Source organism: Halomonas sp. 72 (assembly GCF_052379785.1).
Lineage (GTDB): Bacteria > Pseudomonadota > Gammaproteobacteria > Pseudomonadales > Halomonadaceae > Vreelandella > Vreelandella citrativorans.
In genome coordinates, this window is record NZ_JBQSYY010000002.1 from 284819 (window position 1) to 341829 (window position 57011).

The following is a 57011-nucleotide window of genomic DNA, read 5'->3' on the forward strand; positions in this document are numbered from 1 at the left end:
CTATTCCTGTTCACCTGCATTGCCATGCCACGACAGGACTTTCCACTTCCACCATTCTTAAGGCAGTCGAGGCCGGTATCGATAACGTCGATACCGCGATTTCGTCCATGTCGATGACGTATGGACATAGCCCCACAGAGTCCGTTGTTGCGATGCTCAAGGATACCGACCGTGATACCGGGCTGGACCTTGAACTGTTGGAAGACATCGCGGGCTATTTCCGTGAAGTACGTAAAAAGTACGCTGCTTTTGAAGGTTCGTTACGCGGCATCGATTCGCGCATTCTGGTGGCCCAGGTGCCAGGCGGCATGCTGACCAATATGGAAAGTCAGCTGAAAGAGCAGGGTGCGGGCGACAAGCTGGACGATGTGCTTGGCGAAATTCCTCGTGTGCGTGAAGACCTGGGATTTATTCCGCTGGTGACGCCCACGTCGCAAATCGTCGGTACCCAAGCGGTAATGAACGTGATGATGGGCGAGCGTTACAAGTCCATTTCCAAAGAGGTGCAGGCGCTGCTGAAAGGCGAATACGGCGCGGCACCCGCCCCCTTTAATACCGAGCTTCAAGCCCGCGTGCTGGAGGGCGGTCAGCCGATTACCTGTCGCCCGGCGGATAACCTTGCACCTGAAATGCAAAAGCTGGCGGCAGAGCTTAAAGAGAAAGCCGGCGCCGAGCAGGTACGCTTGGCAGAGGGCGAGTGTGAAATAGATGATGTCCTCACCTACGCCTTGTTCCCGCAAATCGGTCTGAAGTTTCTTAAAAATCGTGATAACGCGGACGCTTTCGAACCTGCGCCCCAGGTGGCTGGTAGCGAGCCTGCCAAGCCTCCGGTGGTTACTCAAGACAGTGCGCCAGAGGCGGCACGTGGCCCTGAAACCTATACCGTAAAGCTCAATGGCAAAGCGTTTGTAGTGGAAGTTTCTGAAGGCGGCGATATTGGCCAGGTGCAAGAGCAGTCGCCTGCGCCTGCGGCGAGCCCCGCCCCGGCGGCCAGCCGTGGTGAAGCCATAGAAGCACCGCTTGCTGGCAATATCTTCAAGGTGAATGTGCGCCCTGGCGACCAGGTAGCGGATGGGGAAGTGGTCATCATTCTTGAAGCTATGAAAATGGAAACCGAAATTCGCGCCAGCAGTGCCGGCACGGTATCGAAAGTCAATGTTAGTGAAGGCGACAGCGTAGCTGTTGGCGACGTACTGATTGAGCTTTAAGGGCCTCGGGAATGGATAAGCTAGTCACGTTATGGGAGGGCTCGGGGCTTTATAACCTTGAGCTTGGCCAGGTGGTCATGATCGGGGTCGGGCTGCTGCTGCTCTATTTGGCGATCCATAAGAAATTTGAGCCGCTGTTGTTGGTGCCGATTGGTTTTGGGGGGATTCTTGCCAATATTCCCGAAGCTGGCCTTGCGATTTCAGCGCTGGACCAGGCCATTGAGGTTGGCAAGCCTGCCGTGCTTCAGCAGGTTGGTGCCGCGCTGGGCGTAATGCTGGATCCTTTGGCAGGTATTGATGCGTGGCGTGAAACGCTCAAAGTAGTTGCCCATGGTGAGGTAGCGCCAGAGCAGCTGCGTGCCGCTAAGGATATTGCGACAAGCGTCGGTTACAGCAATGGCATGCTGTATAACTTCTATTCAGTGGCCATTGCATCGGGTATCGCACCGCTGTTGATCTTTATGGGCGTGGGTGCCATGACTGACTTTGGCCCGCTGCTTGCCAACCCTCGTACGCTGTTTCTAGGTGCTGCGGCCCAGTTTGGTATTTTCGCCACGCTGTTTGGTGCCGTTGTGCTGACCTCCATGGGCATCATGGACTTCTCGCTGAACCAGGCGGCAGCGATCGGGATTATCGGCGGCGCCGATGGGCCAACGTCTATCTATGTGTCCAGCGTGCTTGCTCCAGAGCTATTGGGTGCTATCGCGGTGGCGGCCTACGCGTACATGGCGCTGGTGCCGTTAATCCAGCCACCTATTATGCGGCTGTTAACCACTGAAAAAGAGCGTCAGATAAAAATGACGCAGCTGCGCCCCGTCTCCAGGCTGGAAAAAGTGATCTTTCCTCTCATGCTGTTGATCCTGGTCGCGCTGTTTCTACCCGACGCAGCACCGCTTCTGGGGATGTTCTGCTTTGGTAATTTGATGCGCGAATGCGGCGTGGTAGAGCGGCTTTCGGATACCGCCCAGAACGCGCTGATCAACATCGTGACGATCGTTCTAGGGCTTTCTGTTGGTTCAAAGCTGATGGCGGAAAGCTTCTTGACGGTGGAAACCCTCGGGATTCTGGGGCTGGGTATCGTGGCCTTCGGAATTGGTACCGCCGCCGGCGTGTTAATGGCCAAGCTGATGAACCTAATGAGCCGTATGCCGATTAATCCGCTGATAGGTGCTGCCGGGGTATCCGCTGTGCCTATGGCGGCGCGTGTAGCTAATAAGGTCGGTCTGGAATCCAATCCGCATAACTTCTTGTTGATGCATGCGATGGGTCCAAACGTGGCAGGAGTAATTGGTTCTGCCGTGGCTGCCGGGGTAATGATTAAATATTTGGGATAAATAGACAGGATTGACGGGGAAGCAGAAGTGCCCCATGCACGGCTTACGGTTTACACCGTAAGCCGTTTTTGGTTTAGGGGGCGGGTGCGTTTACCGGGGTAACGTCCAGCGTGCACTTTAGGCGATTTTCCAAGGGGGAAAGGTCGAACGTCTGGTCGCGGGGCCAGCCAATGGTGAGCTGAACACCTTCGCCATCGTAGTTGACGTGTTCAATGGGGATGGCCTTTTCGTCGCACCAGGCGCGGGCGATCGCCTCGCTGGCAAAGGTAAGGCGTAGCGTGTAGGCGTCTCGCTCAATCACTTCACGCGTCGGTAAGGTTTCCAACGCATGGCTGATGGCTTGAGCGTAAGCCCGTGCCAGCCCGCCGGTGCCTAGCTTGGTGCCGCCGAAGTAGCGCGTCACGACACCGCCGATTTCACCCATTTGGCTGCCTTGAAGTACCTGGTACATTGGCCGACCGGCCGTGCCGCCAGGCTCGCCATCATCGGAAAAACCAATCAGTGTTTGCTCCCCAGGCGGCCCAGCAATATAAGCCGTACAGTGATGGCTGGCATTGGGGTGAGCAGCTCTTGCCGCTTCAAGAAGTGCACTAAAAGCGGCCACATCTGGCGCATGGCATAGCCACGCCAGAAACTGGCTTTTTTCGACCTCTATCTCGGCGGTATGCCACTGCGAGGCAGCTAAATCAGGAACTTGATAACGCAATCAGTGCTCCATAAGGCCATAAGAATTGGCAGCAAGGTCGTTGGCACTATCCTGCGCCACACCCATTACCATTCCTAACACTTGAATATCGCAATTGTGCAAAAAGAGATCCGGCGCTTGGGTATCGGCAGGCCATAAATGTACGCCAAAGCGACTGATCGAGAGCTGCTTCAACGCAACAGGTTGCTGATTGATGTGAGCGACGGCGGTTTCTTCGTGGGTATCGCATTGAAAACGCCGAATAATAATGACATCTCCATCAAACAAGTTGCAATCACGCATTCGGTTGCCGCGTATTTTGAGGGCGTAGGTATTGTGCCGCGTTCTGCGTGGTGCTGTTTTAAAGGCGCGTGCCGATTGAATGCCTTTAGGTGCGCAGGACGCGCTGCTCAATACGGTAGAACCGGCGTGAGTTGGTGCTGACATCGATATATTCATAGGAAATTCTCCAATGCAGCGCCCTTTCCCTAGGCGTTTAGTAGTGGCAAGCCAGCAGGTTGTTGGCATGTCTTTTCATACAGTGTTTTAGTATACAGCTGTTTTTGCATACAGTGGTAGTGCTGTTTTTATCCAGTGCCTTTTGCTATTCAAGATGCTGGTCCCGTCGGCACGCTTGGTGCATTCTCACGGCCGCTGCGATTGGCTGGAGATAACGTGGCTTTCCGTGTAGAGTTTTGGCTAACTATCAACCTGTTGGGAGATACCTTTGAGCCTGTGCCTGCAAGCACGACAACTAGCCTGCGAGCGTGATGGGCGCTGGCTATTTGAAGGGCTCGATCTCACGATTCGCAGCGGTGACATCGTTCGAATTGAAGGCCCCAATGGCAGCGGCAAGACCACGCTGTTAAAGCTGCTGGCAGGTCAACTGAGTGATTACCAAGGCGAGCTTTTCTGGAACGGCGCGCCACTTCGCAAGGTGCGTGAACATTATCTGGCCAACCTGCTGTATCTGGGGCATTCGCCAGGCATCAAGGCTGGGCTTTCACCGCTTGAAAACCTGGCCTGGTACCAGGCGCTAAGCGGCGAGCGGGGTAATGAATCGCAGCGCCTGAGCGCTTTGGAGCAAGTAGGGCTTGGCGGTTTTGAGGACGTATTGGTCGGCCAGCTGTCGGCGGGTCAGCAGCGCCGTGTGGCGCTGGCCCGGTTAACGCTGACGCGCCGTCCGCTCTGGGTGCTTGACGAGCCGTTTTCCGCCATTGACCACCAAGGCGTAGCCGCGCTTGAAGCGCAGCTTTCAGCTCACGCTCAAGCTGGGGGGAGCATTCTGGTAACCACTCACCATGCGCTGAATGCTTCGCCCGCCGCTCGCTGTATTCAACTGGGATAAACAATGACGCAGGGGCAGAAGGCGACCACTACACTACTTGAAACGCCGGTGCCGGGCGGGCTGTGGATCGCCTTTACCGCCACCCTCAAGCGTGATGTAACACTGATGTTCAGACGCCGCGGCGAACTGTTCAATCCGCTGGTCTTCTTCGCGCTGGTGATAACGCTGTTCCCAATCGGCATTTCACCCGACCGCGCCGTACTTGCGCTGATCGCGCCAGGTCTTTTGTGGGTAGCGGCGCTTCTGGCGGCGCTTTTGTCGCTGGATAGCCTGTTTCGCACCGATTATGACGACGGCAGCCTTGAGCAGATGCTGCTCGCGCCTCAGCCGCTAGCCGCGCTTAGCCTGGCCAAGGTACTTGCCCACTGGTTGTTGACCGGGCTGCCGCTGGCGCTGGTTGCGCCGCTTCTGGGTGTGACGCTGGCCCTGCCTCCGGGCAGCTACGCGGTGCTTGCGCTTTCGCTTTTGCTGGGCAGCGCCAGCTTGAGCCTGCTTGGCGCGATTGGTGCGGCGCTAACCGTTGGTATCGCGCGGGGCGGCGTACTGCTGTCGCTGCTTATACTGCCGCTGTATATACCGGTGCTTATTTTTGGGGTCGGGGCGGTGCAGGCTGCTGTCATCGGTGAAGGCGTTGCGGCGCACCTGGCCATGCTCGGGGCCCTGCTGGCTGCGTCGCTACTGTTGGCTCCCTGGGCGATTGCCGCCTCGCTACGCATCAGTATCAACGGTTGAGGACAGAACACGTCATGTGGACCTTTATTCATAAATGGGGCTCGCCCAAATGGTTTTATGCAATGAGTGCAAAGGTGCAGCCCTGGTGCTGGGCAGTCTCCCTGGTACTCATTGCGACCGGCACGGTATGGGGGTTAGCCTTTGCACCCACCGAGGTGAATCAGGGGCAGGGCGATAGCTTCAGGATCATTTATGTCCACGTGCCCGCCGCCTTTCTTGCCCAGTCGGTGTTTGTTTCGATGGCGGCGGCGAGCCTGGTCTTCATGGTATGGAAGATCAAGGTGGCGGATATGGCCGCGACAGTTATGGCGCCGTTTGGGGCGGTGATGACGTTTGTGGCGCTTTTTTCCGGAGCGGTGTGGGGTGTGCCCACCTGGGGTACCTGGTGGATGTGGGATGCCCGACTGACCTCCATGCTGATTCTGTTGTTCCTGTTTCTGGGGGTGATCGCCCTGCGCAGCGCTTTTACCCGTCGTGAGGGGGGGGCAAAAGCGGCTTCGGTACTGGCCATGGTTGGGGTCATCAATATTCCGATTATCAAGTACTCGGTGGACTGGTGGTTTACGCTCCACCAGTCGGCGACCTTTACGTTGACGTCGCGGCCCCTCATGCCCACGGAAATGTGGCTGCCGTTACTGATCATGGTGCTGGGCTTCTACTGGTTTTTTATCGCTCTTACACTGATGCGTACGCGGAATGAAATCCTGCGTCGGGAAATTGATAAGCGTTGGGTCAGGGATTTGATCAGGGAGGCGCGGTAATGGCATTTACATCGTTTGGCGCGTTCTTGGCCATGGGCGGACACGGCCCTTACGTGTGGGCGGCCTGGGGCGTCACGGCACTTTTGATGGTTGCCTGCATCATTCATGCTCGTTTTGAGCGCCGCCAACTGGCCAGTGCTGTAAAACGCCGTGCCCGGCGTGGTGACCGTCATCCACCCCATCAAACGAGACATGCTGATGACACCTAAACGTCGCCAGAAGCTGGTGATCATTCTCGGCGCGCTGGCGCTAGCCGCCGTGGCGGTAGGCCTCACGCTCTATGCCCTGCGCGCTAATATCAACCTGTTCTACAGTCCGGTGCAGATTGCCCAGGGTGACGCGCCCATCGAGCGGACAATCCGTGCAGGCGGTATGGTAAAGGAGGGCTCGGTTGTCCGTGACCCGCAAAGCCTGAACGTCGAGTTCCTGGTAACCGACTACGTGGACGAGCTTGCGGTGGCCTATAACGGCATCCTGCCGGATCTGTTTCGCGAAGGGCAGGGCGTGGTAGTGGTAGGCAAACTGTCTACAGACGGGCGGTTTATCGCTGACAAGGTGCTTGCTCGCCACGATGAAAACTACATGCCGCCCGAAGTGTCGCAAGCGTTAGAAGAGGCAGGTTACTCGCCTGCTGATTATCAGGACCAACCGGTTGAAGCAGCCAAGCGTGAATAGGTTGAGCCAATGTCCTATACCCTAGAGTCCGTGTCATGCTGGAGTGCCGATGTTGGTAAAACTGATCCCTGAGCTTGGGCACTTCGCGTTAATTATTGCCCTGCTAATGGCAGTATTGCAGGGCGTAATGCCATTAGCCGGGGCGGCCACGCGCAGGCCGCTTTGGATGGCATATGGTCATCCCATGGCCACGGGGCAGTTTCTGTTTATCGCAGCGGCTTATGTGTGCCTAACCGCCAGCTACGCGCTGGATGACTTCAGTGTGGCGAACGTCGCCAACAACTCCAACTCGCTGTTGCCCTGGTACTACAAGCTCAGTGCGGTGTGGGGCAACCATGAAGGGTCGGTGCTGTTGTGGAGCCTGATGCTGGCGGGCTGGGGGTATGCCGCTTCGCGCTTCTCAGGCGGCCTGCCTCGCGACATGGTAGCGCGGGTACAGGGTGTGATGGGCTTGATTAGCGTGGGATTCTTACTGTTTATCCTGCTGACGTCCAATCCCTTCGAGCGGCTTTTGCCCAACGTGCCTCACGATGGCGCGGACCTTAATCCGCTGCTTCAGGATATTGGCTTGATTGTTCACCCGCCGATGCTCTACATGGGCTATGTCGGGTTTTCCGTCGTGTTTGCCTTCGCCATTGCCGCGCTGCTGGGGGGGCGGTTGGATGCGGCCTGGACGCGCTGGGCGCGCCCCTGGACCAATATTGCCTGGGCCTTTTTGACGGTAGGTATTGCATTGGGCAGCTGGTGGGCCTACTACGAACTCGGCTGGGGAGGCTGGTGGTTCTGGGACCCGGTGGAAAATGCCTCGCTACTGCCCTGGCTAACCGGCACCGCGCTGATCCATTCGCTGGCCGTCACCGAAAAGCGCGGCTCGTTTAAAAGCTGGACCGTACTGCTGGCCATTTTTACCTTTTCGCTATCGCTGCTGGGTACCTTTCTGGTGCGTTCTGGTGTACTTACCTCGGTGCACGCGTTTGCCAATGACCCCTCACGCGGCTTGTTTATTCTGGTGCTGCTGACGATCACCGTGACGCTTTCTCTACTGATATTTGCGCTGCGCGCGCCCCGCGTGAGCCATCATGCGAGCTTCAACTGGCTATCACGAGATTCGCTGCTGCTTATCAACAATATTCTATTGGTCATCATGACCGTGACGATTTTGCTGGGTACGCTCTACCCGCTGATTTTAGACTCGCTCAACCTGGGTAAAATCAGCGTGGGCCCGCCGTACTTTAATGCGCTTTTTGTACCGCTGACGGTTGTGATGTGTCTCTTTATGGGGCTTGGTCCGGTCGCTCGCTGGAAGAGCATGCCAGCCAGTGAACTGCGCCGTAAATTGTGGCTTGCTGGCGTCGCTGCGCTGGTGCTGGGTATGGTGTTGCCGCTGATATACACCGGTGAATGGAACCTGTGGGCCTCATTGGGTATTGTGGCTGCGCTGTGGATCGTGCTGCCGATTGGGAGGGACATGTGGGATAAAACCCGCCACGGCGCTAGCCGCCTGGCGGGTTTGCGCAAGCTTTCCCTAGCGTATTGGGGCATGGTGCTCGGGCATGTGGGAATTGCAGTGACGATTATTGGTGTGGCCGTGGTGTCCAACTATGCCACTGAGCGCACGGTGCGTATGGCGCCGGGCACCGAGCTTGACGTCGCGGGCTATCAGTTCACGTTGACGGAGCTTAAAAGCCGCCGAGGCGCCAACTTTATGGCCGATACGGCCGTCATTCAGGTGCGCAATATCGAATCAGGGCGTGGTTTTATTATGCGCCCTGAGAAGCGCTTTTATCTGGCAACGGGTATGCCCATGAGCCAGGTCGCGCTACGCCCCGGCCTGTTTCGGGATCTTTACGTTGCCATGGGTGAAGATTTGGAGGATGGCAGTTGGGCCATGCGCATTCAATATAAGCCTTTTGTACGCTGGCTTTGGTTGGGCGGTTTGTTGATGGCGTTAGGCGGCATACTGGCAATAGTGGATAAGCGCTATCGCCGAACCAGAACGGCCGACCGTGCCGACGTGGCCCGCTCGCCCAAAACGCAGGAAGCCGCGCTATGAGCCGTCGACTATGGCTGTTACTGCTACCGCTGGGTTTTCTTCTGGTGGCGCTGTTTTTATATCAGCGTTTGCAGCATGACCCGTCAGCCCGGGACTCGGCGCTGATGGCACGTGAGTTCCCGACATTTGAGGCCACCACGCTGCGTGATGAAGGCACCCTGGTTGATCAAACGCTGCTCAAGGGGGAAGTCTCACTGGTTAATGTGTGGGGCGAATGGTGCCCGGCCTGCAAGCAGGAAATGCCCCAGCTTTTGGCATTGGCCGACCAGGGTGTTCGTATGGTCGGGGTGAACTATCGCGATACCCGCGAAAAAGGAATGCACTTTTTAAACGAGTTTGGCGACCCGTTTGAAGTGAATATCTTTGACCCTGACGGCAGCCTGGGCTTTGACCTTGGCGTTTATGGCGCGCCTGAAACGTTTCTGGTCGATGCCGGCGGAATTATTCGCTATCACCATAAAGGCGATATCTCTCCTCAGGATGTGGCCGAGCGTATTTTGCCGGAGGTAGCCAAATGGCGTTAATACGTACCCTGGCCGTGCTCTTCCTGCTGTTGTCGACAAGCGTCGTGGCGGAGGGAATCGAGCTGCGTGAGTTTGACGACCCGGTGCTGGCGCAGCGTTATCACGCATTAACCGCGTCCATGCGCTGCCCGCTGTGTGAAAACCAGGCCATCAATGATTCGAACTCGCCTATCTCCGCCGATATGCGGGAACGGGTGTATCAAATGCTGCAGGATGGGCGCTCCGATAGCGAAGTGGTCAATCACATGGTAGAGCGCTTTGGCGACTATGTTCTCTATAATCCGCGCCTGGAGAGCCGCACCTATCTTCTGTGGGGGCTGCCCATTGGGTTAGGCGTCGGGGGTGTTTTGATCGTGCTGCTGATTGTACGCGCACGGCGCCATGCGTCTGCCAAGGCGCTAAGTGCTGAAGAGCGCGCTCGGCTGGATGCGCTGATTCAGCGCAGGAGATCCTCATGACGCTTTTATGGGTCGCCATGGCGATTGTCATGTTGCCAGCGATTGTCTTGCTACTTTCCCCGCTGCGTAAGGCGCATGCGCTTTATGACCAGCAACGCGCATATGAAGCCAACGACACTTCGGCCGAGCAGAACGTGGCCATTTTTCAGCGTCGGCTTGTCTCGTTAGAGGCGGCTCATGCGCGTGGCGATGTTAGTGCCGCGCAGTTTGAAGAAGGAACGCTGGAACTTGAGCGTAGCCTTCTGGAAGATACTGCCACGCTGGCCGTACGACCGCTACAATCGCCCCTTGCCGGGCGTTTAGCTGTGCCATTGATTGCCTTGAGCGTGGTGGCCATCAGTCTTTTTTGGTACCTGGAAGAAGGGGCCGAGGGTGATCTTGCCCTGTATGGCGTTCAGCAGGAATTACTCAACGACCCCGGCGCTACTCCAGACACGTATATTCGTCGTATGGAAGAGCAGGCCGCGCTTCAGCCGGGCAATGCCAACGTGTGGGCCTCGCTGTTTCCGCTGTATCGCGATACCGGCCAGGAAGATAACGCCATCGATGCGCTGGAACGGCTCATCGCGCTGGAAGGCCGGCTCCCTGCACTGCTCGCCCAGCTTGCGCAAATTCGCTTCTTTATGGCAGGACGTGAGCTGACCCCGGATGTGCAGCGTTTGGTGAATGAAACGCTGGCTCAGGACCCACGCCAACCAACGGTGCTCGGTCTGTTAGGCATTCACGCGTTTGATAACGGTGATTACGAGGGCGCAATGGAGCGCTGGCGGCGCGCGCTGGCAACGGTCAACGATCCGAACACGGCCGACTCGCTACGCGAAGGTATCCGCGCGGCCCAGGAACGCTTGGCCGATACATCCGAAACAGCGGCGGCTGATGAGCCTTGAGCCAATCACCGCTGCCGAAGTCGTTATGAATCATGTATTTTGAATACGTCTCATGTTTATAAATAATTTTTTGTAGGATTGGCATGCGCTTAACCTCTATCCGCCTTGTTGGATTCAAGTCGTTTGTCGATCCGGTCACGGTGCCCTTCGACGGTAATATGACCGCGATTGTCGGCCCCAATGGCTGTGGCAAGTCCAATATTATCGACGCCGTGCGCTGGGTGATGGGCGAGTCCTCCGCTAAAACCCTGCGTGGCGAGTCCATGGCCGACGTTATCTTTAATGGCTCGACTGGGCGCAAGCCGGTGGGCCAGGCGTCTATTGAGCTCAAGTTCGACAATCGCGACGGCACCATGGGTGGCGTGTATGCCCAATACGCGGAAATCGTGGTCAAACGGTTAGTGACCCGCGACGGCCAGTCCAACTACTTCTTCAATGGCCAAAAGTGCCGTCGACGGGATATCGCCGACCTGTTTATGGGCACCGGGCTTGGCCCGCGCTCCTACGCGATTATCGGCCAGGGCATGATCTCGCGATTGATTGAAGCTCGCCCCGATGATTTGCGCTCAACGCTTGAAGAAGCTGCGGGCATTTCTAAATACAAGGAGCGCCGCCGCGAAACCGAAAATCGTATGCGGCGCACCCAGGAAAACCTTGAGCGTTTGGACGATATTCGCGAGGAGCTGGATAAACAGCTTGAGCGCTTAAAGCGCCAGGCCGAGGCGGCCAAACGCTATCAGGAGTTAAAGCAGCAGGAGTACCGGCTTAAAGGCGAGCTGGCACTGCTACGCGGGCGCACCTTGCGAGTAGAGCAGTCGCAGCAGGAGAGCCGGGTTCGTGAGCTGGAAATCTCAGTTGAAAAAGATGTGTTTGGCGTACGCCAGTGCGAAACCCGCCTGGAGCAAGCTCGTGAGCAGCACGATGAGCTGGCTGAGGTACTGGAGCGCCACCAGCAGCAGTTTTTTGAAACCACCACGCGCATTGCACGGCTGGAGCAGGACCAGGCCCACCGGCGTAGCCGTGAGGCCCAGCTAGCCAGCGATATTGCCACTGCACGGCGCGAACTGGATGAGCAACGCCTGGTGAGCGAAGGCGACCGGGAGCGTCTTGCCGCCATCGACGAACGCTTTGAGGATCTGGCGCCCGAACACGAAGCGCTGGAAGAGCAGCTGGACGCCCTGGAACAGGCCCTCGCCGATGCTACCCCCGCCATGGAAGCCGCCGAGCAGCAGTGGTCGGACGCCGAAAATCGCTGGCGCGATGCCAGCCGCGAAGCCGACCGCAGCCAGGACCAGCTGCGCGATTTAGAGCAGCGTATTCAACGCCTACAGGCAGAAAGCCAGCGGCGGCGTCAGCAGCGCGGCGATTTGGCGGATTTGAGCGCGCTACGCGAAGAGCATGCTCAGTTCCAGGCACAGTTGGAAGAAGCCGAAGCGCGTTCCGAAGCCTTCACCCAAACGCGTGAACAGTGGCAGCAGCAGTACAGCGATGCCAAACAGCGTTATCAACAGGCAACGCTTACCCGTGATGATAAACGCGCTGAATTGAGCCAGCGCCAGGGTGAACTATCCTCGCTACAGACCCTGATGGATGCCGCGCTGGCCGACCACGACCCGGACATGGAAGCAACTCTGGCAACCCACGGGCTAAGTAATGCCCCCCGCCTGGGTGAAACCCTCAGCGTGACACCCGGTTGGGAGACGGTCATTTCCTGGCTGTTGGCGCCCTGGTTGAATGCTCGACTGGTCGCAAGCCACCAGCTTGCCGCGTTGCCGCAGGCGCTGGCTACCGACTGGTGTTTGATTGATGAGCAAGCGCCCGCCGCTTCAACCCAGGGCCAGCGGCTGGATTCACTGGTAAGCGGCGCTGGTGCGATAGGTGAATGGTTAGCAAGTATTCACTACGTTGAGTCCGGCGCCGAGGCTGAGCAGCTTGCGCCCGGCCTTGCAGCGGGAGAAAGCGTTGTTAGCCGTGACGGCGTTTGGCGGGGGCGCGGCTGGCTGCATCAGCAGGCCAATGGCGAAGGCGTTGATGCCTTACTGGTAACGCGACGCCGTTTCAAGGAGCTGGACGCCCTGCGCGAGCAGGATGAAGACGCGCTGGCGCTGGCTGAAGAGCAGTGCGAAACGACCAGTGAGACTATTGAAGCCCTGGAGCTTTCCCGTGAACAGCAGGCTGAGCAGGAGCGTGGTCATGCTGCAAGCGTTCAGCAGTTGGCCATTAAAGAGCGTAGCGCTGCCCAAAAGCTGGAGCATTTGGAGAGCCGGGCCACCGAGCTTGATGCGGAGCTTGGGCAACTGCAAGAGGATGAAGCGGCGTTAACGCTTACCCTGGAGGAGCAGCGCGCCCGCTGGAATGTGGCGATGGAAACGCTGGAAACCACTGCACAAGCACGCGAAGAGGCCAGCGAGCAGCGTGGCCGCCAGCGCGAACAGCGCGACCAGCTGACTCAGCAACACGGCCCGTTAAAAGCACAGCAGCAAACGCTGGCGTTAGAGCGTGAGCGGTTAACCGCTGAGCGGAGTAGTTTGCGCGCCCAGCAGACGCGCTCAAGCGACAGCGAAGAGCGCTTGACGCTACGCATAGCAGAGCTAGAAGCGTCGCGGGAAACGCTACTTGAGCCGGACGAGTTGGCCGGTGAAGAGCTTGAAGAGCTACTACATCAGCGTGAGCAGCAGGAGCGCCGCCTTAACGAAACGCGCCAGCAGGCCCAGTCGCTGGCAGAACAGCTGCGCAATGATGAGCTGGCCCGCCAGCAGCACGAACGCAATCTTGAACAGAGCCGCGAGCAGCTTCAGCAGCGGCGTATGGATGTTCAGGCGCTGGCGCTAAAAGCGGCCACGCAAGATGAGCAACTGGCCGAACTGGGGCATGACGCCGATGCCCTGGCCGAGAACCTGCCAAGCGATGCCAGTGAACAGGTTTGGCAGGAGCGTTTGGAAAGCACCGGCGAGAAGATACGCCGCCTGGGCGCCATTAATCTGGCAGCGATTGAGGAGTACGACCAGCAGGCCGAGCGACGCAACTATTTGGAAGCCCAGCACGCCGAACTGACCGAAGCGCTGGAAACCCTGGAGCGAGCGATCAAGCGTATCGACCAGGAAACGCGGGTACGTTTCAAGGAAACGTTTGATCAAGTGAATAGCGGTTTGCAGGAACTCTTTCCCCGCGTGTTTGGCGGTGGGGCGGCCTGGCTAACGCTCACAGGTGATGATTTATTGGAAACCGGGGTGGCGATCATGGCGCGTCCACCGGGCAAGAAGAACAGCACGATTCATCTGCTCTCCGGTGGGGAAAAAGCACTTACCGCGCTTTCGTTGGTGTTCTCGATCTTCCAGCTCAACCCCGCGCCGTTCTGTATGCTCGATGAAGTTGACGCGCCGCTGGATGATGCCAACGTGGGGCGATACGCCAAGCTCGTAAAAGAGATGTCGGAAAACGTTCAGTTCATCTATATCACCCACAACAAGATTGCCATGGAAGCCGCCGAGCGCCTGATGGGGGTGACCATGCAGGAACCCGGCGTGTCGCGCTTGGTATCGGTGGGGATTGATGAAGCTGCGGCGCTGGTGGATTAAGCCTCAGCTTAGCCTTCGCCCAGCTCGCGCATCACTGCATACAGCCTGGATTTGGCTTCAAAGCCTACGCCCGGAATATCGGGCAGGCCGACGTAGCCATTTTCAACCTGAATGCCGTCAGCGAAGCCACCAAACGGCTGGAAGACATCCGGATAGGATTCGTTGCCGCCCAGGTGCAAGCCAGCGGCGATATTCAGTGACATTTGGTGGCCGCCGTGGGGTACTACGCGGCGCGATGACCAGCCAAGCTCATCCATCACTTTCAGCGTGCGCATGTACTCCACCAGCCCGTAAGAGAGGGCGCAGTCGAACTGCACGAAATCGCGGTCGGCACGCATGCCTCCATGGCGTAGCAAGTTGCGGGCGTCCTGGTGCGAGAACAGGTTTTCGCCGGTCGCCATGGGTAATTCATAATGGTTGGCAAGCTCCGCCTGAAGCGCGTAATCCAGCGGGTCACCGGCTTCTTCGTACCAGAAGAGGTTATAAGGCTTTAGCGCTTCGGCGTAAGCAATCGCCGTTTTCAGGTCAAAGCGCCCGTTAGCATCTACTGCCAAGCGGCTGCCATCGCCTACGACTTCAAGCACGGCTTCGATACGCTGAATATCTTCCTCAAGCGGTGCGCCGCCAATCTTCATTTTTAACACGTTGTAGCCACGCGCCAGGTAGCTGCGCATTTCGTCCTGCAGCCTGGTGTGGTCTTTACCAGGGTAGTAGTAGCCGCCAGCCGCATACACCCAGACCTTATCGTCGGCTTGGCCGTTTCGATAACGCTCGGCAAGCAGCTGGTAGAGCGGTTTGCCCTCAATTTTGGCGACTGCATCCCAAATTGCCATGTCGATCGTGCCTACCGCGACCGAGCGCTCACCGTGCCCGCCGGGCTTTTCGTTTTTCATCAGGGTGTCCCAGATAGCAAACGGGTCCAGGTTGTCGCGGGCGTGATCAATGAGCGTGTCGGGGTTGGCCTCGGTGATTCTATCCAGAAAGCGGTCACGCATGAGCGCTCCCTGGCCATAGCGCCCGTTGGAGTTAAAACCGTAGCCAATCACGGGTTTACCGTCGCGTATCACATCAGTGATGACGGCCACGACCGAACAGGTCATTTTGGAAAAATCGATATAAGCGTTGGCAATCGGGGAGGCAATCGAAACGGTTTTCTCGCGAATATCCACAATACGCATGGCAAGCTCCTTGGTGGTCAAGTGCTTAACCCTATGCGTGACAAGGGGGGCTGCCCAATGCTATTACTAGGTGCTCCCATGCTGAAACGGCATTGCCCCATGGAACTCGTCTGGTTAGAAGACTTTACCGCCCTTGCCGAGCACGGCAGTTTTGTACGTGCTGCAAACGCCCGACATATTACCCAGCCCGCGTTCAGCCGACGGATCCGCGCGTTTGAACAGTGGATGGGCGTTAGTCTGTTTATTCGCACCCCACAGGGCACCACGCTCACCGACGCCGGTAAACACATACAGGCCAGTGCGTTTGACGCGATTGGCCGACTGTACCGCTTGCGGGCTGAAGCACAGCAAATTGCCGGGGAAGCGACCCGAACGTTGCAGTTTGCAGCGACGCACTCGCTGTCATTTACGTTCTTCCCCCGTTGGATAAGAGCCCTGGAGCAGGGAGCGCCCATGGAGGCCGTGCGCCTTCACTCGGATACAATGTCCACGTGTGAGCAGTTGTTGTTACAAGGTGACTGCCAGTTCTTGTTAAGCCATCGGCATTGCGCTGTTCCCTCACGGTTATCGCCTGACCAGTTTGAGAGTATAAAGGTGGGCGAGGATTCGCTGATTCCACTGGTGGGAAAAGAATTAAGCAGTTCTCAGTGCCTGGAAGTGTTGCCTTACCTGGGATATACCGATGCTTCGGGATTAGGCCGTGTTGTTAACCACTGGCTTAATGAAAATGCCACTTCTCTTATAAGTGCACCTCGCTTTACCAGCCACTTGGCTGCGGTGTTGATGTCCATGGTGTTGGAAAATAAAGGCCTGGCATGGATACCTAAAAGCCTTTCAGAACAAGAGATTAGCGATGGAAGGTTGGTGCGTGCATTAGATGATTCGTGGGACATCCCGTTAGAAATACACCTGACCCGACCACGTGTATTAGCCAGCCACTTTGCGAACGCATTCTGGCAAAAGCTGTCCAACGGTTAAGCAAATAACTGCTACAACTGTTAACAAATTGAGTAGAAATAATAAAAAAATGTGTAAAAACGCTCAACTTATCTATATTGATCATTATAAAATTGTGGTTAATGCTATGGTAGATTTACCTTGAACTAGTGTGGCTGAGCTGGATTAAAGCCTTTTGCTGTTTTTATATACAGTAGTGGTAGGTTGGTTGTTAAGCTCGCTTCGCTTTAAGGATTAAGTAAACATTAAGTAAGATAGATGCAGTACATATACACCAGGATTAAAGAGCAGATTCACGACCTGAATAATAGCAACTGAGTCTGATCACGATGAACGTCAATATTGCTTAGAAAACGTCAGGAACTGTACTTAGGAACTGTGCTTAGGAACCGTGCCATGACGTAGAAATCGCTAAAAAATGGCTCTATTTATAGTAACCGCGCTATGCTAGTGGTATTTATTTACCACCTGAAAGGTTTTCACTCAGGTATGGCGCTTTAGTAACCGGTTAAATGACCCATGGAATGTTCGACATGGAACTAAGAGAATGGTTAATCATTTTAGGACTGGCGTTGGTGTCGCTCATCGTAGTCGACGGTGTACGACGACTCCAACGCCAGCGGCGCGTCCCTCGTCTGGACCAGGCGGTTAAGGATCTTCCCGAGGCGAAGCTAACCGAGCTGGATGATGAGGCTAAAGAAGCCGAAATTAGCTGGGAGCTTCCGAACGGTGGCGCACGTGTCGTTAAACCTGCGGACTATAGTGGGGTCGGCGCGAAACCCAAGTTGGAACGTCAAGACCATCCAGGGCCTTCCAGAGTGCTATCCGAATTTAGGCGCTCCTTTGCCAATGCGGTCCCTAAGCGTAAAGCGACTGCTCCGCCAGTGGATACAGCAGCATCTGCACAGCCTCAGCGCCAGGCCGCTGCGCCTAAAGCACGCCCGGCTGACATTGATCGTCGAGAGCCAAGCATCTTCCCGAATAGCGACGCTCCAGCTGACGTGAGCCAGGTTGAACCCCAGCCAACGGCACAAGCCAATCCTGTTAACACTCAGCCGGTAGACAAAACAGCGTCAGAAGCGCATGCGCCTATTGCCGAGCAAGTGCCAACCCAAAGCAAGCCACACACTGGAGAGCCGTCTATCTCCCTATCTACTGCCAACGAAGAGTCCGTTGCTGCGAAAGAAGAGCCTGTCGCGGTGAATGAATCCGTCGCGGTGAATAAGGAGAGCCCTGCTGAGCCGGTCCTCGCTGTTGAAACAGACGCCGATCCTGTGTTGCGTGCAGAGCCAGAAGATGCCGCTTCGGCCAGGGCGCCCAAGCGTCGTCAACTGCGTGAAGATACGGCCGGCGAGTATGACGAGCTGGATGATGATGCCGTTGATGAGTATCGGCTGGTTGATTTTGAGGGTATGGGCCGCTCGCTTAAACGTCGCCTGATACAGCGTCGTCAGGAAAAAGCCCGTAAGAAAGCTGAAAAGGCCAAGCGTGCTGAAGCCGCCGCCAAGCTGAAAGCAGAGCGCAAAGCGCTTGAAGCCGAGCAGCGCCGTGAAGCAAAAGAAGCTGCCGAGGCAGAAAAAGCCCGCATTGCCCAGGAACAGGCCGAAGCCCGCGAAGCCGCCGAAATTGCTGCGGAAGCGCAACGGGCCGCTGCACGCCATGACGAGTCTGAACCTGCTTATGCGCATGAAACATCAGCGGATCAGTACGATGACTATGAAGCCTACGATGAAGCGCCGGTGCGTGGCTCGCGTGATAATGTCGTACGTGCTCACCCAACGCTTGAAAAAGCGTTGCGTCATGATGTGCCGGGTGAACATGCCAAAGAAACATTGACCAACGCCGATGAGGTGGTGGTTATCAGCGTGCTCTCCCGGGACCCGGAAGGCTTCGATGGCAGCAAGTTGCTGGAGCTCATTATGGCGTGCGGTCTACGCTACAGCCGTGCCATGGGTGTGTTCCACCGCTTTGAAACAGAAAGTGACGACAGCGAACTTCAGTTCTCAATGATTAACGTGGTCAAGCCTGGCACGTTCCCTATTGAAGAGATGGGTGAGTTTGTAACGCCAGGGATCACCTTCCTGATGCCCTTGCCAGGAGCAGTCGACAGCTCTGCAGCCTTTGAAGCCATGGTGGAAACCGCTATGGCCGTGGTTCGCCATATGAGTGGCGAGCTGAAGGATGAAAATCGCAGCGTCATGACGGCTCAAACCATTGAGTTTGCCCGCCAGCGGGTGCATGAGTTTGAACGCCGCCACCGCCTGCATCGCCACATGCAAGCCCACTAAGTAGCGCTTGCTGTTAAACACCCGCCTTCTTGCAGAAGGCGGGTGTTTTTGTTCCAGGATGTGTCTTTTTTGTGATTGATTTTAGCCCGTACGATGGAAACCAACGTTAATGAGTCAGCCTGACCCCCAAGTGTTGGAAGCAGTCACCCAGCTGCGCGCCGAGCTTGATGAAGCCAACTACCGTTACTACGTATTGGATGAGCCAACGTTATCAGACGCTGACTACGACCGGAGGCTGCAACGCTTAAAGCAGCTGGAAGCTGAAAACCCAACGCTCGTCTCTCCGGATTCACCGACTCAGCGCGTGGGTGCGGCGCCTGCTGATGGCTTTCCTTCGGTCGCCCACGCCATCCCCATGCTCTCGCTGGATAACGCGTTTAGCGGTGACGACATCGTGGCCTTTGCTGAGCGCGTCGCAGAGCGCTTGGAGTGCGCAGCAAATGACGTTGAGTTTACCTGTGAGCCGAAGCTTGATGGCGCTGCGGTATCGCTGGTGTATGAGCAGGGCGTGCTGGTGAGTGGCGCCACCCGTGGCGATGGCCGCACTGGGGAGGGCATTACCTCTAACCTGCGTACGCTGCGCTCGGTGCCTTTAAAGCTAATGGGCAAGCAGATCCCTGAGCTTTTGGAAGTGCGCGGTGAAGTCATCATGCGCCACCAAGGCTTTGAAGCGCTTAACGAGCGTGCACGCGAGGAGGGTAGCAAGGTATTTGCCAACCCGCGTAACGCCGCTGCCGGTAGTTTACGTCAGTTGAACCCGGAGATTACTGCTACCCGCCCACTGGAATTTCATGCCTATCAGGCGGCGCGTCTGGAACCGGACATGGGCGACACCACGCATAGCGAACTGATGGATCGACTGGTAACGCTGGGCTTTCGCGCCAGCGCGGAGCTAAAGGTGCTGACCGGCCCGCAGGCGGTCGTTGAGTATTGCGAGCAGTTGGGTGAGAAGCGCGACCAGTTGGGCTACGACATCGACGGCGTGGTGATCAAGGTGAATGCACTGCGCTATCAGCGTGAGCTTGGGTTTGTGGCTCGCGCTCCCCGCTGGGCAACGGCATTTAAGTACCCCGCTCAGGAAGAGATCACCACGCTTAATGACGTTGAGTTTCAGGTAGGCCGTACGGGTGCCATCACGCCAGTGGCAAGGCTTGAGCCCGTTAGCGTGGCAGGCGTTACCGTATCCAACGCGACGCTGCACAACGCCGATGAAATCACCCGCCTGGATGTCATGATTGGCGATACAGTGGCTATTCGCCGCGCAGGCGATGTGATTCCCCAAGTGGTCCGGGTCGATAAGGAAAAACGCCCAATAGACGCGCAGCCGATTGTGTTCCCCGAGCACTGCCCGGTGTGCGGTTCGGATATCGAGCGCGTGGCAGGCGAAGCGGTAGCGCGCTGCTCGGGTGGGCTTTTCTGCGCTGCCCAGCGTAAAGAAGCGCTCAAACACTTCTCTAGCCGCAAGGCCCTGGATGTAGATGGCCTGGGCGTCAAACTGATCGACCAGCTGGTAGAGCTGGATTGGGTGAAAACACCTGCCGATCTGTTTCACCTGACGGTTGAGCAATGGCAGAGCTTGCCGCGTATGGGCGAAAAATCGTCCATTAATCTGGTCAACGCGCTGGATAAAGCTCGTCATACGACGCTCGCTCGGTTTATCTACGCGTTGGGCATTCGCGAGGTGGGTGAGGCCACAGCAGCCAACCTGGCGAGCCATTTTGGAACGTTGCAAGCGCTTCAAGCAGCCGAACAGGCCGCGCTTGAGGCGGTCAACGATGTTGGCCCCATTGTGGCGGCCCACGTGCACACCTTTTTCCGCCAGCCCCATAACCAGGAGACCCTGGCTGCCTTGATTGAGGCAGGCGTCACCTGGCAGGAAGCCGACGTTACCCAAGGCCCTACGCCGCTAGAAGGCCAAACCTGGGTACTGACGGGCGCCATGGAAAGCATGACCCGTGACGAGGGTAAGGCTCGGCTACAGGCGCTTGGCGCCAAAGTAGCGGGTAGCGTTTCGAAAAAGACCACGGCGCTGGTCGCCGGTGAAGCGGCCGGTAGTAAGTTAACCAAAGCGGAACAGCTGGGCGTAGAGGTTGTGGATGAAGCCACCTTTATTGAGCGCCTTGCGCAGTGGGAGCAGAGCGAATGAGCCGTTTCATTGAAGTACCCGCCCGCATGTTGCCGCCGGAAACCCTCGATGCGTTGCTGGAGGCGTTTGTTACCCGGCAGGGTTATGACACCACCGATACCGGCACGGGGATGAAAGGGTGGGTCGACGAGCTGAAACAGCAGTTGGCACGTAGTGAACTGATTATTGCCCATGACCTAAAGCTTGAAATGACCGAAGTAATGACCCTGGCGCAGTGGCGTTCCTTCGGTCGTGATCTGGCAGACGATGAGGAAGAGGGTGACTACTGACCGCGAATAATCGCGCTGATAATACGCCGCCCGGGATGCAGATGGTCGGCCAACTGAGCCTCAATCGGCATGGGGTCGTCAAGCAGCCGGGAGGCAATAAGCTCGGCGCATAACGGCGCACTGGAAAGCCCGCGGGAGCCGTGGGCGGTAGATATCCACAACCCTGGGCAGTGCTCACCCGGGGCGTTTGGCACTCGCGAGGCATCTTTTGCCAGCACGGCATAGGCTGACTGCCAGGCCGAGGCGTTGGGGACTGGGCCTGCATAGGGCGTTTTATCAGGGCTTGCTGCACGTACCGCCGCGCGCCCTTCAAGCGCCTGTGGAGTCAGGTGGGTGCCTGCGCTTTCAAGTTCTGCCACCAGTGCTGGAAGTGTTTGGCGAAGCTCGTCAATATTGCGCTGGTGGTCGGTATCGGTCACGTCGGTAGAAGCATTGTTGGGCACGAAGCTTGCCCCAAAGGTAAGCACCCCTTCAATGGCGGGCGACACATAGCCACCGGCGCATACCACCCGCTCAGGGCCTTTTACGCCTGCGGGCAGCCTCACTTCACTGACCTGGCCGCGCACCTGTTGGAGCGGCAGGCTGGCCGTTTGAGCATACGTATTGGCGTAGTGAGCGCTTGCAATCACCACCTGGTCTGCACTTATCGTATTTCCATCAGCAAGTGCGAGCTGCCAGCGGTCATCTTCACGCGTAAGGGACGTAACATCGCCCTGTCTCAGCGTGATATTAGGCGTTTGGAGTAAGTGCTCACATAGCGCCTTGGGCCGCACCCAGCCTGCGTGTGGATAAAACAGGGCGTGTTCAGCGTTAATGGTAATACCGGCTTTCTCACTCAACCCTTGGGTAAGCGGCGACACCACGCTTTCGGGCAGCACATGCTGCTCGCTAAAGCGCTGCTGGCGCTTGGTCTCTTTCGCGTTGGTGGCCAGTTGCACGACGCCGCAGGGCTGCCAAAGCGTTGGAACCTTGAACTGATTAAGCCAGCGCTGGCTGTATAAAAGGCCGGAGAGGTAAAACCGGCTTTGGTGGTTGGTGTCGGCCGCAAGCTTCACATAAAGCGCCCCCTGGCGGTTACCCGAGCCGCCTGCGCCGGGTGCTTCGCGCTCGATCACCGTCACATTAACGCCACGCCTGGCAAGTGCTGCTGCCACGCTGCACCCAGCGATCCCTGCCCCGATAACCGCCACCTGCTGCGTGGGAAGAGGCGCTGGCGGCGTAAACCAGGGCGTTGCCTCACGGCGCTTATCGGTAGGCGGTGTGTCAATCATGCCTGCCAGTATTTCGCGCTTATGCCCGCAGCCCGGGACTTTTTTCCAGCTAAAGCCTGCCGCTTTCAAGCCCCGCTTAACAATGCCCGCGCAGGTGAACGTGGCAAAGGTGGCCCCCGGCCGAGAGCGCGCCGCCATGGCCTCAAACAGCTCGGGCTGCCACATTTGTGGATTTTTAGAAGGTGCAAAGCCGTCCAGAAACCAGGCATCGACCTGACCATCTAAAAGCGTCAGCCGCTCGGTGGTATCGCCATAATGCAGATCCAGCGTCACGCGGTCGCTCAGGTGCAGGCGGTGTACGCCGCTAACGGGTGAGGGCCACTGCTCGCAAAGCCGCTGTGAATAACCGGCAAGCGACGGCCAGGCGCGTAGGGCGCGCTCAAGCGATACCTGATCCAAGGGATACTTTTCTGTGGATAAAAAATGCAGCCGTGCCCCGGTTGGCGCGTGCTGCTCAAAGCAGGCCCAGGCACACAGCATATTAAGGCCCGTGCCAAAGCCGGTTTCCCCGATCACAAAGGCGCGCGTGTTTTCCCAAGCGGCAAATCGCTCAGGCAAGCGGTTGGTATTTAAAAAAACGTGCTCGGTTTCTTCAAGACCGCCCTCACGGGAAAAGTACACGTCATCAAAATCATCCGAGTGCGGTGAAGTGTCACTCCAGGTGAGTAATGGCGCGCTTAACGCCGTTAAAGGGGGTAAATCAGTAAGGCGTTGAGGCACGCGGATATCCGTAATGACTGAAGTGGTTAAAAAATAATCAATTTGTTAATCAGGGCGCTATCTCTGGCTTAGCGAAAAGCGTCCGCCGGGTTTGCACAGAGTTTTCCACAGGCTCTGTGAATTAGCAGGCGGACCCTCCACACTCGCCCTAATCGGTCAAGGCAAAACTTTCTTGAACGGCTTAACAATTACCTTGGCATAGACACCTGCAATGATGTATGGATCGGCGTCAGCCCAGCCCTGAGCGGCTTCCAAACTGTCGAATTCAGCCACCACCAGGCTGCCGCTAAAACCCGCGTCGCCGGGGTTTTCAGTATCCGCAGCGGGGTGCGGGCCCGCGAGCACCAAGCGACCTTCATCGCGTAGCGTTTCCAAGCGTGCCAAATGGTCCGGGCGGGCCGCCAGGCGGCGTTCAAGGCTATTCGATACGTCTTCACTAATAATGGCGTAGAGCATGGGGATAACTCCTTAAAAGCATGTAGTAAAGCGCCCTATGCAGCATTGACCGCATCTACATAAGCGCGCACCATGGCGAGCGTTTGTAAATCGTCCCACGCGCAGCGCTGTGAACACCAGGTCTTTTGAACACAGCACTTTATAACTGTTCGTGGTAGACATCCCTATTCTGACAAACTCGCCACATGACGTCATGCCCATGCCTCTACTTCCTGCAACGTTACTTCCTGCGGTGTTTGATGCCGATCAGCGCTACACGGCTGACCTGCATATGCACTCAACGGCGTCGGATGGCGCGTTAACCCCCACGGAGTTGGTGTCGCTGTGCGCAGCGCGTGGCCTTACCCACATGGCGCTGACAGACCATGACACCATGGACGGCATCGACGAGGCTGGAAAGGCGGCGGTACAAGCCGGGCTATGCCTGGTGCCTGGCTGCGAGTTATCCACTCGCTGGCAAGGCATTAACATCCACGTCGTGGCGCTGATGCCCGGTGGCCTGCAAGGTCCGCTGGTTGAAGGGCTTGAACAGCAGCGGCTGGCGCGTATTCAGCGCGCAGAAGTGATAGCCGAGCGGTTAGAGAAAGTGGGCCTTAAAAATGCCTTGGAAAAAGCCCGGGAGCAGGCAGGCAGTGACCGCCCGCTAGGCCGGCCTGATTTTGCCCGCGCGTTAGTGGCCGAGGGGGTTGTGGCCGATTGGGCCACTGCGTTTAAACGCTACCTTGGCAGCGGTAAAAAAGGCGATGTTAAAGCTCACTGGCCAGAAATCAGCGAAGTCGTCGAGTGGGTGGTGGCCTCTGGTGGCGTTGCGGTGATTGCCCACCCTTTACGCTACGGCTTAACCCGGCGTAAGCGAGGGCAGTTAATGGATACCTTTCAGGCCGCAGGTGGTGACGCGGTTGAATTGGTGAGTGGCCAGCAGAACCCGGATGTCACAAGGGACCTGGCTCGTCAAATGGTCGAGCGTGGGCTTTACGCCTCGTTAGGCAGCGACTTCCACTTTCCCGGCAGCCACGCCGCCCCTGGCAGCATGTGCATGGTGCCGCGCACGGCCGCGCCGCCCATTTGGCAGCACCCTCGCTTAGCGCATTTACGCAATGCCCCCGCTGGTCCATTAGCCGCTGCGTCAGCTATGGTATGAGTAAGCGTTTGATAAAAGCGAATACCCTAATGGACTGAAACGCGCCCACGGGCAGGAGCAGACAATGAGCCAATATTTCCAGATTCATCCAGAAAACCCACAAAAGCGCCTGATTGATCAAGCGATTGAGATTATTCGCAAAGGCGGTGTGGTGGCTTATCCCACTGACTCAGGTTACGCGTTAGGCTGTCATCTGGGCGAAAAGAAGGCTATTGAAAAGATCAAGTGGTTGCGCTCGCTGGATGACAAGCACAACTTTACGCTGATGTGCTCGGACCTTTCGGAAATTGGCACTTACGCCAAGGTAGATAATGCGGTGTTTCGGCTGCTGAAAGCGCATACGCCAGGACCGTACACCTACATTCTGGATGCCACGACAGAAGTCCCGCGCCTGCTGCTGCACCCCAAACGGCGCTCCATTGGCGTACGCGTACCTGATCACCGGATTGCTCATGCGCTACTGCAAGCGCTTGGCGAACCGCTAATGAGCGTTACGCTGATTCCGGTGGGGGAGGACCTTCCCATGAGCGACCCAGAGGAAATTCGTGACCGCTTTGAAGCGCATTTGGACCTGATTATTGACGGTGGCGCCTGCCACCTGGACCCCACCAGCGTCATCGACCTGCGAGAGCTACCGCCCAAAATTGTCCGTGCCGGACGCGGTGACACGGCTCCCTTCGCCAACTGACTTACCCACGCCATGCTCTGGCAGCTGCTAGGCATGGCGCGATCTGTTTATCTGCACTCCCGATGTAAATCTATCGTCACCTTTCATGCCAGTTATACTCTATTTTTATTATTTGAATGACCAATAAAAATAAATTAGGCTAAAAACGCCAAATGTTCATAATAATTTTTTATAAATTGAGTGGAATTCGCTTTCCGCCCGATCATCATAAAAAAATGGAGAGTGCTTAATGACGATGTTCCGTTATCGCAGTGCCGTTATTGCTTCGGCTTTCGCAAGTCTGGCAGCGTTACCTGTGTCTGTTAATGCTGTGGCCAGCGACAGTGCCGCTTGTGAGATGAATGAGTACGCAATGGGGCTTCGCTACCAGCAGCAGGCTGCCGAAGTCATCGCGTTGCAGCGGCAGGGGTTCGAGCTGGCAACGTACCGCTTGAAGGACCAGATAGCTGCCCATGGTGAAGACGCTGAGCTGGCTATCATTACCGATCTTGATGAAACCGTTATTGATAACAGTGCGTTATTGGTGCGCGATATGCAGGCGTGTCACGACTTTACGACTTGGGACACGTGGAAACACTGGGAGCGCGAAGGTGAGCCGAGCCTGATCCCGGGCGCCAGAGCTTTTTTGGAATTTGCTGATGAGCAGGGCGTTGCCATCTATTATGTCTCTGACCGCTATGAGGAAAACAAGTCGGCAACGCTAGCCACTCTGGAGACGTTAGGGTTACCCCAAGTGTCCGAGCAGAGCGTTATGCTGCTGGGGCCGCCCAAAGGCGAGCGTCGGGCCGTCGTGGCCGAGCAGTACGCGCTGGTGATGCAACTGGGCGATACGCTTCACGACTTTTCTGACGTGTTTGCTGGCGTTGAGCTGGAGGAGCAGAAACGGCTGGTAGATGAAAACGCTGAACGGTTTGGGCAGGACTGGATCGTGTTCCCCAATGCGACCTATGGCAGCTGGCGCAACGCTGAGCTTGATGTCTGGCAGGCTCCCTTCGAAGACAATTAAGCAAGACATTAAGCAGAGGCCGCCTGAACCGGCGGCCTTTTTCGCTTGAGGCGATTACATCTCTTCAGTCTGTTTCTCTTTGCGCGGGTCTTCACTGTTTTCATCCAGCCAGGTGCCACAACGAAGGCAGTAGAGTGCGTCTTTTTCGTGACGGTCGTGGCCGCATCCTGGGCACGCTTCATCGGAGTAGCGGTCTTCACGGATAGAGCGGATGACCTGGGCTGAAAAAATGCCGGTAGGCACGGCGATAATCGAGTAGCCAATCAGGATGAGAAGCACAGTAATCGCTTTGCCAAGCGCTGTGCCCGGCACGATATCGCCATACCCCACCGTGGTAACGCTGACCACCGCCCAGTAGATCGACATGGGAATACTGGTAAAGCCGCTTTCCGGCGACTCGATGGTATACATCAGCGCGGCAAACATGGTGACAACCATAAAAATACTGCAGAAAAACAGCAGTACCTGGCGCACGCTACGCTTTAATGCTTCGATCAGCAGTCGTCCTTCGCCCACAAATTCCATCAGGCGCAGGATACGGAAAATGCGCAGCACGCGGAGTATGCGAATAATCACCAGCGCATGAAAGCCGGGCATCAGCAGTACCAGCCAGGCTGGCAGGATGGAGATTAGATCGACCACGCCATAAAAGCTTTTCAGATAGACCGTGGGACGTTCAAGGCAGTAGATGCGTACCGCAAGCTCCACGGTGAACAGAATCGTAAAGCCCCACTCCAGGTAGTAGAAAAGCCAGCCATACTCCTGGGAAACCTCCTGAACACTGCCGAGCAGAATGACGGCGACGCTGCCCAAAATCATCACAATCAGCGCAATATCGAATCCCTTGGCAGTGGGCGTGTCGGACTCGAAAATAACGTGAAACAGCTGTGTGCGAAGCCCTTCCGCGGCAGGGGTCAGGTTAAAACTCATGGCGATCCTGATGAAATGAGCAATCACTTATCACAGTGATTAGGTCTATGGGCAAACGTGCTTGAATCTATCTAAAACAACGTGAAGGTTAGCTTAGCTCGCGTTGCAGCGCTAAACGATGGGAAAGCGTCAGGAGCGTTACGCCATAGGCAATACGGGGTTGACCAGCGTCATCTAGCGCTGTGGATAGGTGAGCCGCCTGGGACTTCATGTCCTCGGGCAGTGATGCGTGTTCGGCCAACCGGGTCAGCGCCTCATGGGTAAGGTTTAGGAACGGGCGCTGCTGGTTGTCGTGGTAGGCATCAAGGGCAAGCGTTGCCCGGTGTAGCCATTCAGCAGGTGTCGTGGCGTTAGGAAGCGGCCACTGTTGGGCGCGCAAGGCGTTACCCCGCGATGCCTTGCTGCTATCAGATGGGCGAAGCGGAACCTGTTCTGCTAGCGCAATCGCCAGCGACCAGAGCGCTTGCGGGTCACCGTTTTTAAGCTCCAGTTCTACTTCACAAATGGGCGTGCGGTAGCCACCACTTTCAATTTCGCCTTCATCCAGTACCAGCTCAATCTGGCTGCCCTGCCAGTCGAGCTGCCAGCTATATCGGGTAAAGTCGGTGCGCAGTATGGGGGCTAGATGCGTTAGTCGTTCTCTGAGCACTTTGTGGGCAGGCCCATTATTGACTGGCTCGTCACTGAAAGGGGGAAGCTCAGCGAGACCTGCCTGGTCGAGTTCAGCGCGTGCGACCGGCCACTCCCACTCCTGGCGGCTGGATAATCCGCCACCCCCCTGGCCCGCCGTTTTTACCGTTTGCAGCACGCGGCCATCAACTTGACGAAGACGCACTGCGATTCGTGCGTTGGCCATGTCATGGGTCGGTGTGTCGAAGTAGGTATTGGCTAAGGTCTGGATTAACGGTGTTTTTGTGTCGAGCAAAGAGTGGTGCTTGAGCGCCTCAATACTGGCTTGGGCAAGCGCAAGTTTTATCTCTACTTCGATTGGTGTTGCATTTTTCATGACAATAGCCACTCTTAAACGTGAAGTACTGGTTAAATTTTTGCTACCAATATGAAGTTTTCATGACGGCGGCGAGCGCACTCTTTATACTGGCGTCGCCATTTCCAGGCTCCCCCGAAAACAGGCTAAAAGGCTCTATGGTTACCTCCAACCCTTTTTCCGCGATGTTTGGCCGCTCGCCATTCCAGCCGCTGCTGGCCCACATCGTCAAGGCCAATGAATGCGCCGACCAACTGTTACCGTTTTTTGAAGCATCGCTTGCTGGCGATTGGGATACCGCCACTGAGCTGCGTGAAAACGTAACCCGTTTAGAACACGAAGCGGATGTGCTGAAAACGGATCTACGGCTCAACCTGCCCAGCACCATGTTTCTGCCGGTTTCACGGTCTGATCTACTGGATTTGATTAGTGTCCAGGACAAAATCGCCAACAAGGTGCGCGACATTACCGGCATTATGCTAGGCCGTAAAATGCGCGTGCCTGATGAGCTCGCTGATCCGATGCGCGATTATATGGCGACTAGCGTGGCATGTGTGGCCCAAGCGCGCCAGGCCCTTGAAGAGCTGATGGAGCTTTTAGAGTCAGGCTTTGGGCGTAACGTCGCGGATGTTATGAGCAACATGATCCGTGAGCTGCATAACCTTGAACACCAGGCAGATAGTCAGCAGGTGGCCATTCGTCGCCAGCTGTTTCAGCTTGAAAGCCAGCTACCGCCCGTCGATGTGATCTTTCTTTACAAGATTATCGAATGGGTGGGTGAAGTGTCTGACCGTGCTGAGCGCGTAGGCAGTCGCTTGCAGATTTTGACCGCACGCTAAGGGAAACCAATGCAAATTATTGCCCAGTACGGCGAGATATTTATTATTCTGGCCTGTTTATTTGGCTTTTTCATGGCGTGGGGCGTCGGCGCAAACGATGTTGCCAACGCCATGGGAACGTCGGTGGGGTCGAAAGCGATCACCATCAAGCAAGCCATCATCATTGCTGTTATTTTCGAATTTTTAGGCGCCTGGCTTGCCGGTGGTGAGGTTACCGCCACCATTCGTGGCGGCATCATTGATCCCAACCTGCTTGAAGCCAACCCACAGTTTTTGGTTTACGGCATGCTGTCAGCGCTGTTGGCGGCAGGCATTTGGCTGATGGTCGCTTCTGCCCGCGGCTGGCCGGTGTCGACCACACACTCCATTGTTGGTGCCATTGTCGGTTTCGCGGCGGTAGGTCTAGGCGTTGATGCGGTGGCCTGGGACAAGGTCGGCCAGATTGCCTCTAGTTGGGCTATTTCTCCGCTGATTGCCGGTACCATCGGCTATATGCTGTTTAAGTCGGTACACCACTTGATTTTCGAGAGTTCAGATCCGTTAGCGGCGGCCAAGCGCTATGTGCCGGGCTATATATTTTTGGTCGGCTTTATTGTTGCCATGGTGACGCTGACCAAAGGCCTTTCCCATGTTGGTCTGCATCTTAGCTTCAGCGAAAGCCTGCTGCTTTCGATTCTGATTGGTGTGCTGATCATGGGCCTTGGCATAGTAATGCAGCGGCGTATCAAGTACACCAAGAACGCCAATGACCACTTTGGCTATGCCAATGTTGAGCGTGTTTTCGGCGTGCTGATGATCTTTACCGCGTGTGCCATGGCCTTTGCTCACGGTTCCAACGATGTCGCCAATGCGGTGGGGCCGCTGGCCGCCGTCATAAGTGTCGTGCGCAGCGAAGGTATGATTGATAGCGCGGCGTTGGTGCCCTGGTGGGTGCTGGTATTGGGCGGCGCGGGTATCGTCGTTGGTCTGGTGACGTATGGGCGTCGGGTAATTGCGACCGTGGGCACCGGGATCACCGAGCTCACCCCTAGCCGTGGCTTTGCCGCAACGCTTGCCGCTGCGAGTACCGTCGTCGTTGCCTCGGGCACGGGCCTGCCAATTTCAACGACCCATACGCTGGTCGGCGCGGTGTTGGGTGTCGGGCTGGCGCGCGGTATGGCGGCACTTAACCTGCGCGTTATTGGCACCATTGTTGTCTCTTGGTTGATTACCCTGCCCGCCGGTGCAGGCTTAGCGATTGTGTTCTTCTTTATGTTTAAAGGCATGTTCGGCTAACGGTGTAACAGGCGGCGCCACCCGGCGCACGCCCGCACAAAAAGCCTCAAGATCAGCGGCACCTTCATGCAGATTTGCGCTAGCCGATTTGCAATAGAAGGTGCCGCTGTTTTTTGCGCTCTGGTAAAGTAGCGCGAGTAGTGTTGTAAACGTCGTTTTTTCTTTCACCTGCTGCCGGAGAGCGGCCCTTGGATAAGCATTTCCCCTTTGTTGATTGGTTTCGTAACGCATCCCCCTACATTAATGCGCACCGGGGGCGAACCTTCGTCATCTTGATTGAAGGCGAAGCCATGGCGTCTGGCCGTGGGGAGCAATTGATTCAGGATTTAGCCCTGCTGCATACCTTGGGCGTGCGCTTGGTGGTGGTATTTGGCACCCGCCCGCAAGTGCAGGAAGCGCTTGGCCAGGCCGGTGTTGAACCCATGCGCATTAACGGACGCTGGGTGGCCGACCGCGCCGTAATGACCCATGTAGAGCAGGTCGCGGCCCACCAGCGGCTTTGGCTTGAAGCACGGTTATCGCTTGGCCTGCCCAGCACGCCGCTTCACGGTGTAGAGCTTAGCGTGATTTCCGGTAACCTGGTCACCGCCAAGCCCTTGGGTGTTCGGGAGGGGGTGGACTTTGATCATAGCGGCGAAGTACGCCGCGTTCGGGCTGGCGCCATTGAAGGGCTGCTCGATAAGGGCTCGCTGGTACTCCTGCCGCCACTGGGTTTCTCAAGCACCGGCGAAGTGTTCGACCTGGACGCCGCAGAAGTTGCCCAGCATGCCGCCGTAGCGCTCAAGGCCGACAAGTTGATCCTGCTGGGCGAATCAGAAGGCTTACAGGATGAGGGGGGCGCCTTGCTGCGCCAGCTAACGCCAGGCGATGCTGAACCCCGGCTTGAGAGCGCGCTGCCCGGCAGCGAGCTTGCCCGCCACCTTCAAGCTGCGTGCAACGCTGCACGAGAGGGGGTGGCCCGCACCCACCTGTTGTCGTGGCGCAATCACGATGCGCTGCTGGGTGAGCTTTTTACCCGCGACGGCGTGGGCACCATGATTACCCAGCACCGCTACGAGCAGCTACGCCCGGCTAAGCTCAACGATATTGCAGGGCTTCTGGAGCTGCTTGAACCGCTGGAGCGCCGCGGCATGCTAGTGGCGCGCTCGCGTGAGCGTTTGGAGCATGAAATTGATGACTATATGGTTATCGAGCGCGATGGCATGGTGATTGGCTGTGCCGCGCTGCACGTGTTCCCTAACACCACAGTTGCCGAGTTGGCCTGCGTGGCCGTGCACGGTAACTACCGTGGGGGCGAACGCGGTGAACGCTTAATGGAAGCGCTGGAGCGCCGCGCACGCCAGTGCGGTGTCAGCGAAATATTTGTATTAACCACCCACACGGCCCACTGGTTTGTGGAGCACGGCTTTCAGACCGCCAGCCTTGAAGAGTTACCCCCTTTAAAGCGCGAAGCCTATAACCACGCACGTAAATCGAAGGTATTACTGAAAACGCTGAAAGTTTAGCTAATAACGTAGCGTGTGGTAAGCGCAGCGCACCCGCGGGAGCAGCGCGCAGCGGTGCCGGGGTTGAAGTTTGATGGTGCACTTGGGCGGCAAAGCCGCCCAGCTCTCTTGCATCTTTTGGCCTTTAACACCTTTTGGTTTTTAACACCTGTGCCGGGCTTACGTATTTAAAATAACCCCACCGTTCAGGTGTATCGTCTGCCCCGTCATGTACGAAGACTCTTCGCTTGCCAGGTACACATAGGCAGGCCCCATTTCGCTCGGTTGCCCGGCGCGATTCATGGGTACTTGCCCGCCAAACTCGGCGACTTTCTCATCGTCAAAGCTTGCGGGGATCAGCGGTGTCCATACCGGGCCTGGGGCAACAGCGTTCACCCGAATGCCGCGACCGACCAGCGACATGGCAAGCGAGCGCATTAAACCCTGGATAGCCCCTTTAGTGGCGCTGTAATCGATCAGTGTGTTGTTGCCTTTAAAGGCATTAATGGAGGAGGTGGCAATAATGGTATCGCCTTCCTCCAGATGAGGTAACGCTGCCTTGGAAAGGTAGAAATGGCTAAACAGGTTGGTCTGGAAGGTACGCGTTATCTGCTCGTCGGGGATCTCGGTCAGATCGCTCCAGTCGTACTGTTCGGCCGCATTGTTGACCAGAATATTAAGCTTGCCGAAGTGGTCCAGCGTTTTTTTAACGATGTCACGACAAAAGGCGGGGTCAGCTACATCGCCCTGTAATACCAGGCAGCGGCGACCTTCCGCTTCCACCAGGGCTTGCGTATCTTCGGCATCTTTAGGCTCTTTAAGGTGAACAATCACGCTATCGGCGCCTTCACGGGCGTAATGTACCGCTACCGCGCGCCCAATACCGCTATCACCGCCGGTAATAATCGCTACCTTATCAACAAGCTTATCGGTGCCTTTATAGCTATCACGAATAAATTCAGGTTCCGGACGCATTTCGTGCTCATCACCGGGCTGTTTATTCTGGTGCTGAGGAGGCTGTTTCTGGTCGCTCATGTGCAGTGACTCCTTGTTGGGACGTTAATCCTTCCTCTACGAAAAGCCGTGGCCTAATCGTATTTCTGCGTTACTTACACTAGCGCAAGGTTTTATCAAGAGCCAATTCAAGTGTGTTTGATTTATAAAAGATTGAATTGTTATAAAGTTCGGGGTTGATGGCTGAAGGGTTTTTTATAGGCTTGAGCTGGTATAGATGAGTTGTTTGTCCTTTTAATCTTTTTTATCAACCATGTGATGCGTTTGCTGAGGTTTGATATTTATTTAAGTAGATATTTAAAGGATGGGTTAGGTGTTTTAGACCCTGATGAACAAAGGTCATCAGCTTGAGAGGATGCCGCTATTCATGCCTGCTGGATGTGAGGGAGGGTAGCAGTGGTGGGAGGTTGAGGCGGATTGGTTGATGTTTGTTAAAGGCTGGTTTTTGCTTTTAATTAAATGTTTTTTGATATTGGTTAAATAGCGGTGCCGTAAGGGTGTGCCCAAGGTTATAAATTGACAGGGAGTGTTGGGTAACTATAGTGAAAAAGCCGATTTATATTAAACAACTATTTGGGTGGTGAGCTCGTTATCTAGTGCGTGTGTTTAATTGATTAGCGGTTCAGTTCGTTTTGTTTCAAGCCACTGTTTGTTAACTGCTTGTTAATAAGTGTTTGTTAGTGCGTGCTGGTTAACAAGTACGTTAACGCGTGAAACGACAAGGAGGAAGTAACAAATGAATGATTATGGAAAACAGGCTGACCCAGGTTCTTCAAATACCGACTCGCTCAAACAGCAAGGGCGCGACGCGGCACATGACGTAGGTGAAGCGGCTCAGCATCAGGCTGAAAGCTTTTACAATCAGCAGCGTGATACCGCCACCGAGCAATCGCAAAAATTTACCAGCGCTTTTCGTAAGATGGCTGATGAGTTTGATCATCAAGATCAGCCGTACTTCTCACAGCAGGCGAGAAAGTTTGCCGATACAGCTGATCGTTTTTCAGAAAAGCTACGCAACAAGGACTTAAACAGCATCTGCCAGGAAGCGAAAAGCTTCAGCGAACGTGAGCCTGCCTTGTTCTTTGGCGGGGCAATTGCGGCTGGTTTTTTGGTGACACGCTTCTTGCGTAGCTCAGGCAAGCATTCGCACTCATCTGGCGGTTCAAACCGTTATTCAAACGGCCCAGGTAGTTATGCTCATCCGTCATCGGGTGCTTATTCAAGCCATGAGTCTCCTACGCCTGAGAACCCGGAAGGTGGCGTGATGGGTGGGGCATCTTCGCGTGCCTCGGACCCCACACAGCAACGCTCAGCGCCTACGGCAACGCCCGGCGGCACGGCTGATACCACTACTGCTACGCCAGGTTCAACCAATAAGCCCGGTGACTCCGGTCGGCTGTAGCTGGCCTGTGTAGCCGCCAGCTGTGGATCAACCTGTCGCCAGGTTTAAAAGATTGAGTTGAAGGCCCTTAATCAAGGGCAAGAGAGGTTATGAATGGATTCAGATCACAATACGCCCCCACAAGGCGCGTCGGTCGGCTCGCTTTTATCGACGGTGATGCAGGAAATAACGTCGTTAGTGCGCAACGAAACCGAGCTTGCCAAGGCAGAGGTGTCGGAAAAAACGCATCAGGTCATGATCACCTTGGCGGCCATTGCGGTCGCAGGCGCGGTGCTTTTAGGCGGCTTTCTCACGCTGCTTGCCGCCCTTGTCTTTATGCTCAATGAGGTGCTTCCTCCTGATATGACGCCTTGGCTCTCTGCCATTATCGTAGGCGTGGTGGTATCGGTAATTGGCATCGTGATGCTTAAAAGTGGGCTTGCCAAACTTCAGGCGCGCAGCCTGGTGCCTGACCGCACGTTGCATAGCCTACAGGCCGACAGGGAGCTCGCCAAAGAGCATAGGCATAACGTCAAGGAGGATTTGAAATGAGCGATCACAGCCATAACGACAGCCACAGCGATATCCATAACCAGCGCGACCACCATGACCATCGCAGCACTGAAGAGATTGAAAAGGACATTCATCGCTCACGTGAACGCCTTGACGCCACGCTGCATGAAATTGAGGAGCGCTTCTCTCCTCAACAGCTGTTAAACAGCTCTTATGATTATATTCGTCATGGCGGTGCTAACGAGTTTGCATCCAACCTGGGCGCAACAATCAAGCAGCACCCGCTACCGTTTTTGATGACCACTGCCGGTCTTGGTTGGTTGATGCTTTCCCAGCGTCACCCGAACCATGAACGGCGCCATCAGCATGCATCTTCGCACCGCTATGCAGATGAACATGCGGTGAGCGGCTCGCCGGGAGTGCCGGTTCATGAAGGCACGCATACCGATGATGGAACGCCTATCTATAGCGGTACGCCAGGCTACGTTGCCGGTAATCCAGCACAGCATGGCAGTAGCAAAGGCCGTATGAGCAGCATGAAAGAGGGCGCGAAAGACAAGGCTCATCATATTAGCCAAAAGGCCAGAGATACCGCTCACCACCTTGGCGACAAAGCACATCATCTTGGCGAAAAGGCACAGCACATGGGAGGCAGTATGCGAGACACCACATCCCACCTTCAGCACGGCACGCGGGATCACCTGCACAACATGTCGGATCGCGCTCGCCACGCGGGCAGTCAATCCTCTGAGTTTATTCAGGAGCATCCGCTGGTGGTCGGTGCGCTAGGGTTTGCGCTGGGTGCTGCGTTAGCGGGGCTGTTCCCCACGACGCGTAAAGAGGATGAATACATGGGCGAATACCGCGACCGCGCCTTGCACAAGGCATCCGAAGCGGGCCACGAGCAGGTGGATAAAGCCCAGCAAAAGATTCATGAGAAAGCCGAGCACATGAAAGAAGATGCGCATTCTGACCACACGCATTCGACGTCCGGCCAGCCTTCAGCGTCTTATGCAACGCCGGGCACGCCATCAAGCAGTAGCCCCACAGGTCATGGCTCAGCTTCAAGCATTAGCGCAAGCACCACGGGCGCCACGCCGAATACGGCCAAGGGAGTCACCGAACCCGGCCTTGCAGGCTCCAGTACGCCCTCCGGTAATACGCAAGGCAACGACACCTTGACGCCGCCCAGGCGTTAATCAGGCAAGCAGACGCTCTTATCTTGTCGCGCAGTGCCCGGCCTTGGCTGGGCACTTTTTTATGGGCAGCATTAATGCTTTTTGCGCCCGAAGCCAGCCAAAGCGGTAGCGTTCACTCTCGCCGGGGGAGCGCATTCGAGTAGGTATTAAGATGCGCAAGATGGTCATCGGCGTCCTGCAGCGCTTCTAGCGTGGCAGGGCGGTCACGCTCGGCCAGCAGTGTGCAGAGCACTTCCGAAACGGCCAGCGCAGGGGCCAGAGTATGAAAGAAGCTGTAGCTCTCAGTGGTGCAGGAAACCGTATGCTCGGAAATACTCACCAGCGGTGATACCTCGCTATCGGTGATCGAGAGAACCGCTAGGCCTTTATCTTTTGCTAACTGCGCAAGCATTAGCGTATCGCGCGCGTAGGGGTTGATGGATATGGCCAGCAGCACCTCATCCGGTTTTGCACGAATCAGGGCATCGCCCCCCGTGCCAGCAGGCCCATCAAGATGTACCGAGCGCTCGCCCAATAGCGACATAACGTAATGAAAATGCCAGGCCACCGCATGGCTTGAACGTAACCCCAGCACATAGATTTTTTTGGCTGCCGCGAGCCTTTCGGCCATGGCGGTCAAGCGCTGCAGTGGCTCAGGCTCGCAAAGCGCGGCTATCTGGGTGCTTAACCCGTGCAGCATGTGATGCGCAATATCACTGCCTGGCGCGCTTACCGCCTGACCATCACGTTGGCGCACCTTGGCCGCAAAGCCATCGCTTCGCTGACGCACTGTTTGTGCATAGTGGGCGCGAATTTCGTTATAGCCCTGAAAGCCCAGCACCTTGGCAAGCCGCGTCATGGTCGCCGGTTGAACCGCCGCCAAGCGCGCCAATTCGCGCATGGACACCAAGGCCACTTCTTCCGGATGCTCAAGTAGGTAGCGCGCGGCCTGTTGCAGCTGTGCTGACATGCCATCGAACTGTGCAATGATCTGCTCTCTTAACGGATCACTCTGGGATACAGGACTTTTTGACGCAGAGCTTTTTGATATAGGGCTTTTTGACATAGCAGAGCTGCCTCTTGAATACGCCCAAGGGCTTTAGATGATTGCGCACGAGGGTAAGGGCGCTTTTCGATAAAACAATGATCCAATTGTTTTAATTTTTCAATTAAAGATTTGTATGTTGCATTGGCGCCCTCGGTCGTGTCACTCTTGTTCTAAATAGGGTGGTTGATGGTCATCTGAAGAGGAAAGGGCTATGACGCGTATTCTTCACCGCAGTATTGGTCAGGCGTTACCGCATGCGGCGTCAGCGCAGGGCGTTTATATCACTGATACCGAAGGCCGCCGCTACCTGGATGGTTCGGGTGGGGCGGCGGTGACGAGTGTGGGGCACGGCCATCCGGAAGTGCTGGAGGCCATGCGCGCCCAGATTGATAACCTCTGCTACGCCCATACCGGATTTTTCACCACGGATGCTGCCGAGGAACTGGCTGAGCAGCTGGTGAACCTGGCGCCAGACGGGCTGGATTATGTCTATCTGGTATCCGGTGGTTCAGAGGCGGTAGAGGCCGCGTTAAAAATGGCCCGCCAGTATTTTGTTGAAACCGGCAGGCCAGAGCGGCGGCATATTATTGCCCGGCGCCAGAGCTATCACGGCAATACCCTGGGCGCGCTTGCCACTGGCGGCAACGCCATGCGTAGGCAGCAGTTTCAGCCGCTTTTGCCTCAAACGCACCATGTTTCACCCTGCTACGCCTACCGTGACAAGGCAAGCGACGAATCTTTTGAGGCGTACGCCGCCAGGCTTGCCGATGAGCTTGAGGCCAAGATTCTTGAGCTGGGCCCTGAAAGCGTCATGGCGTTTGTGGCCGAACCGGTGGTGGGGGCGACCCTTGGCGCGGTGGCCGCTGAGGCCGATTACTTCAAGCGAGTGCGTAAAATCTGCGATCAACATGGCATCCTGCTGATTCTTGATGAAGTCATGTGCGGCATGGGGCGCACGGGCACTCTGTTCGCCTGCGAGCAGGACGGCATCACGCCGGATATTCTCACCGTGGCCAAAGGCCTGGGCGGCGGCTATCAGCCGATTGGGGCCGTGCTCTTGTCATCCGCTATTTATGAGAGCTTCGCCAACGGCTCCGGCCTTTTTCAACATGGGCATACGTATCTTGGTCACCCGGTCGCGGCGGCTGCGGCGAACAAGGTTGTCGAGATCATCGCACGGCCTGAAACACTGGCGAATGTAAACGCCATGGGCGCGCGCTTGCAAAGCGGCCTTGAAGCGGCGCTGGGTGCGTCACCTTACGTAGGTGATATTCGGGGTAGGGGATTGTTTCGAGGCATTGAGCTGGTGGCCGACCGCGAGCTAAAGACACCGTTTGATTCCGCTCGAAAAATCCACGCCAGGATCAAGCGCCAGGCCATGGCACGGGGCCTGATCAGCTATCCCATGGGCGGTACCATTGATGGCGTGTATGGCGATCACGTGCTGCTCGCGCCGCCGTATACGATTAATGCAGACGAGATTGATCTCCTCATTGAGCGGATTACCCAAGCGATTGACGCCGCAATAGCCGAATAACGGGCGCGAGAGCCAAATAATACAAGAGGAAATACACCATGAAGCAGTCCCCCTGCCCGCCGATGAGCGACGCCGATTGGCCAGAAGCGTTTACAGAGTTACGTGAAGGTTTTGCAGGCGCGATGAACGTCTACCGCACCATGGCACACCATCCGACCCTGCTAAACGCCTGGGCGCCGTTGCGGCAGCACGTGGTGAAGGACAATGCCTTGGGCCCCGAGTTAACCGAGGTGGTGATTCTACGTGCCGGTTTTCGCCTGGGGTCGGCCTATGAGTGGGCCCACCATGTCAGTCGTGCGCTGGCGCTAGGATTTTCTGATGCGAGGATAAATGCTATTCGTGGCGTGCCTGAATCAATTAACGGCGTTGATGGCCTGATTGTTAACGCGGTAGATGCGCTACTCGACAAGCGTATGCTGGCAAGCGATCAGGAAGAAACATTGGCCGAGGCGATTGGGCGTGAAGCCGTGATCGACCTGATGGCCATGGTCGGCTTCTATTCGGTGCTGGGGTATTTGCTCAAAACTTACGACACGCCGATTGATGAGGGTATTCAAGAAGAGGCGCGGTTGAACCCAGGCCTGTTTTCGCTAACGCCACCTTCAGCGTAACCAGCGAAGGTTGATCTGCTTACTTAAACCGCCGCTTTACCTCGACATTCAACCTGCCTTCACCCAGGCGCAGCGAGAGCTTCTGGCCGGGTTTGGTCTCCTCGGCGCGGCGCACGACCTGGCCCTTTTCATCCTGAGCAATGGCGTAGCCCCGGCCCAGTACGGCCAGTGGGCTAATCGCATTAAGCTCCCGTGCGGCGCTGGTTAAACGCGCCTGCTGACGTTGAAGCTGGCGCTGCATGGCGTTTTCCATACGGCGGTGCAATTGGCCCACCCGTTCGCTTTCTGCACGGTGCAGGCGCGCCATGTCCTGGCTCGCCAAGCGCTTGCCCAGCTGCGTTACGCTTGCCTGCTGCTGAGTAAGCGTTTGCTGCATAGCGCGATTTAAACGCTGGGCAAGGGTCGCCACGTGCTGGCGCTGGCGGTTTAGCTGCTCGCCGGGATGGCGAAGCCGTGCGCGCAGGCTATCCAGCTGCTGGCTATCGCGCTCCAACCGGCGCTGCATGGCGCGGTGAAGGCGGTGTTGCTGATCCACTAACTGGCGCTTCAAGGCGTGTTGGTCCGGCACCAGGCGCTCGGCGGCAGCGGAAGGGGTCGGGGCGCGAACATCGGCGGCAAAATCGGCAAGCGTGACATCCACTTCATGGCCCACCGCCGACATCACCGGCAGGCGTGAATGAAAAATCGCCCGTGCCAGGTGCTCGTTATTAAACGCCCACAAATCTTCCAGGCTGCCGCCGCCCCGTGTGATTAACACCACATCGCGCTCAGGGTCCAACCGTGCCTGGCGGTTGAGTAGCCCAAGTGCTGCGATCATCGCGGGGGCGGCTTCCTCGCCCTGTACGGGCACTGGAATCAGCGTCACATCTGCCAAGGGCCAGCGCGCCGCTAAAACGGCCAGCACATCACGAATGGCCGCGCCGGTAGCTGAGCTTAAAATCAGAATTTTGCGTGGCGGAAAGGGCAGGGGGCGCGTATTGGCAAACACGCCCTCGGCATCCAGCTGGGCTTTGAGGCGCTCAAAGGCGGCCAGCAGCTCGCCCAGCCCGGCCGCCTGCACGGCTTCGGCAATCAGCTGGTAGTCACCGCGCGGTTCAAACAGCGACACTTGCCCGCGCAGTTTTACCTGGTCACCATCGCGCATCGGCGCCGATACAAAACGCGCCCGCTGACGAAACAGCGCGCAGCGCACCTGGGCGCGGTCATCTTTAAGCGTGAAGTAGATATGCCCGGACGCCGGGCGGGAAACGTTAGAAAGCTCGCCTTCCACCCACACCTCGCCCACATCGCGTTCAAGCGCCTGACGGGCCTGCTTGTTGAGCTCGCTGACGGAAAGGGCGTGGGAGGCGTCTGGCATGGCAATCACCTTGGTTTACAAGAAATAAAAACGGTTAGTTTAGCTTACCACCAACGCAGAGTAGATAATTGGTCGCATGCTCACATTGCTGGGGAACCCCTCAAAACGCTATAATGGGGGATTAACTTTTCACGCCCCTTCTTCCCACATCAAATTGGGTGTTGCCGCTATGCTACGTATGGCCCAAGAAGCGCTTACGTTCGATGACGTACTTCTCGTTCCTGGCTTCTCCGATATCCTCCCCAAGGATGTCAGTCTCAAAACTCGCCTGACCCGTAATCTCTCGCTTAATATCCCGCTCGTTTCTGCTGCGATGGACACCGTGACCGAAGCGCGTCTGGCGATTGCGATGGCTCAGGAAGGCGGCATCGGCATCATTCACAAGAACATGACCATGGCCCAGCAGGCCACGGAAGTGCGCAAGGTCAAAAAGCACGAAAGTGTCATTGTTAAAGACCCGGTCACCGTTAGCCCCAAGGCCAAGCTTGAAGACCTTCTCGCCATGGCGAAAGAGAACGGCTTCTCCGGCTTCCCGGTGGTGGAAGGCGAAACGCTGGTGGGTATCGTGACCGAGCGTGACATGCGCTTCCAGCCGAACGTCGGCGACAGCGTGGCTGATATCATGACCCCGCGTGATCGGCTGGTTACCGTTAAGGAAGGCACTGACCTTGAAACCAGCAAAGCCAAGATGCGCGAACACCGCATTGAGAAAATGCTGATTGTAGATGACGCCTTCCACCTGCGTGGCCTGGTCACCTTCCAGGATATCGAAAAAGCCCGCACTTACCCGATGGCCGCTAAAGACAGCGATGGCCGCCTGTTAGTAGGCGCCGCCGTAGGCACCGGCCCAGAAACCCCGGACCGCGTAACCGCACTGGCGGAAGCAGGCGTTGACGTCATTATTGTCGATACCGCCCACGGCCATTCCCAAGGCGTTATTGATCGCGTTAGCTGGATCAAAGAGCACTACCCGGACATTCAGGTCATCGGCGGCAACATTGCCACCGGCGCCGCTGCCAAAGCACTGGCCGAAGCGGGTGCCGACGGCGTGAAAGTGGGCATCGGCCCGGGCTCCATCTGCACCACGCGTATTGTGGCCGGTGTGGGCGTGCCGCAAATCACCGCCGTTTCCAACGTGGCCGCCGCGCTTAAAGAGTATGACATTCCGTTGATTGCTGACGGTGGCGTACGCTTTTCTGGCGACCTGGCCAAGGCAATCGCCGCTGGCGCAAGCGCGGTGATGGTCGGCGGCCTGCTGGCCGGTACCGAAGAAGCACCGGGTGAAGTCGAGCTGTTCCAGGGGCGTACTTATAAAGCCTACCGTGGCATGGGTTCCATGGGCGCCATGGCGCAGAACCAGGGCAGCGCCGACCGCTACTTCCAGGATAAGGACGCCGGTGCCGAGAAGCTGGTGCCCGAAGGCATCGAAGGCCGCGTACCTTACAAAGGCATGATGAGCGCCATCGTTCACCAGATGATGGGCGGGCTGCGCGCCTCCATGGGCTACACCGGCTGCCGCGATATTCAGGAAATGCGCACCAAGCCGGAATTTGTCCAGATTACCGGTGCTGGCTTTAACGAATCCCACGTTCACGACGTGCAGATCACCAAAGAAGCTCCCAACTACCGGGTGAGCTAACCAGCGCTTTAAGTAACACGGCGGCGGGCATTGCTCCGCCGCTTGCTTTTCGGCCTTACCAGCAGCACCTCCACTGCTTACTCGAGATACCGCCATGAATGATATCCACGCTCACAAAATCCTGATTCTCGACTTCGGCTCGCAGTACACCCAGTTGATCGCCCGCCGGGTACGCGAAATTGGCGTATTTTCTGAGGTTCGCGCCTTCGATATCACCGAAGAAGAGATCCGCGAGTACAACCCCAACGGCATCATCCTGGCCGGTGGCCCCGAGTCCGTGACCGAGCTGGATTCCCCGCGTGCGCCGCAGTGCGTGTTCGAAATGGGCCTGCCCGTGTTTGGCGTTTGCTATGGCATGCAGACCATGGCCGAGCAGTTGGGCGGTAAGGTGGAAGGCTCCAACAAGAGCGAGTTTGGCTATGCGCAAATCCGCATCGATGCTGAAAACGCACTTTTCAAAGACATCAAAGATCACGTAGACACCGCGACCGGCAAAGCCCTGCTGGATGTGTGGATGAGCCACGGCGACAAGGTCGCCCAAGCGCCTGCCGAGTTCACCATTACCGCTTCCACACCCAGTTGCCCGATTGCGGCGATGGTCTGGGAAGAGAAGCAGTTCTACGGCGTACAGTTCCACCCGGAAGTGACCCACACCCTGCAAGGCCAGCGGATTCTTGAGCACTTCGTGCTGGATATCTGTAAAGCTGAAAAACGCTGGACACCTGCCCAAATCATCGAAGACCAGGTACAGCGCGTACGTGAGCAAGTGGGCGACCGCCACGTGCTGCTCGGCCTTTCCGGCGGTGTAGACTCTTCCGTAGTCGCCGCGCTGTTACACAAAGCGATTGGCGACCAGCTGACCTGCGTATTCGTGGATAACGGCCTGCTGCGTAAAGCGGAAGGCGACCAGGTGATGGAAACCTTCGCCAAGCACATGGGCGTCAAGGTTATCCGTGTAGACGCTGAAGACTTGTTCCTGGGCAAGCTGAAAGGCGAGAAAGACCCGGAAGCCAAGCGCAAAATCATCGGCAACACCTTCATCGACGTGTTCGATGAAGAAGCCAGCAAGATTGAAGGCGTCGAGTTCCTGGCCCAAGGCACCATCTACCCGGACGTGATCGAATCCGCCGCCTCCAAAACCGGCAAAGCGCACGTCATCAAATCTCACCACAACGTGGGTGGCCTGCCGGAAACCATGAAGCTCAAGCTGGTTGAGCCGCTGCGCGAGCTGTTCAAAGACGAAGTGCGCAAGCTTGGTTTAGAGCTCGGCCTTCCCTACGACATGGTATACCGCCACCCCTTCCCGGGGCCGGGCCTGGGCGTACGCATTCTGGGTGAAGTAAAGAAAGAGTACGCCGACATCCTGCGTGAAGCCGACGCCATCTTCATCGAAGAACTGCGCGCCTCCGGCTGGTACGAAAAAACCAGCCAGGCATTCGCCGTGTTCCTGCCGGTGAAATCGGTAGGCGTAGTAGGTGACGGCCGCCGCTACGAGTGGGTCATCGCCATCCGCGCAGTAGAAACCATCGACTTCATGACCGCCCGCTGGGCGCACCTACCCTATGAGCTGCTGGAGACTGTCTCCAACCGCATCATCAATGAGCTGGGTGGGGTATCGCGCGTGACTTATGATGTCTCCAGTAAGCCGCCTGCTACTATTGAGTGGGAGTGAAAACTGACAGCAAATTAATTCCACTCAATTTTTCTGCCCGCGTTAAGCGGGCTTTTTTTATAGCTATAATTATATTAAAGTTAATAAATGTATGGGAGGAAATATGGCTTATAAAAAGAAAACGACTAGAACTAAAAGAAAACAATCTAATTTATCTAAGATTTTATCTTCATCAAGGACAAGTTATGAAGCACGAATTAAATTTTTTGAAGAACTTAGCCCTATTGAGATACACCAAGGTGTACATAATATCGCTAATAATTTATTTTTTAAAAACGCAATTCGCCTTACAAAGGATATCCCTATAACTAGTTTTTTCGAGAAAAAAACACCAAATGCTAGTCTAGAAAAAAATATTGCTTGGTGTCTTGCATTAGTAGAAGTAAATAAGCTATCGATAATAAGTTTTATAGAGTTAGAAAAAAAATAGAAGAAGCAATTCTCAATAATAATTATGAAAATATTTTATCTTTATTAAATCTTGCTGATCAATCCTGTGGTAAATCATTTTGGTCTTTATCATTAAGAAAGGTTGTCAATTCCCGTATAAATAGCGGCTCTAATAATGATTCCAATACTAAATTAGAAAATAATTCAGAAACTGATTCTGGAGCGACTCCTTTACTTAAATATATTTTAAAGTACTCATCCGGATATGATGGTGAGCATGAAATATATTTTACAACCAAAAAAAATCATTTATTTGAACTTCGAAACTCTTTAGAGCAGTCGTTTGGAAATTTTTTAAACTATAAAATTTATGGGTTACATGTTGATATAGATTACGATTTCGAAGCCATATTTAACATAGAAAAGAATACTTCAATAATTGATGTTTTCCTTTTGTTGACTGATTATTTAATATATGCGGTTTATAGTAAAGATCCTGGAGTTTTCCCGGTTAAACAACTTGCTATTAGACTATATCAAGCTTTTAATACTCCTATATTTCGATCGCTAGCGACTTTATATATTGAAAATATCGACTGGAATGTATCTCCTTGCGAAGTCGATATTGTGGATATGTATAGCTCTGGAAAGTATGATGAAGTTATAAAGACGTATAGTAATGGCAGTAATGGCAGTAATGGCAGTAATGGCAGTAATGGCAGTAACGGTTGTAAAAATAGCTTTACATTTTATGATCTAGTAGCTAAGTCTAAGGCTAGGGATCAGACATTAAATGATGAAATAAAGTTTAGTCCGCTGATAATTGCAGCTAGCCAAATATATCAACGAGATAGCTTTTACTATTCATCTCTTCAATATCTATCTTGTGAAGCTCATCTGCTAAGAGGGATTAATTGGTTTAAACAGTTAGGTTTTTTCTTACAAAGAGAGTCGTTATTTGTTAGTAATAAAACATATAATATTTGTGACAAGTTGGTTCAAGCATTTTCTCCACTTGAAACACCCAGAAAATGTAATATTATGCCTTCTAAGGTAAGAGATGTGTATTTAAAAAAGTTTCAAGAAATTGTTCCCTATTCACCATCTTTAGCTTTACAAGAATTTAGTAATAATGGAAATAAATCTCACTTAGAAAATATTGAGATTCCAATTTCACGTAAATTAAAATATTTTGGGATATATGATTTAGATTGTCAAAAACCTAATTTAGCAATTGAAAATTTTAATAAAATTATAGAAAAAACGAAGACCTTATTACTTCAATTGAAGTCACTAAATTGTTAGTTGAATCATATATAAAATTAGGAGAATATATAAAGGCTTTGAAAGTTCTTATACATGAAGCTTTACAAAATGAAAGTTTTTTTTATATGTTTGACACTGAAGATTTAATTATAAAAGCAAAGTTTTCTATAAAAGAATCTTCATTTATAGAAGTTCCTATATTTTATTCTTTGCACTCGCGTCTTAATAACTCATCACACGACTCTGCTTTAAAATATGCATTTGATAATTTTTTAACAAAAAATAATTTTGTTTTTCCAACAGAGCTTTTTGGAAGTGAGTCTATATTTGGACAAGAAAAGCTCCACTATTTTCTTAGATGGGTATGTACTCCTGAGGTTATGAAGCTTTATTTAGCTTTTGATTCTCCACGACATACAGAAGAATGCAGGGTAAAAATTTGTCGTTATCTTATGAAATATGATGACAATGATATTATGCTAAGCGATGAGATAAAGGATATAAACCGAACTCATATAATGAGAAAAGCTGTTAGAAAAGTAGAAAATAGTCGCATATATGTAGATATGTCGAATTTGAACGGTCGTGATTCTCAAAAATTTAAATCTCTTTTTGAAAAATATATCGATCTAGCGAATGCTAGTAAAGAAGAAAAAACTGATGATGATAGTTTTTTAGATATTATTGATGTTATTAAAACAGAAATAGGAAATGAAAGAATTGATTACTGGCGCTACCTTTCAAGAATTCATCCACAAAATGTAAAGCAAAGTTTGAAGAACTCTACTTTTATGAGTTTAGCTAAAATGATAAGAGCTGAATTTACATATGGTGATAGAGGCTTAAATAATCATTTAAGTACTAGAATAAGACATGGTGTTTTACCAACTGCATTAAGAAAGCCATTGCTAGAAGAAGGGTTGTTTATATTGAAAAAAGATAAAGAGGATTTTTCTAAAACACCAAAATGGTTGTTTAGATATAGAGAAATAAGTGACAATGAAATAAATACTGTAAATAATGTGTTAGCTGTTTTTTCAAAAAAATATGAAGATATAATAGCGGAACTAAATGATAAAAGATTGCAGGTTAGTTTTCTTGGAGAAGAATTAGTACTTACAGGGAGGGTTTCGGATAATACTATCGCTATGTTTGATTATTCTGTTTCAAGTTTAGAGTCTTTCGCTTTACAGAAAGAGTTACCGATATCCCCAGGATTTAATGATTTTGTAAAAACAGCTACGCAATGGCTATGGGATCGTACAGATTGTAATTTAAGAGAAGTACAGAAGTACATTAGAACCGATTTTAAATTTAGACTTACTCAGTTGTTAGATGAACTAAAAACTTATCTTGCAAAGGAAACTATTCCTACAGGTGTTGTATTTGATTTTTCCAATGCCGTAGATAGAGCAAAAGCCAGCCTTTCTACCCAAATTGACGTTGTTTGTTCTTGGTTTGCTCATACCGATATTGACGAAGGAGATGAATATGATATAGATACTTGCGTAGATATTGCTAAATACTCAACAGATGTTGAGGTCTCATTATACAAGAATGTCGCCTGTACTTTCTCTGAAAGAAATTTGTTATATATGGTGGATGTTTTCTTTATTCTCTTTGAAAATGCCGTTTCAAAATCTGGACTTGAAAAAAACGAGTTGAGTATTGAAGTATTTGTGCATAAAACTGAAAGTGGTGATCTCTTGATTAAGATAATAAACAAAACTTCAAGCGATATTACTTTGGAAGAAAGATCTTCAAAGCTAGAGTTTTATAAATTAGCTTATGGAGATGAGAGTAAAATAAATGATGTTTTACAGAAAGAAGGAGGTACAGGCTTGTTTAAAATATGGAAAATATTAGAAAAAGATTTAGAAACGCCTCATGCGTTAGATATCTATTTTGATGATGAAGATTTTTTTAATGTTGACATACTATGTGAGGTTGGCAAAGGGGTTAAGTTTAAATGAATATACTAATCGTTGAAGATCAAAAAGAAAAAAGTGATGATATTTGCTCTTTTTTAGAAAATTTTTTTTCTGTGTTTATAAATATTCAAGTTCGTTCTTCACTTCGTTCTGGCTTAAAGTCTATAATTAGTGAAAAATTTGATTTGGTAGTTTTAGATATGAGTATGCCTAACTTTGATCCTAGCTCAGAGGATCCGGTTGGGGGCACACCAGAAAGTTTTGCTGGTAAAGAGTTTCTTGCGCAAATGGATCTTAGAGAACGTTTTGTACCTGTGGTAGTAGTAACACAGTACGCAACTTTTTCTAAAGGGCAAGTGGAACTTGAAGATTTAGATGCTGGTTTAAAAAATAGTTATCCAAATTTTTATCTTGGCGCAGTGTATTATAGCTCTGCAGATGAAGGATGGAAAAATGCCATGTCAGAAATAATTGGGGGTATTTAATGAGCTGCTCTGTTTTGATAGTCGATGATGGTTATGAAAAAACTCAAGTTATTTCAAAAATTGCAAAGGATGATTTGTTTTGCAATGTGGATTATTGCAATTCTATTCGTCAAGCTCTGCAGTTCATGAGTTTAAAACATTATCATATTTTAATTGTTGATATTCAGATACCGACTTCTTTAGGAGAGCCAATTAATGAAAAAGGAGGAATTGAGCTGGTTGAAATAATTGAGTTAGATAATAATATTTATAAGCCAGTATATATTATTGGAGTTACTTCCCATCATCACTCTTATGATAAGTGGGCTAGATTTTTTCTAGATAAAGGGTGGCCTTTAATATTAGGAATAGAAGATATTGAACGTATTAAAACAATAATAGCTAATAAAGTGGCTCATTATAAAGCTCCCGAGACTGTTAAGTGCTTTGATGTTGCAATTGTTACTGCACTTACGGCAGTAGAACTAGATGCCGTATTAAAGTTGGAGTGTGGTTGGGAAGAGTTTTGTTTAGATAATGACGAAAGTTATTATTATAGTGGGGAAATTATAAAGAAAAATGGGGATGTTGTTAATGTGTTAGCAACTAGTTGCTCTAGAATGGGAATTGCATCCGCATCTGCTACAGTTATGAAAGTATGTAATTATTTTAATCCTAAGAAAGTATTTATGTGCGGTATTGCAGCTGGCATTAAAGGAAAAGTTAATCTAGGTGATATTATGGTTGGTGACCCTTGCTGGGATTGGGGAAGCGGGAAAAATACGATCACTCCAAATGGTCGAACAGAAATGCGTAATGCTCCTCATCAAGTTGCTATTAATGTTGGTGACAGGACTAAATTTCAACGTATTTCCACACGAAGACTTTTTCTGGATGCTATTTTTAGTGGTTGGCCTTCAGATAAAAGACCAACTACCCCTTTGAGTTTAAAAGTTGGGCCGATTGCGACAGGGGCAGTAGTACTTGAAAACCCGATTGTTGTAGAAGACATTCAAAGTCAGCATAGAGAAACAATAGGAATTGAAATGGAAGGATATGGAGCTATGCTCGCTGCCACATTAGCTAATAAAGGTGGAGTCGATTGTATTATTGTAAAGTCAGTCTGTGATTTTGCAGATCCTGAAAAAAACGATGATTGGCAAGATTATGCCGCTTATACGAGCGCAACTATAGTTTATCATTATATAGTAGATTTTTTATAGCTTTATAAGGACTTTTGTTTATATGTTTAACTTTAAGTTGTATGGATCATTTAATATAGGTAATGATTCTATGCTGCATAATTTTATTTAAAATCTAAGTGTTTAAAAAATATAATTTAATTAAAAATAATAACCATTTCATAATTTAATTTGAATAAGATAGAACATCTTTTCATATGTCTTTGGAGCAGCACAATTAGATTCTGTCTAATTCCTCCATTTGCTGGCGTGATAAAGGCTGAAGCAGGAGTAAACGATCTGTCCGCCGACTTGCGCACGCAGATAAGGCAGCACCGCAGATGAATTGAATCGAGCCATGTGTCGCCCATCCTGCGGGCGTTTATTAATTTAATGCACGAGTGAGGCGTCTTTAATTTCGTTGGCTGGCCCACCGCTGCGGCATTTTGCGACAGTTGGCTAAAAGTCGTTGCTGTAACCGCTCGAGTAATGTTTGCTCGGTCCCTTTGTGAGCCGAGGGGCTCAGCGTAGCGAGTACACGGTCAATAGCCATTGGCATGCGTTCCGCAAGTTCAAACCCTTGCTTCAAGAAATAGCGGGGCTGAAAGCGTAGCGCGCGGGCTAGCGCTTCCAGATGCGAACGCTCAATGTGGCCGGGGCGATCCTCATTGTTGATGCGGAGCGCAAAACGGCTTGAAAGGCCGCTATAAAGTGTCGTGCTCATCAAGTCGTAGAAGGGGGCTAACCGGGGGCCTTCGTCGGTGTAGAGGAGGGCAAGGTTCTTGGCGTGGCTGTCATTGTTGCCAATCAATAGGTTGAAGAAGAGCCAGCCGATCAGGCGCTGCAAGTCCTTGGCTGGCGCGCCTGCTTGCTGAAGAAGTTCGCGGCAGCGGATCAGCCCGGGGCCGCCATCGTTTTCGTATTTGATGAGCGACGGGGTACCGGCCAGCTGGCAGAAATCCAGCTGGTGCAGGCGCCGTAAGTTGCCTTGTGCATTGGGAATGCGATCATACCTGCGTACCAGGCAGGCGCGGGTGTCGGGTTGGTAACTCGCCTCGGCGACGTCTAACCCAAGTTCTGCGGCCAGCTGCATACAGAAGGTTTCGTTGAGCGCAGTCGCCCAGACACCCTTGAGGCCTTGAATATCCGGTTTGAGTATATGGCTGGAAGGGGCCGAGCCTTCTGGTATGGTGGGGCTGCCGTCTGGCTGTACCATCAGCAGTAATTTGTTTTGAGCGCCAGCGAGTGAAATGCGCGCTTCGCCGCTCTGTGGCGAGAATAAAGAACCTGGTTTTCGCTGGTGTAAATGTTCCGCCACTGTTGTCCAGTGAGTAGGCAGGTAGTGCGGCAACGCCGGTGACTCGTCGGGTGCAAGCAGGGTAAAGCCGCTTGCCGTATCACCTCCGATAGCCTTCAGCAGGCCAAAAACGGTCGTGGTGTGATGGCGAAGCTCCAGGTGATGGCGAAGATCGCCTTCCGGTAGCAGGTTCTCAAAATACGCCACGACGTCATCACCTGCGTGAACCTGCTGTGAGAGTGGCAATAAGGGCGAGAGGCTTACCGCATCACGATACTCAAGCCACCCCGGAGCATACTCAAAACGTAGCGGTTGAGTATCGTACAACCATCCAACGTGCTTTTCGTCGTGATAAACCCTTAGGGTAGCATCACCCGTCATGACGCTTGGCCCCTTTACGTTTCACAACGACCTCAAGGCCCATCAAATCCAGCACGTCCAGTACCTTCTGTAATTGCAGGGTAGGCTTGCCGCGCTCCAGGTCAACGATGAAGCGGTTGCCGGTGCCCGCAAGGCCCGCCAGATCAATCTGCAATAGCCCTTGTTCGGCGCGAAGCTGGCGCACCAAATGGCCGAGATCTTCGCTTTGACGGATAGCTACCGGTTCTGTAAGAGAAGATACATTGCTGGGCATGTTAGTTCGCTCTGGATTACCGTTCGGTAACTATAGGCAAAATGAAGGTCTATCTCAATTGAAAAATTACTGCTCGGTAACTGTGGGGAGCTTTGAATATTGAAATCCATAATTATTACCGATCGGTAATTTAAAAGGGATGTAAAGCTGGTTACTAGAAAAAAGCGTCCTCTCTGTACTCAAGTACACGCATCGCTATCACCGCTGACAGCGGAATATGAGCAATATGCGCTCTAGGCTTCTGCCATGGCTGGTCTTGTGTGGGCGTTCGCCATTCGATCTTGTCTTTGAAGCCTGTGATGTCCACTTCAATAACGACGGGTACTTCTTCCAATGTGAAGTATCGGTTGGCAGAAAATGCGACGGCTTCATTGACGTTCAGATGAACGCAGTCCGCGCGGTGGTCGTTTCCACAGCGCGGCACGTAACCTTGTGATTGAGCCTTCCGCCAGTTCGCCATGGTTATAACGCGGTAAAGATGCATGGTTCGCTCCTTGAGTAAGTCAGGCTCCCAGAGCTTAAAAACCTAAAGTAAACTTTAGGTCAAGCTTGTTTTACTCATGGCTATCAATTTTCGATAGTGAGGGCTTGCTTGGGGGTAATCCGCCTCCGCGTAAAAAAAGCGCTCTGCGATGCTTGCAACAATCCAGTCAGTGACACATATCTACTCGAAGCGGCTCGCTTCTGGCGAGAGATTTTTGGCAGCGCCCTTGGAGCAAAAGAGGCAATCCACCTAGCCTGCTATGTGCTTTACTATCTACACCTGCTATTCACGGAGAAAACATCCATGGCCATTGGCGGCTTGATTGGATTGCTGGATGACATTGCTGCATTAGCAAAGTTGTCCGCCGCATCATTGGACGATGTAAGTGCCGCCGCTGGGCGGGCGACGGCGAAGGCGGCCGGGGTCGTGGTCGATGATACGGCGGTAACGCCCCAGTATTTGCAGGGAGTGGCAGCGGAGCGTGAACTGGCGATTGTGAAGAAGATCGCGCTGGGTTCGATCCGCAACAAACTGATTTTTATCCTACCGGCAGCGCTGCTGCTAAACCATTTTTTGCCTGCGCTACTGCCGATCATCCTGATGGTGGGCGGCACCTACTTGGCCTTTGAGGGCGCTGAGAAGGTCTGGCACAAGCTCTCTGGCAAGCATGACGACGACAAGCCTGCGGTAGAGAAAGGGCCGGAAGCTGAGAAAAAGATCGTGAGTGGTGCCGTTCGCACCGACCTGGTTCTTTCCGCTGAAATCATGGTGATCGCACTTTCTACTGTTTCCCATCAAGGGTTCTGGTCACAGCTGGCGAGCCTGGTGGTGGTCGCGTTTGTCATCACTGTTCTAGTGTATGGCGTGGTGGCGCTGTTGATCAGGATGGATGATGTCGGCCTGAAGCTCGCTCAGCGGGAGAGTTCGGGCATGCAGAAACTGGGCCGTGGGCTGGTAACGGCCATGCCCAAGGTGCTAGCGACCATCGCCGTGGTGGGTACCATCGCCATGCTCTGGGTGGGAGGACATATCCTGATGGTCAATCTAGGTGCCGATGGAACGGGTTGGTTCAATTCCCCCTATGCGTGGGTACACCACATTGAGCATGGCATTAGCGAGGCAACCGGTGCCTTGGGCGGCCTGCTGGGCTGGAGCTTCAATACACTGTGCTCTGCGGTGATTGGCTTTTTGGTGGGTTCGGTGGTGGTGGGTGTGCTGCACCTCGTTCCCTTCAAGAAGGCGCATTCGGCATAGGTGGGCCGCGACGGGCGTACCAGAGAACCAAGAGTTCAGTTATAAACGCTTTCACAGTTGTCGCGATACAGCGGGGCATCGGTGCCCAACGCCAGTCGCTTGGTGTTGCTGTTGTAGTAGAAGCGACCGGACTCGGCGCCTGAAAGCGCATAGTCGCCGCACACCCCATACCCCTTGTTGACAGTCGCCAGGTTGGAAATTTCGGCCGGTGCTTGGCTATTAAGACGCTCCGAAATCGTCTCGGCGATGTGGGCATCACGCTGGGCCTCGGAATAGGCCTGGCCACCGAATATCAGGCCCGCAACGACGAAAATGGCGACGACGGGAATCCATAGGTTATGCATAGCGTGTCCAGTGAAAGAATATAAGCGTGCATGAAGTCTGCAGAAAACTATTTAGCGGGATAATAACTTTATCAGATTTGCGCAGAAAACCCCGTACTTTTAGTGCGGGGATGTCGAGCGCGTCGTATGACTACCTAAATTCATCAAGCCCAACGCAGCCAGCATCTTTTTCAGTTGAAGAGTCGGCCTTCACTATGAATTTTTCTAAACTTCCCATGAAATAAGACCATTTTTATTCATCTTTGTACTCCTGTATAAAATCCCCAGCACTCTTCGTTATAGAGCCTGTCAGCTTCTCATGAATAAGGCTGTCAGGCTTAAAAGCTGTAAAGCCGCCCGATTTATAAATATTGGGCCGTTCCGCAGAAGCGAAGAACCGGTTCGATTTTTTACTATTGGAGGCGAGATGATGAATAACGACGTCGCATTTACTATCAAGCGTATCGGCTTCGATGAGAATTATCGTCCGTCGGACAATACGCGTATCACGACCAACTTTGCCAATTTGGCCCGGGGCGAAAGGCGGCGCGAGAACCTGCACAATACGCTGGAAATGATCAATAATCGTTTCAATGCCTTGGTGCATTGGGATAATCCCGAAGGGCATCGTTATTGCGTCGAACTCGACATCATTTCCGTGAGTATGGAGGTTGGCGCAGGAGGCCATGAAGCGCCTTTTCAAATCATCGAGATACTCAAAACCAGTTTTCTGGACAAGCAAACCGGCAAGCGCATCGACGGTATCGTAGGGAACAACTTTTCATCCTATGTTCGAGATTACGACTTTAGCGTGCGCCTTTTAGAGCATAACAAGCACCAGTCGACTTTCAGTATTCCGGATGATTTTGGTGTTCTGCACGGCAACTTGTTTAAAAGCTTCGTGGACTCACCCGTTTACAAAGAGCATTTCGGGAAACCTCCCGTCATCTGCTTGAGCGTATCGGATAACAAGGTCTATCACCGAACCGATAACCAGCATCCCGTATTAGGCGTTGAATATCAGCCGAACGAGTCTTCGCTGACCGAGCAGTACTTCAAGAAGATGGGGCTTCAGGTCCGCTACTTTATGCCTGCTAATAGTGCTGCCCCGCTGGCGTTTTATTTTTCTGGCGACCTGCTCAACGATTACACCAATCTTGAGCTTGCCGGCACCATCAGCACCATGGAGTCTTTTCAGAAGATTTACCGGCCTGAGATCTATAACGCCAATGCGGTTGCGGGCAACGTCTATCAACCCAACTTGAAGAACCCGGATCATTCGCTCACGCAAATCGTTTACGACCGAGAAGAACGTAGCCAATTGGCCGCCGAGCAGGGGAAGTTTGCTGAAGAGCACTTCATCAAACCCTATCAGGCGATGCTTGAGCAGTGGTCTTCCAACGGCTCGCTTTAACCTAATCAAATGCACGGGATGATGACTCATGAGTAAACGCTTACCCACCTCGACGGCGGGCAGCCTGCCCAAACCCTCTTGGCTTGCCGAGCCCGAAACCCTTTGGTCGCCCTGGAAACTGCAAGACGAGGCGTTGATTGAAGGTAAACAGGATGCGCTGCGCGTGTCGCTGCAGGAACAGCAGCAAGCCGGTATCGATATCGTCAGCGACGGCGAGCAAACGCGTCAACATTTCGTGACGACCTTTATCGAGCATCTTAGCGGCGTCGATTTCGAAAAGCGCAAAACCGTGAGAATTCGCAATCGCTACGATGCGAGCGTGCCGACGGTTGTGGGCGAGATCAGTCGTCATAAGCCAGTTTTCGTCGAGGACGCCAAATTCCTGCGCCGCCAGACCGACAAGCCCATCAAATGGGCGCTGCCGGGCCCGATGACCATGATCGACACGCTGTATGACGATCATTATAAAAGTCGTGAGAAGCTGGCGTGGGAGTTCGCGAAAGCGCTCAATCAGGAAGCCCGGGAACTGGAGGCAGCAGGCGTCGATATTATTCAGTTCGACGAACCTGCGTTCAACGTGTTTTTCGATGAGGTGAATGACTGGGGAATCGCCGCCTTGGAAAGAGCCATTGAAGGGCTCAAATGCGAAACGGCTGTCCATATCTGTTATGGCTACGGCATTAAAGCCAATACGGATTGGAAAAAGACGCTGGGATCGGAGTGGAGGCAATATGAAGAAGTCTTCCCCCGGCTGCAAAAATCCAACATCGATATTGTTTCGTTAGAGTGCCAGAACTCCCACGTGCCCATCGAGCTGATCGAACTTCTGCGCGGCAAGAAGGTGATGCTGGGTGCCATCGACGTCGCCACCAACACCATCGAAACGCCGGAAGAGGTCGCCGCAACGCTTAGAAAGGCGCTTCAATTCGTTGATGCCGACAAGCTCTACCCCTGCACCAACTGTGGCATGGCGCCGCTTTCCCGCTCGGTTGCGCGAGGCAAGCTCAGTGCCTTGAGTGCCGGAGCGGAGATCGTCCGAAAAGAGCTTTGAATCCCGTGCCTGGCGCTAAGGGAGCTCATCAGCGGATACAGCTCATATCAAGAGTGGTTGACCTCGACAATCAGGTCTGGTGAAAACAAGGGCGGATCGAACTCGCCGGGATAGCCAGCGGGGTTGGCGATGATACGTGTTCCGCTCACATTGAGGTCCACGGGCTCGTGCACATGTCCATGAATCCAAAGATCCATGCGGCCCATCAGTTGCGGAAGATGGGAAGCAAAAGCCGGGGAGAGTACATCACCGCGGTAGCGTGATGGGATACAGGAGGACAGGGGCGCATGGTGGCTTATCACTACTCTTGGACCACTGAATGGCCGTGATAGCTCCCTTTCCAACCAGGCCAACGCCTTGGCATGCAAGCGCCGACTTTCTGCCGGGGTGAAAACTGCCCCGTCCGGCTGCTCGATGATTTGGAAGTCGGGCATCAGGTCCAGCGCCCTGGCTTCGGTGAGTGACGGATCGTAGTTGGGCTGCCCGGCATAGAGGGCAAAGTCAGTCCACAGCGTGGTGCCATGAAAACGTATACCGTTCAGGGTCAGCGTGCGATTGTCCAGCAGGTGGATGCCGAGCCGGGCGGCCTCATCCTCCAGTTGCCGCCGCAGAGTCGGCATGGCTGTGCTGTAGAACTCATGATTGCCGGGGACGTAGAGGATAGGCGTACCGGCAAAATGTTCCGCTGCCCAGCTGAGGCCCTGGACGCCTGCGTGAATGTCACCGGCCAGAATGACAATATCGGCATTGGACTGCGGCAGCGCGCGCGGTTCGTCGAAGTCTTCCAGATGCAGGTCCGATAGTATCCTCAAGCGCATCGTCAGTTCCCCTTTGCAGTGCCCCATGCATGCCAGTGTGCTCCACACGGATAACAAAAACTAGATCGTCAACCACTTCCAACTGATAGGCCGATAGCGTGGTTGGGCTGGTAATAATAGACTGGGCTGCGAATGTCCAGGACTGGGCTAATAGCCATCACCATTGCTCCGTTTGAGTCGGCGAAAGTTCAACAGCAAGCGGTGCCAGCTACTCTTCCAACTGACGATTCGCCGCCCTAACAAAAGCGGTGGGAGTTTGGCCAAGCACCTTACGAAACATACTGGAGAAAGCGGCTGGGCTGTCGTAGCCGAGTTCCAGCGCGGTGCGAGTAACGGAACTACCGGACAGCAGCCTGGGAAGGGCGGCCATCAGGCAGGCCTGTTGACGCCATACGGCAAAGGACATGCCGGTCTGCTGACGGAATAGGCGATTGAAGGTGCGCTGGCTGCGATGCATCTGCCGGGCCCAGTCCTCGGGAGGGCTGTGTATATGTGGCTGGCCGAGAAACGCTCGGCACAGGTTGGCTAGTTGAGGGTCATGGGGCAGGGGCGCAAACAGCGGCAGGGCCTGAGCCTGTTGCAGCTCGTATAGGAGTAGTTGCGCCAGGGCGCCGTCGCGGCCATTTTCATCATAGAGCGCGGGTAGATGGGCGGAAGCCAGCAGCAGGTGATGCAACA

Annotated in this window: 53 protein-coding genes (2 of these 53 running past the window's edge); 37 read left to right on the forward strand and 16 right to left on the reverse strand. The window is 53.9% G+C overall.

What is annotated here, in order from left to right:
- Positions 1–1208, forward strand: partial view of a sodium-extruding oxaloacetate decarboxylase subunit alpha gene (gene oadA, locus ACT3T6_RS03235; RefSeq protein ID WP_193055339.1) — the 3' portion only. It extends 601 nt beyond the left edge of the window; the window shows 1208 of its 1809 coding nt (coding positions 602–1809); its start codon lies off the left edge, out of view; its stop codon occupies positions 1206–1208.
- Between the two features lie 11 nt (positions 1209–1219).
- Entirely contained in the window at positions 1220–2542 is a 1323-nt protein-coding gene (locus ACT3T6_RS03240; RefSeq protein ID WP_087107962.1) for a sodium ion-translocating decarboxylase subunit beta, read from the forward strand.
- A 73-nt stretch (positions 2543–2615) separates the two neighbouring features.
- Here ACT3T6_RS03240 and ACT3T6_RS03245 read toward each other — a convergent pair whose 3' ends face one another.
- Together ACT3T6_RS03245 and ACT3T6_RS03250 are read right to left on the reverse strand one after the other, a co-directional pair.
- Positions 2616–3248, reverse strand: coding sequence for an IMPACT family protein (locus ACT3T6_RS03245; protein WP_087107964.1), 633 nt, complete (start codon positions 3246–3248; stop codon positions 2616–2618).
- Complete coding sequence (locus ACT3T6_RS03250) at positions 3249–3686, reverse strand: LexA family protein (protein WP_087107966.1); 438 nt, start codon at positions 3684–3686, stop codon at positions 3249–3251.
- A gap of 268 nt (positions 3687–3954) precedes the next feature.
- Here ACT3T6_RS03250 and ccmA point away from each other — a divergent pair, with 268 nt between their 5' ends.
- The 10 genes from ccmA to smc all read left to right on the forward strand — a co-directional run bounded on the left by ccmA (position 3955) and on the right by smc (position 14243).
- The gene (ccmA, locus tag ACT3T6_RS03255; protein WP_193055340.1) at positions 3955–4575 is read left to right on the forward strand and encodes a cytochrome c biogenesis heme-transporting ATPase CcmA; all 621 of its coding nucleotides are present in this window, start codon (positions 3955–3957) and stop codon (positions 4573–4575) included.
- Positions 4576–4578: 3 nt separating this feature from the next.
- Positions 4579–5307 carry a heme exporter protein CcmB gene (gene ccmB / locus ACT3T6_RS03260; protein ID WP_193055341.1) on the forward strand — a complete coding sequence of 243 codons (729 nt, stop codon included), beginning with the start codon at positions 4579–4581 and terminating at the stop codon, positions 5305–5307.
- Positions 5308–5321: 14 nt separating this feature from the next.
- Complete coding sequence (locus ACT3T6_RS03265) at positions 5322–6068, forward strand: heme ABC transporter permease (protein WP_193055342.1); 747 nt, start codon at positions 5322–5324, stop codon at positions 6066–6068.
- Positions 6068–6277, forward strand: a complete 210-nt coding sequence (gene ccmD / locus ACT3T6_RS03270) for a heme exporter protein CcmD (protein WP_193055343.1) — start codon at positions 6068–6070, stop codon at positions 6275–6277. The genes ACT3T6_RS03265 and ccmD overlap by 1 nt, the downstream gene beginning before the upstream one ends.
- Positions 6267–6743 (forward strand): cytochrome c maturation protein CcmE, encoded by a 477-nt coding sequence (gene ccmE, locus ACT3T6_RS03275; RefSeq protein ID WP_193055344.1) that lies wholly within the window; start codon positions 6267–6269, stop codon positions 6741–6743. The genes ccmD and ccmE overlap by 11 nt, the downstream gene beginning before the upstream one ends.
- A gap of 49 nt (positions 6744–6792) precedes the next feature.
- Positions 6793–8796, forward strand: a complete 2004-nt coding sequence (locus ACT3T6_RS03280) for a heme lyase CcmF/NrfE family subunit (protein WP_193055345.1) — start codon at positions 6793–6795, stop codon at positions 8794–8796.
- Entirely contained in the window at positions 8793–9320 is a 528-nt protein-coding gene (locus tag ACT3T6_RS03285) for a DsbE family thiol:disulfide interchange protein (RefSeq protein WP_193055346.1), read from the forward strand. Before ACT3T6_RS03280 ends, ACT3T6_RS03285 begins: the two co-directional genes overlap by 4 nt.
- Positions 9311–9778, forward strand: a complete 468-nt coding sequence (locus ACT3T6_RS03290; protein WP_193055347.1) for a cytochrome c-type biogenesis protein — start codon at positions 9311–9313, stop codon at positions 9776–9778. Before ACT3T6_RS03285 ends, ACT3T6_RS03290 begins: the two co-directional genes overlap by 10 nt.
- On the forward strand, positions 9775–10665 hold the full coding sequence (ccmI, locus tag ACT3T6_RS03295) for a c-type cytochrome biogenesis protein CcmI (protein ID WP_193055348.1): 891 nt from the start codon (positions 9775–9777) through the stop codon (positions 10663–10665). The genes ACT3T6_RS03290 and ccmI overlap by 4 nt, the downstream gene beginning before the upstream one ends.
- Before the next feature lie 83 nt (positions 10666–10748).
- On the forward strand, positions 10749–14243 hold the full coding sequence (gene smc, locus ACT3T6_RS03300; RefSeq protein WP_193055349.1) for a chromosome segregation protein SMC: 3495 nt from the start codon (positions 10749–10751) through the stop codon (positions 14241–14243).
- 8 nt (positions 14244–14251) lie between these two features.
- Here smc and ACT3T6_RS03305 read toward each other — a convergent pair whose 3' ends face one another.
- Positions 14252–15421, reverse strand: a complete 1170-nt coding sequence (locus ACT3T6_RS03305; protein WP_193055350.1) for a mandelate racemase/muconate lactonizing enzyme family protein — start codon at positions 15419–15421, stop codon at positions 14252–14254.
- 57 nt (positions 15422–15478) lie between these two features.
- On the opposite strand from ACT3T6_RS03305, the gene ACT3T6_RS03310 reads away from it, so the two are divergent.
- The 4 genes from ACT3T6_RS03310 (at position 15479) to ACT3T6_RS03325 (ending at position 21081) form a co-directional block, all read left to right on the forward strand.
- A complete protein-coding gene (locus tag ACT3T6_RS03310; protein ID WP_441678008.1) occupies positions 15479–16399 on the forward strand; it encodes a LysR family transcriptional regulator in 921 nt (306 codons plus the stop codon).
- Between the two features lie 512 nt (positions 16400–16911).
- Positions 16912–18666: a cell division protein ZipA gene (zipA, locus tag ACT3T6_RS03315; RefSeq protein ID WP_193055352.1), complete on the forward strand. Its 1755-nt coding sequence runs from the start codon at positions 16912–16914 to the stop codon at positions 18664–18666.
- Positions 18667–18775: 109 nt separating this feature from the next.
- A complete protein-coding gene (ligA, locus tag ACT3T6_RS03320) occupies positions 18776–20812 on the forward strand; it encodes an NAD-dependent DNA ligase LigA (protein ID WP_193055353.1) in 2037 nt (678 codons plus the stop codon).
- Positions 20809–21081: a YheU family protein gene (locus tag ACT3T6_RS03325; RefSeq protein WP_172118191.1), complete on the forward strand. Its 273-nt coding sequence runs from the start codon at positions 20809–20811 to the stop codon at positions 21079–21081. Before ligA ends, ACT3T6_RS03325 begins: the two co-directional genes overlap by 4 nt.
- Here the strand turns inward: ACT3T6_RS03325 and mnmC are convergent.
- Together mnmC and ACT3T6_RS03335 are read right to left on the reverse strand one after the other, a co-directional pair.
- Positions 21075–23072 (reverse strand): bifunctional tRNA (5-methylaminomethyl-2-thiouridine)(34)-methyltransferase MnmD/FAD-dependent 5-carboxymethylaminomethyl-2-thiouridine(34) oxidoreductase MnmC, encoded by a 1998-nt coding sequence (gene mnmC, locus ACT3T6_RS03330; RefSeq protein WP_193055354.1) that lies wholly within the window; start codon positions 23070–23072, stop codon positions 21075–21077. The genes ACT3T6_RS03325 and mnmC overlap by 7 nt on opposite strands.
- A 156-nt stretch (positions 23073–23228) precedes the next feature.
- On the reverse strand, positions 23229–23528 hold the full coding sequence (locus ACT3T6_RS03335) for a YciI family protein (RefSeq protein WP_172118189.1): 300 nt from the start codon (positions 23526–23528) through the stop codon (positions 23229–23231).
- Positions 23529–23727: 199 nt separating this feature from the next.
- Here ACT3T6_RS03335 and ACT3T6_RS03340 point away from each other — a divergent pair, with 199 nt between their 5' ends.
- The 3 genes from ACT3T6_RS03340 to ACT3T6_RS03350 all read left to right on the forward strand — a co-directional run bounded on the left by ACT3T6_RS03340 (position 23728) and on the right by ACT3T6_RS03350 (position 26363).
- Positions 23728–24669 (forward strand): PHP domain-containing protein, encoded by a 942-nt coding sequence (locus ACT3T6_RS03340; RefSeq protein ID WP_193055355.1) that lies wholly within the window; start codon positions 23728–23730, stop codon positions 24667–24669.
- Between the two features lie 64 nt (positions 24670–24733).
- Positions 24734–25357 (forward strand): L-threonylcarbamoyladenylate synthase, encoded by a 624-nt coding sequence (locus tag ACT3T6_RS03345; protein WP_087108002.1) that lies wholly within the window; start codon positions 24734–24736, stop codon positions 25355–25357.
- Positions 25358–25586: 229 nt separating this feature from the next.
- The gene (locus ACT3T6_RS03350) at positions 25587–26363 is read left to right on the forward strand and encodes a 5'-nucleotidase, lipoprotein e(P4) family (RefSeq protein WP_172118187.1); all 777 of its coding nucleotides are present in this window, start codon (positions 25587–25589) and stop codon (positions 26361–26363) included.
- A gap of 54 nt (positions 26364–26417) precedes the next feature.
- Here the strand turns inward: ACT3T6_RS03350 and ACT3T6_RS03355 are convergent, their stop codons facing one another.
- On the reverse strand, positions 26418–27293 hold the full coding sequence (locus ACT3T6_RS03355) for an ion transporter (RefSeq protein WP_193055356.1): 876 nt from the start codon (positions 27291–27293) through the stop codon (positions 26418–26420).
- An 88-nt stretch (positions 27294–27381) separates the two neighbouring features.
- Positions 27382–28299: a CYTH domain-containing protein gene (locus ACT3T6_RS03360; RefSeq protein ID WP_193055357.1), complete on the reverse strand. Its 918-nt coding sequence runs from the start codon at positions 28297–28299 to the stop codon at positions 27382–27384.
- A gap of 137 nt (positions 28300–28436) precedes the next feature.
- Here ACT3T6_RS03360 and ACT3T6_RS03365 point away from each other — a divergent pair, with 137 nt between their 5' ends.
- The 3 genes from ACT3T6_RS03365 to argA all read left to right on the forward strand — a co-directional run bounded on the left by ACT3T6_RS03365 (position 28437) and on the right by argA (position 31897).
- Complete coding sequence (locus ACT3T6_RS03365; RefSeq protein ID WP_193055358.1) at positions 28437–29117, forward strand: TIGR00153 family protein; 681 nt, start codon at positions 28437–28439, stop codon at positions 29115–29117.
- A gap of 9 nt (positions 29118–29126) precedes the next feature.
- Positions 29127–30392, forward strand: coding sequence for an inorganic phosphate transporter (locus ACT3T6_RS03370; RefSeq protein WP_193055359.1), 1266 nt, complete (start codon positions 29127–29129; stop codon positions 30390–30392).
- A 188-nt stretch (positions 30393–30580) separates the two neighbouring features.
- Entirely contained in the window at positions 30581–31897 is a 1317-nt protein-coding gene (gene argA, locus ACT3T6_RS03375; protein WP_193055360.1) for an amino-acid N-acetyltransferase, read from the forward strand.
- A 159-nt stretch (positions 31898–32056) separates the two neighbouring features.
- On the opposite strand, the gene ACT3T6_RS03380 is transcribed toward argA, so the two are convergent.
- A complete protein-coding gene (locus ACT3T6_RS03380) occupies positions 32057–32911 on the reverse strand; it encodes an SDR family oxidoreductase (RefSeq protein ID WP_193055361.1) in 855 nt (284 codons plus the stop codon).
- Between the two features lie 715 nt (positions 32912–33626).
- On the opposite strand from ACT3T6_RS03380, the gene ACT3T6_RS03385 reads away from it, so the two are divergent.
- From ACT3T6_RS03385 to ACT3T6_RS03395, 3 genes are all read left to right on the forward strand, one after another.
- Positions 33627–34292, forward strand: a complete 666-nt coding sequence (locus tag ACT3T6_RS03385; RefSeq protein WP_193055362.1) for a hypothetical protein — start codon at positions 33627–33629, stop codon at positions 34290–34292.
- Positions 34293–34385: 93 nt separating this feature from the next.
- On the forward strand, positions 34386–34823 hold the full coding sequence (locus ACT3T6_RS03390) for a phage holin family protein (protein WP_193055363.1): 438 nt from the start codon (positions 34386–34388) through the stop codon (positions 34821–34823).
- Positions 34820–35983, forward strand: coding sequence for a DUF3618 domain-containing protein (locus tag ACT3T6_RS03395; protein ID WP_193055364.1), 1164 nt, complete (start codon positions 34820–34822; stop codon positions 35981–35983). The genes ACT3T6_RS03390 and ACT3T6_RS03395 overlap by 4 nt, the downstream gene beginning before the upstream one ends.
- Positions 35984–36095: 112 nt before the next feature.
- On the opposite strand, the gene ACT3T6_RS03400 is transcribed toward ACT3T6_RS03395, so the two are convergent.
- Positions 36096–37028: a MurR/RpiR family transcriptional regulator gene (locus ACT3T6_RS03400; RefSeq protein WP_193055365.1), complete on the reverse strand. Its 933-nt coding sequence runs from the start codon at positions 37026–37028 to the stop codon at positions 36096–36098.
- Between the two features lie 193 nt (positions 37029–37221).
- On the opposite strand from ACT3T6_RS03400, the gene ACT3T6_RS03405 reads away from it, so the two are divergent.
- Together ACT3T6_RS03405 and ACT3T6_RS03410 are read left to right on the forward strand one after the other, a co-directional pair.
- Positions 37222–38547, forward strand: a complete 1326-nt coding sequence (locus tag ACT3T6_RS03405; RefSeq protein ID WP_193055366.1) for an aspartate aminotransferase family protein — start codon at positions 37222–37224, stop codon at positions 38545–38547.
- 38 nt (positions 38548–38585) lie between these two features.
- Positions 38586–39158, forward strand: a complete 573-nt coding sequence (locus tag ACT3T6_RS03410) for a carboxymuconolactone decarboxylase family protein (RefSeq protein WP_193055367.1) — start codon at positions 38586–38588, stop codon at positions 39156–39158.
- A gap of 19 nt (positions 39159–39177) precedes the next feature.
- Here ACT3T6_RS03410 and xseA read toward each other — a convergent pair whose 3' ends face one another.
- A complete protein-coding gene (gene xseA, locus ACT3T6_RS03415) occupies positions 39178–40515 on the reverse strand; it encodes an exodeoxyribonuclease VII large subunit (RefSeq protein ID WP_193055368.1) in 1338 nt (445 codons plus the stop codon).
- Between the two features lie 169 nt (positions 40516–40684).
- Between xseA and guaB the strand changes: the two genes are divergently transcribed.
- The 7 genes from guaB (at position 40685) to ACT3T6_RS03450 (ending at position 49100) form a co-directional block, all read left to right on the forward strand.
- Positions 40685–42154 (forward strand): IMP dehydrogenase, encoded by a 1470-nt coding sequence (gene guaB / locus ACT3T6_RS03420; RefSeq protein WP_193055369.1) that lies wholly within the window; start codon positions 40685–40687, stop codon positions 42152–42154.
- Between the two features lie 94 nt (positions 42155–42248).
- The gene (gene guaA, locus ACT3T6_RS03425) at positions 42249–43826 is read left to right on the forward strand and encodes a glutamine-hydrolyzing GMP synthase (RefSeq protein WP_193055370.1); all 1578 of its coding nucleotides are present in this window, start codon (positions 42249–42251) and stop codon (positions 43824–43826) included.
- A 103-nt stretch (positions 43827–43929) separates the two neighbouring features.
- Positions 43930–44256 carry a hypothetical protein gene (locus ACT3T6_RS03430; RefSeq protein WP_193055371.1) on the forward strand — a complete coding sequence of 109 codons (327 nt, stop codon included), beginning with the start codon at positions 43930–43932 and terminating at the stop codon, positions 44254–44256.
- 413 nt (positions 44257–44669) lie between these two features.
- Positions 44670–45521 (forward strand): hypothetical protein, encoded by an 852-nt coding sequence (locus ACT3T6_RS03435; RefSeq protein ID WP_193055372.1) that lies wholly within the window; start codon positions 44670–44672, stop codon positions 45519–45521.
- Positions 45515–47455, forward strand: coding sequence for a hypothetical protein (locus ACT3T6_RS03440; RefSeq protein ID WP_193055373.1), 1941 nt, complete (start codon positions 45515–45517; stop codon positions 47453–47455). Before ACT3T6_RS03435 ends, ACT3T6_RS03440 begins: the two co-directional genes overlap by 7 nt.
- Complete coding sequence (locus tag ACT3T6_RS03445; RefSeq protein ID WP_193055374.1) at positions 47452–47898, forward strand: response regulator; 447 nt, start codon at positions 47452–47454, stop codon at positions 47896–47898. Before ACT3T6_RS03440 ends, ACT3T6_RS03445 begins: the two co-directional genes overlap by 4 nt.
- Complete coding sequence (locus ACT3T6_RS03450) at positions 47898–49100, forward strand: phosphorylase family protein (protein WP_193055375.1); 1203 nt, start codon at positions 47898–47900, stop codon at positions 49098–49100. Before ACT3T6_RS03445 ends, ACT3T6_RS03450 begins: the two co-directional genes overlap by 1 nt.
- A 370-nt stretch (positions 49101–49470) precedes the next feature.
- Here ACT3T6_RS03450 and ACT3T6_RS03455 read toward each other — a convergent pair whose 3' ends face one another.
- From ACT3T6_RS03455 to ACT3T6_RS03465, 3 genes are all read right to left on the reverse strand, one after another.
- Positions 49471–50736, reverse strand: a complete 1266-nt coding sequence (locus tag ACT3T6_RS03455) for a type II toxin-antitoxin system HipA family toxin (protein ID WP_193055376.1) — start codon at positions 50734–50736, stop codon at positions 49471–49473.
- A complete protein-coding gene (locus ACT3T6_RS03460) occupies positions 50726–50989 on the reverse strand; it encodes a helix-turn-helix transcriptional regulator (protein WP_193055377.1) in 264 nt (87 codons plus the stop codon). Before ACT3T6_RS03460 ends, ACT3T6_RS03455 begins: the two co-directional genes overlap by 11 nt.
- A gap of 154 nt (positions 50990–51143) precedes the next feature.
- Positions 51144–51473 (reverse strand): DUF952 domain-containing protein, encoded by a 330-nt coding sequence (locus ACT3T6_RS03465; protein ID WP_193055378.1) that lies wholly within the window; start codon positions 51471–51473, stop codon positions 51144–51146.
- Positions 51474–51776: 303 nt separating this feature from the next.
- On the opposite strand from ACT3T6_RS03465, the gene ACT3T6_RS03470 reads away from it, so the two are divergent.
- Positions 51777–52727: a DUF808 domain-containing protein gene (locus ACT3T6_RS03470; RefSeq protein ID WP_193055379.1), complete on the forward strand. Its 951-nt coding sequence runs from the start codon at positions 51777–51779 to the stop codon at positions 52725–52727.
- 35 nt (positions 52728–52762) lie between these two features.
- On the opposite strand, the gene ACT3T6_RS03475 is transcribed toward ACT3T6_RS03470, so the two are convergent.
- On the reverse strand, positions 52763–53071 hold the full coding sequence (locus ACT3T6_RS03475) for a hypothetical protein (protein WP_149573861.1): 309 nt from the start codon (positions 53069–53071) through the stop codon (positions 52763–52765).
- Between the two features lie 409 nt (positions 53072–53480).
- On the opposite strand from ACT3T6_RS03475, the gene ACT3T6_RS03480 reads away from it, so the two are divergent.
- Together ACT3T6_RS03480 and ACT3T6_RS03485 are read left to right on the forward strand one after the other, a co-directional pair.
- On the forward strand, positions 53481–54464 hold the full coding sequence (locus ACT3T6_RS03480; RefSeq protein ID WP_193055429.1) for a DUF1852 domain-containing protein: 984 nt from the start codon (positions 53481–53483) through the stop codon (positions 54462–54464).
- Positions 54465–54492: 28 nt separating this feature from the next.
- Positions 54493–55515: a methionine synthase gene (locus ACT3T6_RS03485; RefSeq protein WP_193055380.1), complete on the forward strand. Its 1023-nt coding sequence runs from the start codon at positions 54493–54495 to the stop codon at positions 55513–55515.
- Between the two features lie 47 nt (positions 55516–55562).
- On the opposite strand, the gene ACT3T6_RS03490 is transcribed toward ACT3T6_RS03485, so the two are convergent.
- Positions 55563–56333 (reverse strand): metallophosphoesterase, encoded by a 771-nt coding sequence (locus tag ACT3T6_RS03490; RefSeq protein ID WP_193055381.1) that lies wholly within the window; start codon positions 56331–56333, stop codon positions 55563–55565.
- Positions 56334–56541: 208 nt separating this feature from the next.
- On the reverse strand, positions 56542–57011 hold the 3' portion of the coding sequence (locus tag ACT3T6_RS03495; protein WP_087108063.1) for an AraC family transcriptional regulator. 316 nt of this gene lie beyond the right edge of the window; only the last 470 of its 786 coding nucleotides appear in the window; the start codon falls outside the window, past its right edge — the gene reads right to left on this strand; its stop codon occupies positions 56542–56544.

Coding starts and splice junctions, on each gene's coding strand:
- ACT3T6_RS03290 (WP_193055347.1), top strand. CDS start 9,311: ATGGCGTTAATACGTACCCTGGCCGTGCTCTTCCTGCTGTTGTCGACA.
- ACT3T6_RS03365 (WP_193055358.1), top strand. CDS start 28,437: ATGGTTACCTCCAACCCTTTTTCCGCGATGTTTGGCCGCTCGCCATTC.
- ACT3T6_RS03395 (WP_193055364.1), top strand. CDS start 34,820: ATGAGCGATCACAGCCATAACGACAGCCACAGCGATATCCATAACCAG.
- ACT3T6_RS03470 (WP_193055379.1), top strand. CDS start 51,777: ATGGCCATTGGCGGCTTGATTGGATTGCTGGATGACATTGCTGCATTA.
- ACT3T6_RS03370 (WP_193055359.1), top strand. CDS start 29,127: ATGCAAATTATTGCCCAGTACGGCGAGATATTTATTATTCTGGCCTGT.
- ACT3T6_RS03405 (WP_193055366.1), top strand. CDS start 37,222: ATGACGCGTATTCTTCACCGCAGTATTGGTCAGGCGTTACCGCATGCG.
- ACT3T6_RS03490 (WP_193055381.1), bottom strand. CDS start 56,333: ATGCGCTTGAGGATACTATCGGACCTGCATCTGGAAGACTTCGACGAA.
- xseA (WP_193055368.1), bottom strand. CDS start 40,515: ATGCCAGACGCCTCCCACGCCCTTTCCGTCAGCGAGCTCAACAAGCAG.
- ACT3T6_RS03345 (WP_087108002.1), top strand. CDS start 24,734: ATGAGCCAATATTTCCAGATTCATCCAGAAAACCCACAAAAGCGCCTG.
- ACT3T6_RS03280 (WP_193055345.1), top strand. CDS start 6,793: ATGTTGGTAAAACTGATCCCTGAGCTTGGGCACTTCGCGTTAATTATT.
- ccmE (WP_193055344.1), top strand. CDS start 6,267: ATGACACCTAAACGTCGCCAGAAGCTGGTGATCATTCTCGGCGCGCTG.
- ACT3T6_RS03455 (WP_193055376.1), bottom strand. CDS start 50,736: ATGACGGGTGATGCTACCCTAAGGGTTTATCACGACGAAAAGCACGTT.
- ACT3T6_RS03250 (WP_087107966.1), bottom strand. CDS start 3,686: ATGAATATATCGATGTCAGCACCAACTCACGCCGGTTCTACCGTATTG.
- ACT3T6_RS03360 (WP_193055357.1), bottom strand. CDS start 28,299: ATGAAAAATGCAACACCAATCGAAGTAGAGATAAAACTTGCGCTTGCC.
- zipA (WP_193055352.1), top strand. CDS start 16,912: ATGGAACTAAGAGAATGGTTAATCATTTTAGGACTGGCGTTGGTGTCG.
- ACT3T6_RS03340 (WP_193055355.1), top strand. CDS start 23,728: ATGCCTCTACTTCCTGCAACGTTACTTCCTGCGGTGTTTGATGCCGAT.
- ligA (WP_193055353.1), top strand. CDS start 18,776: ATGAGTCAGCCTGACCCCCAAGTGTTGGAAGCAGTCACCCAGCTGCGC.
- ACT3T6_RS03380 (WP_193055361.1), bottom strand. CDS start 32,911: ATGAGCGACCAGAAACAGCCTCCTCAGCACCAGAATAAACAGCCCGGT.
- ACT3T6_RS03390 (WP_193055363.1), top strand. CDS start 34,386: ATGGATTCAGATCACAATACGCCCCCACAAGGCGCGTCGGTCGGCTCG.
- ACT3T6_RS03350 (WP_172118187.1), top strand. CDS start 25,587: ATGACGATGTTCCGTTATCGCAGTGCCGTTATTGCTTCGGCTTTCGCA.
- ACT3T6_RS03400 (WP_193055365.1), bottom strand. CDS start 37,028: ATGTCAAAAAGCCCTATATCAAAAAGCTCTGCGTCAAAAAGTCCTGTA.
- ACT3T6_RS03305 (WP_193055350.1), bottom strand. CDS start 15,421: ATGCGTATTGTGGATATTCGCGAGAAAACCGTTTCGATTGCCTCCCCG.
- ACT3T6_RS03285 (WP_193055346.1), top strand. CDS start 8,793: ATGAGCCGTCGACTATGGCTGTTACTGCTACCGCTGGGTTTTCTTCTG.
- ACT3T6_RS03450 (WP_193055375.1), top strand. CDS start 47,898: ATGAGCTGCTCTGTTTTGATAGTCGATGATGGTTATGAAAAAACTCAA.
- ACT3T6_RS03485 (WP_193055380.1), top strand. CDS start 54,493: ATGAGTAAACGCTTACCCACCTCGACGGCGGGCAGCCTGCCCAAACCC.
- ACT3T6_RS03410 (WP_193055367.1), top strand. CDS start 38,586: ATGAAGCAGTCCCCCTGCCCGCCGATGAGCGACGCCGATTGGCCAGAA.
- ACT3T6_RS03465 (WP_193055378.1), bottom strand. CDS start 51,473: ATGCATCTTTACCGCGTTATAACCATGGCGAACTGGCGGAAGGCTCAA.
- ACT3T6_RS03385 (WP_193055362.1), top strand. CDS start 33,627: ATGAATGATTATGGAAAACAGGCTGACCCAGGTTCTTCAAATACCGAC.
- guaA (WP_193055370.1), top strand. CDS start 42,249: ATGAATGATATCCACGCTCACAAAATCCTGATTCTCGACTTCGGCTCG.
- ACT3T6_RS03325 (WP_172118191.1), top strand. CDS start 20,809: ATGAGCCGTTTCATTGAAGTACCCGCCCGCATGTTGCCGCCGGAAACC.
- ACT3T6_RS03240 (WP_087107962.1), top strand. CDS start 1,220: ATGGATAAGCTAGTCACGTTATGGGAGGGCTCGGGGCTTTATAACCTT.
- ACT3T6_RS03445 (WP_193055374.1), top strand. CDS start 47,452: ATGAATATACTAATCGTTGAAGATCAAAAAGAAAAAAGTGATGATATT.
- ACT3T6_RS03355 (WP_193055356.1), bottom strand. CDS start 27,293: ATGAGTTTTAACCTGACCCCTGCCGCGGAAGGGCTTCGCACACAGCTG.
- ACT3T6_RS03265 (WP_193055342.1), top strand. CDS start 5,322: ATGTGGACCTTTATTCATAAATGGGGCTCGCCCAAATGGTTTTATGCA.
- ccmD (WP_193055343.1), top strand. CDS start 6,068: ATGGCATTTACATCGTTTGGCGCGTTCTTGGCCATGGGCGGACACGGC.
- ACT3T6_RS03460 (WP_193055377.1), bottom strand. CDS start 50,989: ATGCCCAGCAATGTATCTTCTCTTACAGAACCGGTAGCTATCCGTCAA.
- guaB (WP_193055369.1), top strand. CDS start 40,685: ATGCTACGTATGGCCCAAGAAGCGCTTACGTTCGATGACGTACTTCTC.
- ACT3T6_RS03310 (WP_441678008.1), top strand. CDS start 15,479: ATGCTATTACTAGGTGCTCCCATGCTGAAACGGCATTGCCCCATGGAA.
- ACT3T6_RS03480 (WP_193055429.1), top strand. CDS start 53,481: ATGAATAACGACGTCGCATTTACTATCAAGCGTATCGGCTTCGATGAG.
- ccmI (WP_193055348.1), top strand. CDS start 9,775: ATGACGCTTTTATGGGTCGCCATGGCGATTGTCATGTTGCCAGCGATT.
- ccmB (WP_193055341.1), top strand. CDS start 4,579: ATGACGCAGGGGCAGAAGGCGACCACTACACTACTTGAAACGCCGGTG.
- ACT3T6_RS03335 (WP_172118189.1), bottom strand. CDS start 23,528: ATGCTCTACGCCATTATTAGTGAAGACGTATCGAATAGCCTTGAACGC.
- smc (WP_193055349.1), top strand. CDS start 10,749: ATGCGCTTAACCTCTATCCGCCTTGTTGGATTCAAGTCGTTTGTCGAT.
- ACT3T6_RS03475 (WP_149573861.1), bottom strand. CDS start 53,071: ATGCATAACCTATGGATTCCCGTCGTCGCCATTTTCGTCGTTGCGGGC.
- ACT3T6_RS03430 (WP_193055371.1), top strand. CDS start 43,930: ATGGCTTATAAAAAGAAAACGACTAGAACTAAAAGAAAACAATCTAAT.